At 68.0% G+C, this 52833-nt stretch carries 59 protein-coding genes and 1 pseudogene (1 of these 60 only partly in view); 24 read left to right on the top strand and 36 right to left on the bottom strand.

All coding sequences use genetic code 11. The features are described 5' to 3' along the window. The 4 genes from zwf to MAA8898_RS19520 form a co-directional block, all read left to right on the top strand. A protein-coding gene (gene zwf / locus MAA8898_RS19535) for a glucose-6-phosphate dehydrogenase (RefSeq protein WP_094022712.1) crosses the window boundary here: on the top strand, nucleotides 1–551 show its 3' end. The gene continues 904 nt to the left of window position 1, outside the view; only the last 551 of its 1455 coding nucleotides appear in the window; its start codon lies beyond the left edge, outside the window; it ends in the stop codon at nucleotides 549–551. Further along, nucleotides 548–1225: a 6-phosphogluconolactonase gene (gene pgl, locus MAA8898_RS19530; protein WP_245853492.1), complete on the top strand. Its 678-nt coding sequence runs from the start codon at nucleotides 548–550 to the stop codon at nucleotides 1223–1225. Before zwf ends, pgl begins: the two co-directional genes overlap by 4 nt. Before the next feature lie 81 nt (nucleotides 1226–1306). Next, a complete protein-coding gene (gene pgi / locus MAA8898_RS19525) occupies nucleotides 1307–2890 on the top strand; it encodes a glucose-6-phosphate isomerase (RefSeq protein WP_094022711.1) in 1584 nt (527 codons plus the stop codon). A gap of 90 nt (nucleotides 2891–2980) precedes the next feature. Beyond that, nucleotides 2981–3535 (top strand): PRC-barrel domain-containing protein, encoded by a 555-nt coding sequence (locus tag MAA8898_RS19520; RefSeq protein WP_094022710.1) that lies wholly within the window; start codon nucleotides 2981–2983, stop codon nucleotides 3533–3535. Nucleotides 3536–3585: 50 nt separating this feature from the next. Here the strand turns inward: MAA8898_RS19520 and MAA8898_RS19515 are convergent, their stop codons facing one another. After that, nucleotides 3586–4008: a cupin domain-containing protein gene (locus tag MAA8898_RS19515; protein ID WP_094022709.1), complete on the bottom strand. Its 423-nt coding sequence runs from the start codon at nucleotides 4006–4008 to the stop codon at nucleotides 3586–3588. A gap of 85 nt (nucleotides 4009–4093) precedes the next feature. On the opposite strand from MAA8898_RS19515, the gene MAA8898_RS19510 reads away from it, so the two are divergent. The 4 genes from MAA8898_RS19510 to MAA8898_RS19495 all read left to right on the top strand — a co-directional run bounded on the left by MAA8898_RS19510 (nucleotide 4094) and on the right by MAA8898_RS19495 (nucleotide 7948). Further along, a complete protein-coding gene (locus tag MAA8898_RS19510) occupies nucleotides 4094–4717 on the top strand; it encodes a holin-associated N-acetylmuramidase (protein WP_245853490.1) in 624 nt (207 codons plus the stop codon). Further along, nucleotides 4708–5271, top strand: a complete 564-nt coding sequence (locus MAA8898_RS19505) for a holin family protein (RefSeq protein WP_176445238.1) — start codon at nucleotides 4708–4710, stop codon at nucleotides 5269–5271. Before MAA8898_RS19510 ends, MAA8898_RS19505 begins: the two co-directional genes overlap by 10 nt. A gap of 215 nt (nucleotides 5272–5486) precedes the next feature. Then, nucleotides 5487–7454 (top strand): heme lyase CcmF/NrfE family subunit, encoded by a 1968-nt coding sequence (locus MAA8898_RS19500; protein WP_094022708.1) that lies wholly within the window; start codon nucleotides 5487–5489, stop codon nucleotides 7452–7454. A gap of 5 nt (nucleotides 7455–7459) precedes the next feature. After that, nucleotides 7460–7948 (top strand): cytochrome c-type biogenesis protein, encoded by a 489-nt coding sequence (locus MAA8898_RS19495; protein WP_217900520.1) that lies wholly within the window; start codon nucleotides 7460–7462, stop codon nucleotides 7946–7948. Nucleotides 7949–7997: 49 nt separating this feature from the next. Here MAA8898_RS19495 and MAA8898_RS19490 read toward each other — a convergent pair whose 3' ends face one another. Continuing rightward, complete coding sequence (locus tag MAA8898_RS19490) at nucleotides 7998–8375, bottom strand: VOC family protein (RefSeq protein ID WP_094022706.1); 378 nt, start codon at nucleotides 8373–8375, stop codon at nucleotides 7998–8000. 148 nt (nucleotides 8376–8523) lie between these two features. On the opposite strand from MAA8898_RS19490, the gene MAA8898_RS19485 reads away from it, so the two are divergent. Further along, nucleotides 8524–9300: an enoyl-CoA hydratase-related protein gene (locus tag MAA8898_RS19485; RefSeq protein ID WP_094022705.1), complete on the top strand. Its 777-nt coding sequence runs from the start codon at nucleotides 8524–8526 to the stop codon at nucleotides 9298–9300. A gap of 85 nt (nucleotides 9301–9385) precedes the next feature. Here the strand turns inward: MAA8898_RS19485 and gltA are convergent, their stop codons facing one another. Further along, complete coding sequence (gltA, locus tag MAA8898_RS19480; RefSeq protein WP_094022704.1) at nucleotides 9386–10681, bottom strand: citrate synthase; 1296 nt, start codon at nucleotides 10679–10681, stop codon at nucleotides 9386–9388. 82 nt (nucleotides 10682–10763) lie between these two features. Then, nucleotides 10764–12179 carry a glutamate--tRNA ligase gene (gltX, locus tag MAA8898_RS19475; protein ID WP_094022703.1) on the bottom strand — a complete coding sequence of 472 codons (1416 nt, stop codon included), beginning with the start codon at nucleotides 12177–12179 and terminating at the stop codon, nucleotides 10764–10766. Nucleotides 12180–12255: 76 nt separating this feature from the next. On the opposite strand from gltX, the gene MAA8898_RS19470 reads away from it, so the two are divergent. Continuing rightward, nucleotides 12256–14340 carry a ComEC/Rec2 family competence protein gene (locus tag MAA8898_RS19470; protein ID WP_094022702.1) on the top strand — a complete coding sequence of 695 codons (2085 nt, stop codon included), beginning with the start codon at nucleotides 12256–12258 and terminating at the stop codon, nucleotides 14338–14340. 7 nt (nucleotides 14341–14347) lie between these two features. Here the strand turns inward: MAA8898_RS19470 and lexA are convergent, their stop codons facing one another. The 7 genes from lexA to MAA8898_RS19435 form a co-directional block, all read right to left on the bottom strand. Next, nucleotides 14348–15043 carry a transcriptional repressor LexA gene (gene lexA, locus MAA8898_RS19465; RefSeq protein WP_094022701.1) on the bottom strand — a complete coding sequence of 232 codons (696 nt, stop codon included), beginning with the start codon at nucleotides 15041–15043 and terminating at the stop codon, nucleotides 14348–14350. Nucleotides 15044–15165: 122 nt separating this feature from the next. Further along, on the bottom strand, nucleotides 15166–16332 hold the full coding sequence (locus tag MAA8898_RS19460) for a molybdopterin molybdotransferase MoeA (RefSeq protein ID WP_094022700.1): 1167 nt from the start codon (nucleotides 16330–16332) through the stop codon (nucleotides 15166–15168). Next, a complete protein-coding gene (moaC, locus tag MAA8898_RS19455; protein WP_094022699.1) occupies nucleotides 16329–16805 on the bottom strand; it encodes a cyclic pyranopterin monophosphate synthase MoaC in 477 nt (158 codons plus the stop codon). The genes MAA8898_RS19460 and moaC overlap by 4 nt, the downstream gene beginning before the upstream one ends. Then, nucleotides 16802–17605, bottom strand: coding sequence for an indole-3-glycerol phosphate synthase TrpC (gene trpC, locus MAA8898_RS19450; RefSeq protein ID WP_094022698.1), 804 nt, complete (start codon nucleotides 17603–17605; stop codon nucleotides 16802–16804). The genes moaC and trpC overlap by 4 nt, the downstream gene beginning before the upstream one ends. Continuing rightward, entirely contained in the window at nucleotides 17602–18270 is a 669-nt protein-coding gene (locus MAA8898_RS19445) for a uracil-DNA glycosylase (protein WP_094022787.1), read from the bottom strand. The genes trpC and MAA8898_RS19445 overlap by 4 nt, the downstream gene beginning before the upstream one ends. 78 nt (nucleotides 18271–18348) lie before the next feature. Beyond that, nucleotides 18349–19368, bottom strand: a complete 1020-nt coding sequence (gene trpD, locus MAA8898_RS19440; protein WP_094022697.1) for an anthranilate phosphoribosyltransferase — start codon at nucleotides 19366–19368, stop codon at nucleotides 18349–18351. Then, entirely contained in the window at nucleotides 19365–19946 is a 582-nt protein-coding gene (locus MAA8898_RS19435; RefSeq protein WP_094022696.1) for an anthranilate synthase component II, read from the bottom strand. The genes trpD and MAA8898_RS19435 overlap by 4 nt, the downstream gene beginning before the upstream one ends. Before the next feature lie 163 nt (nucleotides 19947–20109). On the opposite strand from MAA8898_RS19435, the gene MAA8898_RS19430 reads away from it, so the two are divergent. Further along, nucleotides 20110–21783, top strand: coding sequence for a polysaccharide deacteylase family 2 protein (locus tag MAA8898_RS19430; RefSeq protein WP_094022695.1), 1674 nt, complete (start codon nucleotides 20110–20112; stop codon nucleotides 21781–21783). A 43-nt stretch (nucleotides 21784–21826) separates the two neighbouring features. On the opposite strand, the gene MAA8898_RS19425 is transcribed toward MAA8898_RS19430, so the two are convergent. From MAA8898_RS19425 to MAA8898_RS19410, 6 genes are all read right to left on the bottom strand, one after another. Next, entirely contained in the window at nucleotides 21827–22477 is a 651-nt protein-coding gene (locus MAA8898_RS19425) for a DUF1638 domain-containing protein (protein ID WP_094022694.1), read from the bottom strand. Then, nucleotides 22458–22631, bottom strand: a complete 174-nt coding sequence (locus MAA8898_RS26385) for a hypothetical protein (RefSeq protein ID WP_176445237.1) — start codon at nucleotides 22629–22631, stop codon at nucleotides 22458–22460. The genes MAA8898_RS19425 and MAA8898_RS26385 overlap by 20 nt, the downstream gene beginning before the upstream one ends. Nucleotides 22632–22725: 94 nt before the next feature. After that, a complete protein-coding gene (locus MAA8898_RS19420; RefSeq protein WP_094022693.1) occupies nucleotides 22726–23040 on the bottom strand; it encodes a YbjQ family protein in 315 nt (104 codons plus the stop codon). Between the two features lie 62 nt (nucleotides 23041–23102). Next, a complete protein-coding gene (locus MAA8898_RS26380) occupies nucleotides 23103–23255 on the bottom strand; it encodes a hypothetical protein (RefSeq protein ID WP_176445236.1) in 153 nt (50 codons plus the stop codon). A gap of 231 nt (nucleotides 23256–23486) precedes the next feature. Next, a complete protein-coding gene (locus MAA8898_RS19415) occupies nucleotides 23487–24776 on the bottom strand; it encodes a P-loop NTPase family protein (protein ID WP_141194896.1) in 1290 nt (429 codons plus the stop codon). A gap of 313 nt (nucleotides 24777–25089) precedes the next feature. Beyond that, nucleotides 25090–25794, bottom strand: coding sequence for a cobalamin B12-binding domain-containing protein (locus MAA8898_RS19410; protein ID WP_094022691.1), 705 nt, complete (start codon nucleotides 25792–25794; stop codon nucleotides 25090–25092). Between the two features lie 173 nt (nucleotides 25795–25967). Here MAA8898_RS19410 and MAA8898_RS19405 point away from each other — a divergent pair, with 173 nt between their 5' ends. Further along, on the top strand, nucleotides 25968–27050 hold the full coding sequence (locus MAA8898_RS19405; RefSeq protein ID WP_094022690.1) for a PA0069 family radical SAM protein: 1083 nt from the start codon (nucleotides 25968–25970) through the stop codon (nucleotides 27048–27050). A gap of 70 nt (nucleotides 27051–27120) precedes the next feature. Here the strand turns inward: MAA8898_RS19405 and MAA8898_RS19400 are convergent, their stop codons facing one another. The 5 genes from MAA8898_RS19400 to MAA8898_RS19380 form a co-directional block, all read right to left on the bottom strand. Continuing rightward, nucleotides 27121–27351, bottom strand: coding sequence for an N-(5'-phosphoribosyl)anthranilate isomerase (locus tag MAA8898_RS19400; protein WP_094022689.1), 231 nt, complete (start codon nucleotides 27349–27351; stop codon nucleotides 27121–27123). Nucleotides 27352–27447: 96 nt separating this feature from the next. Continuing rightward, the gene (bmt, locus tag MAA8898_RS19395; RefSeq protein WP_094022688.1) at nucleotides 27448–28473 is read right to left on the bottom strand and encodes a betaine--homocysteine S-methyltransferase; all 1026 of its coding nucleotides are present in this window, start codon (nucleotides 28471–28473) and stop codon (nucleotides 27448–27450) included. 139 nt (nucleotides 28474–28612) lie between these two features. Continuing rightward, complete coding sequence (locus tag MAA8898_RS19390) at nucleotides 28613–29170, bottom strand: YdcF family protein (RefSeq protein ID WP_094022687.1); 558 nt, start codon at nucleotides 29168–29170, stop codon at nucleotides 28613–28615. A gap of 80 nt (nucleotides 29171–29250) precedes the next feature. Beyond that, the gene (gene guaA / locus MAA8898_RS19385) at nucleotides 29251–30819 is read right to left on the bottom strand and encodes a glutamine-hydrolyzing GMP synthase (RefSeq protein WP_094022686.1); all 1569 of its coding nucleotides are present in this window, start codon (nucleotides 30817–30819) and stop codon (nucleotides 29251–29253) included. Nucleotides 30820–30868: 49 nt separating this feature from the next. Then, nucleotides 30869–32044 carry an alpha/beta hydrolase gene (locus MAA8898_RS19380; RefSeq protein ID WP_094022685.1) on the bottom strand — a complete coding sequence of 392 codons (1176 nt, stop codon included), beginning with the start codon at nucleotides 32042–32044 and terminating at the stop codon, nucleotides 30869–30871. A 159-nt stretch (nucleotides 32045–32203) separates the two neighbouring features. Here MAA8898_RS19380 and MAA8898_RS26375 point away from each other — a divergent pair, with 159 nt between their 5' ends. The 3 genes from MAA8898_RS26375 (at nucleotide 32204) to MAA8898_RS19370 (ending at nucleotide 33120) form a co-directional block, all read left to right on the top strand. Then, nucleotides 32204–32380: a hypothetical protein gene (locus MAA8898_RS26375; protein WP_176445235.1), complete on the top strand. Its 177-nt coding sequence runs from the start codon at nucleotides 32204–32206 to the stop codon at nucleotides 32378–32380. A gap of 99 nt (nucleotides 32381–32479) precedes the next feature. Further along, entirely contained in the window at nucleotides 32480–32821 is a 342-nt protein-coding gene (locus MAA8898_RS19375; RefSeq protein ID WP_094022684.1) for a Lin0512 family protein, read from the top strand. Beyond that, nucleotides 32818–33120: a Lin0512 family protein gene (locus tag MAA8898_RS19370; protein WP_094022683.1), complete on the top strand. Its 303-nt coding sequence runs from the start codon at nucleotides 32818–32820 to the stop codon at nucleotides 33118–33120. The genes MAA8898_RS19375 and MAA8898_RS19370 overlap by 4 nt, the downstream gene beginning before the upstream one ends. 116 nt (nucleotides 33121–33236) lie before the next feature. On the opposite strand, the gene MAA8898_RS19365 is transcribed toward MAA8898_RS19370, so the two are convergent. Then, on the bottom strand, nucleotides 33237–33929 hold the full coding sequence (locus MAA8898_RS19365; protein WP_245853488.1) for a DUF2270 domain-containing protein: 693 nt from the start codon (nucleotides 33927–33929) through the stop codon (nucleotides 33237–33239). Between the two features lie 222 nt (nucleotides 33930–34151). Between MAA8898_RS19365 and MAA8898_RS19360 the strand changes: the two genes are divergently transcribed. After that, nucleotides 34152–35696, top strand: coding sequence for a trimethylamine methyltransferase family protein (locus MAA8898_RS19360; protein WP_094022682.1), 1545 nt, complete (start codon nucleotides 34152–34154; stop codon nucleotides 35694–35696). A 24-nt stretch (nucleotides 35697–35720) separates the two neighbouring features. Here MAA8898_RS19360 and MAA8898_RS19355 read toward each other — a convergent pair whose 3' ends face one another. Continuing rightward, entirely contained in the window at nucleotides 35721–36008 is a 288-nt protein-coding gene (locus MAA8898_RS19355) for a DUF6477 family protein (protein ID WP_094022681.1), read from the bottom strand. A gap of 231 nt (nucleotides 36009–36239) precedes the next feature. Here MAA8898_RS19355 and MAA8898_RS19350 point away from each other — a divergent pair, with 231 nt between their 5' ends. Both MAA8898_RS19350 and lipA read left to right on the top strand, forming a co-directional pair. Beyond that, complete coding sequence (locus tag MAA8898_RS19350) at nucleotides 36240–37355, top strand: DUF6456 domain-containing protein (RefSeq protein ID WP_094022680.1); 1116 nt, start codon at nucleotides 36240–36242, stop codon at nucleotides 37353–37355. Nucleotides 37356–37582: 227 nt separating this feature from the next. After that, entirely contained in the window at nucleotides 37583–38533 is a 951-nt protein-coding gene (gene lipA / locus MAA8898_RS19345) for a lipoyl synthase (RefSeq protein ID WP_094022679.1), read from the top strand. Nucleotides 38534–38540: 7 nt separating this feature from the next. Here lipA and MAA8898_RS19340 read toward each other — a convergent pair whose 3' ends face one another. From MAA8898_RS19340 to MAA8898_RS19330, 3 genes are all read right to left on the bottom strand, one after another. Beyond that, complete coding sequence (locus MAA8898_RS19340) at nucleotides 38541–38966, bottom strand: DUF1428 domain-containing protein (protein ID WP_094022678.1); 426 nt, start codon at nucleotides 38964–38966, stop codon at nucleotides 38541–38543. Between the two features lie 67 nt (nucleotides 38967–39033). After that, nucleotides 39034–39912: a cytochrome c gene (locus MAA8898_RS19335; RefSeq protein ID WP_094022677.1), complete on the bottom strand. Its 879-nt coding sequence runs from the start codon at nucleotides 39910–39912 to the stop codon at nucleotides 39034–39036. A 6-nt stretch (nucleotides 39913–39918) separates the two neighbouring features. After that, nucleotides 39919–40371: a c-type cytochrome gene (locus MAA8898_RS19330; RefSeq protein WP_094022676.1), complete on the bottom strand. Its 453-nt coding sequence runs from the start codon at nucleotides 40369–40371 to the stop codon at nucleotides 39919–39921. Between the two features lie 205 nt (nucleotides 40372–40576). Here MAA8898_RS19330 and MAA8898_RS19325 point away from each other — a divergent pair, with 205 nt between their 5' ends. Further along, the gene (locus MAA8898_RS19325) at nucleotides 40577–41539 is read left to right on the top strand and encodes a tetratricopeptide repeat protein (protein WP_094022675.1); all 963 of its coding nucleotides are present in this window, start codon (nucleotides 40577–40579) and stop codon (nucleotides 41537–41539) included. Between the two features lie 3 nt (nucleotides 41540–41542). Here the strand turns inward: MAA8898_RS19325 and hpt are convergent, their stop codons facing one another. Next, the gene (gene hpt / locus MAA8898_RS19320; RefSeq protein WP_094022674.1) at nucleotides 41543–42082 is read right to left on the bottom strand and encodes a hypoxanthine phosphoribosyltransferase; all 540 of its coding nucleotides are present in this window, start codon (nucleotides 42080–42082) and stop codon (nucleotides 41543–41545) included. Between the two features lie 70 nt (nucleotides 42083–42152). On the opposite strand from hpt, the gene MAA8898_RS19315 reads away from it, so the two are divergent. From MAA8898_RS19315 to MAA8898_RS19300, 4 genes are all read left to right on the top strand, one after another. Beyond that, nucleotides 42153–42596 carry a type II toxin-antitoxin system RatA family toxin gene (locus MAA8898_RS19315; protein WP_094022673.1) on the top strand — a complete coding sequence of 148 codons (444 nt, stop codon included), beginning with the start codon at nucleotides 42153–42155 and terminating at the stop codon, nucleotides 42594–42596. Between the two features lie 193 nt (nucleotides 42597–42789). Beyond that, nucleotides 42790–43254: a 50S ribosomal protein L13 gene (gene rplM / locus MAA8898_RS19310; RefSeq protein ID WP_094022672.1), complete on the top strand. Its 465-nt coding sequence runs from the start codon at nucleotides 42790–42792 to the stop codon at nucleotides 43252–43254. After that, nucleotides 43254–43742: a 30S ribosomal protein S9 gene (gene rpsI, locus MAA8898_RS19305; RefSeq protein ID WP_094022671.1), complete on the top strand. Its 489-nt coding sequence runs from the start codon at nucleotides 43254–43256 to the stop codon at nucleotides 43740–43742. The genes rplM and rpsI overlap by 1 nt, the downstream gene beginning before the upstream one ends. 159 nt (nucleotides 43743–43901) lie before the next feature. Continuing rightward, a complete protein-coding gene (locus tag MAA8898_RS19300; RefSeq protein WP_094022670.1) occupies nucleotides 43902–44942 on the top strand; it encodes a glycosyltransferase family 2 protein in 1041 nt (346 codons plus the stop codon). Here MAA8898_RS19300 and MAA8898_RS19295 read toward each other — a convergent pair. Next, complete coding sequence (locus tag MAA8898_RS19295; protein WP_094022669.1) at nucleotides 44929–45735, bottom strand: sulfotransferase family 2 domain-containing protein; 807 nt, start codon at nucleotides 45733–45735, stop codon at nucleotides 44929–44931. The two genes, MAA8898_RS19300 and MAA8898_RS19295, sit on opposite strands and share 14 nt — an antisense overlap. A 282-nt stretch (nucleotides 45736–46017) precedes the next feature. Here MAA8898_RS19295 and MAA8898_RS19290 point away from each other — a divergent pair, with 282 nt between their 5' ends. Then, nucleotides 46018–47055 carry a glycosyltransferase family 2 protein gene (locus tag MAA8898_RS19290; RefSeq protein WP_176445234.1) on the top strand — a complete coding sequence of 346 codons (1038 nt, stop codon included), beginning with the start codon at nucleotides 46018–46020 and terminating at the stop codon, nucleotides 47053–47055. Here MAA8898_RS19290 and MAA8898_RS19285 read toward each other — a convergent pair. The 7 genes and pseudogenes from MAA8898_RS19285 to MAA8898_RS26370 all read right to left on the bottom strand — a co-directional run. Next, on the bottom strand, nucleotides 47042–47899 hold the full coding sequence (locus MAA8898_RS19285) for a hypothetical protein (RefSeq protein ID WP_094022667.1): 858 nt from the start codon (nucleotides 47897–47899) through the stop codon (nucleotides 47042–47044). The genes MAA8898_RS19290 and MAA8898_RS19285 overlap by 14 nt on opposite strands. Nucleotides 47900–47998: 99 nt before the next feature. Then, nucleotides 47999–48619: a TetR/AcrR family transcriptional regulator gene (locus MAA8898_RS19280; protein ID WP_094022666.1), complete on the bottom strand. Its 621-nt coding sequence runs from the start codon at nucleotides 48617–48619 to the stop codon at nucleotides 47999–48001. A gap of 14 nt (nucleotides 48620–48633) precedes the next feature. After that, complete coding sequence (gene ppk2, locus MAA8898_RS19275) at nucleotides 48634–49500, bottom strand: polyphosphate kinase 2 (protein WP_094022665.1); 867 nt, start codon at nucleotides 49498–49500, stop codon at nucleotides 48634–48636. A gap of 74 nt (nucleotides 49501–49574) precedes the next feature. Beyond that, nucleotides 49575–50540 (bottom strand): alpha/beta fold hydrolase, encoded by a 966-nt coding sequence (locus tag MAA8898_RS19270; RefSeq protein ID WP_094022664.1) that lies wholly within the window; start codon nucleotides 50538–50540, stop codon nucleotides 49575–49577. Nucleotides 50541–50559: 19 nt separating this feature from the next. Next, complete coding sequence (locus MAA8898_RS19265) at nucleotides 50560–51495, bottom strand: homoserine O-succinyltransferase (protein WP_094022663.1); 936 nt, start codon at nucleotides 51493–51495, stop codon at nucleotides 50560–50562. A gap of 60 nt (nucleotides 51496–51555) precedes the next feature. Next, complete coding sequence (locus tag MAA8898_RS19260) at nucleotides 51556–52413, bottom strand: ATPase (protein ID WP_094022662.1); 858 nt, start codon at nucleotides 52411–52413, stop codon at nucleotides 51556–51558. A 206-nt stretch (nucleotides 52414–52619) separates the two neighbouring features. Then, a pseudogene (locus MAA8898_RS26370) lies at nucleotides 52620–52833 on the bottom strand (hypothetical protein); the annotation flags it as partial.

Here is a 52833-nt window from a genome sequence, read left to right as displayed (position 1 = left end):
GGTCGACCACCGAGAGCTTTATCGCGCTGAAGTGCCATATCTCGAACTGGCGCTGGGCCGGGACGCCGTTCTACCTGCGCACCGGCAAGAAGCTGAAGACGCGCGCCTCGGAAATCGCGGTGGTGTTCAAGGACGCGCCGCATTCGATCTTTGGCGCCGACGCGGGGCGGCACCGCAACGTGCTGTCGATCCGGTTGCAGCCGAACGAGGGCATGACGCTGGACGTGACCATCAAGGAGCCGGGGCCGGGCGGCATGCGGCTGGTCGACGTGCCGCTGGACATGAGCTTTGCCGAGGCGCTGGGGCCGGAAGCCGAGGAGGTGCCCGACGCCTACGAGCGGCTGATCATGGACGTGATCCGGGGCAACCAGACATTGTTCATGCGCGGCGACGAGGTCGAGGCGGCCTGGGCCTGGACCGATCCGATCATCGCCGGCTGGCAGAGCCGGGGCGAGGTGCCCAAGCCCTACGAGCCGCGGTCCGTCGGGCCGGAAGAGGCGCAGATCCTGATGCACAAGGACGGGCGCCGCTGGCGGGAGCTGAAATCGTGACCTACGAACTGATCGAGTACCAGGACCGCGAGATGCTGGCCATCGACCTGGCCAACCAGTTGGCCGGCGAGCTGCGCAGCGCGCTGGCGCAGCGCGAGCGGGTGGCCTTTGCGGTGCCGGGCGGGACCTCTCCGGGGCCGGTGTTCGACGATCTCTGCGCGGTCGACCTGGACTGGGCGCGGGTGGACGTGCTGCTGACTGACGAACGCTGGGTGCCGGCGGATCACCCGCGGTCGAACACCGCGCTGTTGCGCCGGCGGCTGCTGGTCGAACGGGCGGCGGCGGCGGGCTACCTGCCGCTCTATGCCGATGTGCCGGACCCGGACGATGCCATGGCGGCGCTGGCCAAGCCGATCGAGGCGGAACTGCCGCTGGCGGTGGCGCTGATGGGGATGGGGGCGGACCTGCACACCGCGTCGCTGTTTCCCGGCGCCGACCGGCTGGAAGAGGCACTGTCGCGCGATGCGCCGGTGCTGCTGCCGATGCGCGCGCCGGGCGCGCCCGAGCCGCGCATCACGCTGTCCGCGCGGGTGCTGGATGACGCCATGTCCAAGCACGTGCTGATCTTTGGCGCGGAAAAGCGCAAGGCGTTGGAGGCCGCGCGCGGGCTGCCGGCCTCGGAGGCGCCGATCAACGCGGTGCTGTCGGACGCGCGGGTGCATTGGGCGCTGTAGCGCCCGCCCCCTCATGCGCCCCGTGGGGGGCGGATCACGCTATAAAAAAATGCCATCCGTGGATGGCGAAGGAGACGCAGGATGTTCGATGATCTGAAGGCATTGGCGGCGGGCATGGGCGACCGCCGGATCGAGTCGCTGTTCGACCACGCCGGGCGGGCGGAAGCGTTCAGCCTGGAGGCCGAGGGGCTGCTGTTCGACTACTCCAAGACGCAGATCGACGCGCAGGTGCTGGCCGCCCTTCTGGCGCTGGCCGAGCGGCGGCAGGTGGCGGCGCGGCGCGACGCGATGTTCGGCGGCGCAAAGATCAACGAGACTGAGGGCCGCGCGGTGCTGCACACCGCCCTGCGCAATCTTGACGGGTCGGAGGTGCGGGTGGATGGCGTGGACGTCATGCCGCCGGTGCTGGAAACGCTGGGCCGGATGGAGGCGCTGGCGCGCGAGATCCGCGCCTCGGGCGTTCGGGATGTGGTCAACATCGGCATCGGCGGGTCCGACCTGGGGCCGGTGATGGCGGTGCTGGCGCTGGCGCCCTACCACGACGGGCCGGCGACGCATTTCGTGTCCAACGTGGACGGCGCGGACATCGCCGACACTCTGGCGCGGTGCAACCCGGAGACGACGCTGTTCATCGTCGCCTCCAAGACCTTTACCACCATCGAGACGATGACCAACGCGCAGACCGCCAAGACCTGGCTGGCGGACAAGGGCGTGTCGGACGACGGCAAGTTCATTGCACTGTCGTCCAACGTCGCGAAGGCCGGCGCCTTTGGCATCCCGGCGGACCGGGTGTTCGGCTTTGAGGACTGGGTCGGCGGGCGCTATTCGGTCTGGGGGCCGATCGGCCTGTCGGTGATGCTGGCGGTGGGGCCGGAGCAGTTCCGCGCCTTCCTGACCGGCGCGATGAAGATGGACCGGCATTTCCAGGCCGCGCCCTTTGCGCAGAACCTGCCGGTGCTGCTGGCGCTGGTGGGGATCTGGCACAACCAGGTGCTGGGTCATGCCTCGCGCGCGGTGCTGCCCTATGACAACCGGCTGATGCGGCTGCCCGCCTACCTGCAACAGCTGGAGATGGAATCGAACGGCAAGGGCGTCAGCATGGACGGCGCGGACCTGCCCTATCATTCCGGCCCGGTGGTCTGGGGTGAGCCGGGCACCAACGGCCAGCACGCGTTCTACCAGCTGATCCACCAGGGCACGCGGGTGATCCCGGCCGAGTTCCTGGTCGCCGCCAAGGGCCACGAGCCCGAGTTGCAGCACCATCACGCGCTGCTGGTGGCCAACTGCCTGGCGCAGTCCGAGGCGCTGATGCGCGGCCGGTCGCTGGACGAGGCGCGCGGCAAGGTGGCGGGCCAGTTCGAGGGCGCCGAGCTGGAGCGGCAGGCGCGGCACCGGGTGTTCCCGGGCAACCGGCCGTCCACCACGCTGATCTACCCGATGCTCGACCCCGAGACGCTGGGCAAGATCGTGGCGCTGTACGAGCACCGGGTGTTTGTCGAGGGGGTGATCCTGGGAATCAACTCGTTCGACCAGTGGGGCGTGGAGCTGGGCAAGGAACTGGCCACCGCGCTGGGGCCGATGGTGACGGGCGCGCAGCCGGTGACCGGCAAGGACGGGTCGACCGCGCAGCTGCTCAAGTATGTGCATACGCACGGACGCGGCTGAAGTTCCCGGAAACGCGAAAAATAAAGGCTGGAACGGAGGGGCGGACAGAGAGGTTGTCAGGGCAGAAGAAACGGAAAAAAGGAGACCGTTATGAAACGCCTGACAATGACCGTTGCTGCCGCTGCCCTCGTTCCCGCCGTGGCCTTTGCCGAAAGCCATGCCGCCGATCCGGCGATGGAACCGAAGCCCATGGAACAGGCCCAGCCGGCCGATACCGTGGTGCCGATGGACGCCAACCCGGTCGGCAGCGAGATGGCCAAGACCGACGTGGAGGGGGCGGATCCCACCGCGGATGTCCTGTTCCACGGTCCGGTGAAGCTGTCCGCCATCGCCGGCTCGCCGATCTACACCATTTCGGCCGAGACCGGCGCGGATTGGGACCTGACGGTGGACTACACCAAGGTGGCCGACAACTGGGAGCGCATCGGCTCGGTCGAGGACGTGGTCCTGTCGGCTGACGGCCGGATCGAAGGGGTGCTGGCCGAGGTCGGCGGCTTCCTCGGCATCGGCGACAAGCTGGTCCTGCTGCCGGTCGAGGACATGAAGACCGTGCTGGTGGACGAAGCGAGCTATTCGGTGGTGACGCGCTACACCTCGGAGCAGCTGACCGGCATGGACGCCTACGAAGACACCGCAGCCTACTAACCGGTTTGACTGACGACGACGCGCCCGGGGGGAGACCCCCGGGCGTTTTGCTATGTCGGGATGTCGAAGCCGGGCGCGGCCAGTTCGAAGCCGTCAAAGCGGAACCCCGGCGAGACGGTGCAGCCCACCAGAGTCCAGTCGCCCAGGGATTGCGCGGCCTGCCAGTGGCCCGGTTCCACGATGCCCTGCGGACGCTGCCCGGCAGCGAGGTCCGGCCCGAGGATGATGTCGTCGCGTGGGCCAGTGTCCGTGGCCGCGCGCATCAGGCGCAGGGGCGCGCCGGCGTAGAAATGCCAGATCTCGCCCGCGTCGACGCGGTGCCAATGGCTGCGCTCGCCTGCCTTCAGCAGGAAATAGATGCAGGTGCCGGGCGGCCGGTCGCCCTCGGCCGGGGCGGCCCAGGTCTGGCGGTAATGCCCGCCCTCGGGATGCGGGGAAAGGTCCAGCAGGGCGATGATCTCATCGGCGGTCATGCAACGTACGCTCCCCTGAGGTTTGGTTAACGGCTGCGGCGCAGGCTCTGTCGCATCGTCACACCACCAAGCAGGAGGGCCCGCGATGTCGACACTCACAAGCCGTGTCCGGCAGATGGCCGAAGAAATCGTTGCCCGCGAGGGCGGTTATGTCAACGACCCCGACGATCCCGGCGGGGCGACGAACCACGGCGTCACCATCCACACCATGCGGCGGCTGGGGCTGGACCTGACCGGCGACGGCAAGGTCGACGCCGAGGACGTGCGCCGGATCACCCGCGAACAGGCGGTGACCATCTTCCTGACGCACTACTTTCTCAAGCCGCGCATCGCCGAGCTGCCCGAACCGCTGCACGCCACGGTCTTTGACATGTACGTCAACGCCGGCGGCAACGCGGTGAAGATCCTGCAACGGCTGCTGAACGACATGGGCGAACGGGTCTCGGTCGACGGGGCGATCGGGCCGCAGACCATCGGCGCCGCGGCGCGCGCCTATTCCAAGGCCCCCGGTCACATGGTCGACGCCTACGGCATCGCCCGGCGCAACTACTATTTCCGCATCGCCGACAACCGCCCGGCCTCGCGCAAATACGCACGCACCCGGGCGGGCGGCAAGGGCGGCTGGATCAAGCGGGCCGAGGAATTCATCGCGCCCCGGTATCACCTGTCGGAGGCCGAGTTCCAGGCGCGGGTGTCCTCATGGGGCTGATCGGTCAGATCCTCGGCGCGCTGTTCGGCTCGGGCCGCAACGTGGTGGCCGAGACGGCGGAGGTGTTCCGCGTCAACGCCGAGGCGCAGGCGCAGCGCGGCTTTGACGCGCAGTCCGACGCGCTGGCGCAGATGGCGGGCGAGTTCAAGATCGTCCGGCGCGGCTGGTTCGACCGGCTGATGGACGCGCTGAACCGCGTGCCGCGCCCGGCGATGGCGCTGGGCACGCTGGGGCTGTTCGTGGCGGCGATGGTGGACCCGATCTGGTTTGCCGCGCGCATGGCGGGCATCGCGCTGGTGCCGGAACCGCTGTGGTGGCTGCTGGCGGCGATCGTCAGCTTCTACTTCGGCGCGCGCCACCAGGCCAAGGGGCAGGATTTCCAGCGCGAACTGGCGACGACGCTGGCGGCGGTGCCGCAGGTGGTGCAGACCGTGCGCGACGTCGAGTCGCTGCGGGGCCTGCCGGAAGACGCGCCCGAGCCGGTCGAGACGCGCGACTATGACGCGCCCGCGGACAACCCGGCGCTGGCCGACTGGCGCCGCCGCGCGTCCTGAAGACCGGGCCCCCTGGGCCCGGGCCCGGGCCGTGTAGTGCAAGAGAGAGGAAGCCCGGCGCGCGCCCGTGGCTTCTTTTCTGCAAAAATACCCCTGCAACGCCGGGGCGCGGCGCCACGCACGAACAAGGGCGCGGCCCCCCTTGCGACATTGTGATCTGACGCGCCGACCGATTTCGATTGGCCCGCTATTTCGCCGGCCCTATAGTTCGCGTCATGATCACAGAACTCGGACATTTCGCCCTCATCCTGGCCTTCCTGGTCTCCCTGGTGCAGATGGTCGTGCCGATGATCGGCGCGCAGCGGCGCTGGCCGGGGTGGATGGCCGTGGCCGAACCCGCCGCGACGGCGCAATTCATCCTGGTCGCGGCGAGCTTTGCCGCCCTGACCCATGCCTTTGTCGTGTCGGACTTTTCCCTGCGGCTGGTCTACGAGAACAGCCATTCGGACAAGCCGATGCTCTACAAGATCTCGGGCGTCTGGGGCAACCACGAGGGCTCGATGCTGCTCTGGGTGCTGATCCTGGCGCTGTTCGGCGCCTGCGCGGCCTGGTTCGGGGCCAACCTGCCGCCGACGCTGCGGGCGCGGGTGCTGGCGGTGCAGTCGTCGATCTCGGCGGCGTTCTACGCCTTCATCCTGTTCACCTCGAACCCCTTCGACCGGCTGGGCATGGCGCCGATCAACGGCACCGACCTCAACCCGCTGTTGCAGGACCCGGGCCTGGCCTTCCATCCGCCGTTCCTCTACCTCGGCTATGTCGGGCTTTCGATCTGTTTCAGCTTTGCCGTTGCGGCGCTGATCGAGGGGCGTGTGGACGCGGCCTGGGGCCGCTGGGTGCGGCCCTGGACGCTGGCGGCCTGGATCTTTCTGACCGTCGGCATCGCGCTGGGATCGTGGTGGGCCTACTACGAACTCGGCTGGGGCGGTTTCTGGTTCTGGGACCCGGTGGAAAACGCGTCGTTCATGCCCTGGCTGTTTGCCGCGGCCCTGCTGCATTCCGCCATCGTGGTGGAAAAGCGCGAGTCGCTGAAAAGCTGGACCATCCTGCTGGCGATCCTCGCCTTCGGCTTTTCGCTGATCGGCACCTTCATCGTGCGCTCGGGGCTGCTGACCTCGGTGCATGCCTTTGCCAACGACCCGGTGCGCGGCCAGTTCATCCTGTATATCCTGGTGTTCTTCACCGGCGGGGCGCTGACGCTGTTCGCGGCGCGGGCGCATGCGATGGAGGCCAAGGGCGTGTTCAGCGTGGTCAGCCGCGAAAGCGCGCTGGTGGTCAACAACATCCTGCTGGCGGTCTCCAGCTTTGTCGTCTTTGTCGGCACCATGTGGCCGTTTGTGGCCGAGATGCTGTTCGACCGCAAACTGTCGGTCGGCGCGCCCTTCTTCAACATGGCCTTCACGCCCTTCATGGTGGTGCTGGGGCTGATCCTGCCGGTCGGCGCGATGATCAGCTGGAAGCGCGGCAAGCTGGACAAGGTGCTGCGCGCGCTGGCGCCGGCCTTTGTCCTGGCCGTGGCGCTGATGGGGTTGGTCTGGGCGATGCAGTCCGGCCGCAGCCTGATGGGGCCGATCGGCGTCTTTCTGGGCACCTGGCTGGTGGCCGGGTCGGTGACCGACCTGATCGGCCGCACCGGGCAGTCGCGCGACCTGAGCCGCCTGCTGCGCCTGCCGCGCGCCGACTGGGGCAAGAGCGTGGCGCACAGCGGGCTGGGCATCACCATGCTGGGCATCGCCGCGATGCTGGCCTGGCAACAGGAGGACATCCGCGTCGCCAAGGTGGGTGAGCCGTTCACCGTGGGCGCCTACGAACTGGTGCTGACCGACGTCAAGCGGGTGCAGGGGCCGAACTATACCTCGACCATGGGCGAGATCGCCGTGTCCAAGGGCGGGCAGGAGGTGGCCGTGCTGTACCCGGAAAAGCGGATGTATCCGGTGGCGGGCATGCCCACCACCGAGGCGGCGATCGACTATCGGGTGATGCGCGACGTCTACGTCGTGATCGGCGATCCGCAGGGCGAAGGCGGCTGGGTGGTCCGCACCTACATCAAGCCGCTGGCCAACTGGATCTGGGCCGGCTGCATCATCATGGCGCTGGGCGGTTGTCTGAGCCTGTCGGACCGCCGTTACCGCATCGCCGCGGGCGCGCGCAAGGCCGCGCCCGTGCAGGGGGTGCCGGCGGAATGAGCAGGATGGCGACGGCGCGGTGGGGTGGAACCCCACCCTACATCCTGGGGCTGGTGCTGGCGCTGCTGGCCAGCGTGGCGCTGGCGGTGCAGCCGGACGAGGTGCTGGACGATCCGGCGCTGGAGGCGCGGGCGCGCGACATCTCGGCCGGGCTGCGCTGCCTGGTCTGCCAGAACGAGAGCATCGACGAGAGCAACGCCTCATTGGCGCGCGACCTGCGCCTCTTGGTGCGCGAGCGGCTGGTGGCGGGTGACACCGACGAGGAGGCCGTTGCCTTCATCGTCGCCCGCTACGGCGAGTTCGTGCTGCTGAAGCCGACCACCGGCGGCTGGAACTGGCTGCTCTGGGCCACCGGGCCGGGGCTGTTCGTGATCGCGCTGGGGCTGGGGATCGTCTACGTGCGGCGGCGGTCGACGGCCTCCTCGGCCTCGGACACGGCGCTCAGCGCGGACGAGAAGAAGCGCCTGGAAGAACTGATGAAGGGCGAGGGCTGAGACCCCAAGGCGGCGGTCGCGATGCGTGGCCGCGCCGCACGCCGCCCGGTCAAGCCGGGGCGTCCATTTGCCGTGCGACGAACCATTGCGTGCCGCAGGGCGCGCGAAAGCCGCCGCGGCGGTCGCCATCGCCCTTGTCTGTCATCGGCTGCATCTCTTCCGCGCCCAGCGACAAGGCCCGGGCAAAGGCGGTGTCCGGGTCCGGCAGGTAGAGGTGCAGCATGGCAGGCCCGCCGCCCGGCGCCCCGCCGATCATCAGCACCGTGTCGCCGATCCGGCATTCGGCGTGCATGATCCTGTCGCCGTCGTGGAACACGCGCAGGCGCTCTGCGTCGAACACCGCTTCGCAGAACCGCAGCACCGCGTCCGGGTCTTCGACGACCAGGTAGGGGGCGAGATCGGTGTAACCGTCGGGTTTGTAGGCCATGGTCCGAGCGTGACAGAGCCGGCAGGCCCGGGTCAAGCGCCGCGCGCCCTGGAGGTCGCCGGGGCGGGGGCGCCCGTGACGCGGCGTTTGCCTTTGCCTTTCCGGCGCGCTCTGTGTTTGATGCGCGCCAAGAACAAGGGAGCCCCAGATGCAGTACGAGATGATCACCTACCAGCTGGCCGACCGGGTCGCCACGGTCACGCTGAACCGGCCCGACGTGATGAACGCGCTCAACACCCAGATGCGCGCCGAGATCACCCACGCGGTGACACGCGGCGGCACCGAGGCGCGGGTGGTGGTGCTGACCGGGGCGGGGCGGGCGTTCTGCTCGGGTCAGGACCTGGGCGACCGCGCCAATGCCGCCAACCTGGACCTGGAGCGCACGCTGCGCGACGAATACGTGCCGATGCTGCGGGCGATCTTTGACTGCCCGGTGCCGACGATCAGCGCGGTGAACGGCGCCGCGGCGGGGGCGGGGGCCAACCTGGCGCTGGCCGCCGACGTGGTGATCGCCACCGAGTCGGCCTTTTTCCTTCAGGCCTTTGCCCGGATCGGGCTGATCCCGGACGCCGGCGGCACCTGGTTCCTGCCGCGCCAGATGGGCCTGGCCAAGGCGATGGGGGCGGCGCTGTTCGCGGAAAAGATCACCGCCCGGCAGGCGGACGACTGGGGCATGATCTGGGAGGCGGTGCCGGACGACGGCTTTGCCGCGCATGTGCAGGCCCGCGCCGCCCACCTGGCCAAGGGGCCGACGGCGGCCTATGCCCGCGTCAAGCAGGCCCTGCGCGGGTCGTTCGACAACGACCTGGAACAGCAGCTGGCGGTCGAGTCGCGGTTGCAGGGCGAATGCGGCAAGACGCGCGATTTCAAGGAGGGCGTCGTGGCCTTCATGGAAAAGCGCCCGGCGGTCTACGAGGGGCGCTGAAGCCCCTGCGCGGACAGAGGGCGAGTCCCGAAGACAAAAGGCCCGGCGTTGTGCCGGGCCTTTGCTGTTGTGCGGGGGAGCCGGTTCAGCGGCTTTCGATGTCGACGTAGTCGCGCATGGTCTCGCCCTGATACAGCTGGCGCGGGCGGCCGATCTTCATCTGCGGGTCGGCCAGCTGTTCCTTCCACTGCGACACCCAGCCGACGGTGCGCGACAGCGCGAAGATCGGCGTGAACATCGAGGTCGGGAAGCCCATCGCCTCGAGGATGATGCCGGAGTAGAAGTCGACGTTGGGGAACAGCTTTTTCTCGGCGAAATAGGGATCCTCGAGCGCCTGGCGTTCCAGTTCCTTGGCGGTGGCAAGGATCGGGTTGTTTTCGATCCCCATCAGTTCCAGCACCTCGTCGGCGGACTGCTTCATCACCTTGGCGCGCGGGTCGAAGTTCTTGTAGACGCGGTGGCCGAAGCCCATCAGGCGGAACGGGTCGTTCTTGTCCTTGGCGCGGGCGATGTATTCGGGGATGCGGTCGGGGGTGCCGATCTCCTTGAGCATCTCGAGGCAGGCCTGGTTGGCGCCGCCGTGCGCGGGACCCCAGAGGCAGGCGATGCCGGCGGCGATGCAGGCAAAGGGGTTGGCGCCCGAGGAGGAGGCCAGCCGCACCGTCGAGGTCGAGGCGTTCTGTTCGTGGTCGGCGTGCAGGGTAAAAATCCGGTCCATCGCGCGGCTCAGGATCGGGTCGACGACATATTCCTCGGCCGGGACGGCAAAGCACATGTGCAGGAAATTCGCCGCGTAATCGAGATCGTTGCGCGGGTACACGAAGGGCTGGCCGATCGAATACTTGTAGGCCCAGGCGGCGATGGTCGGCACCTTGGCGATCAGCCGGTGCGACGCGATCTCGCGCTGGCGTTCGTCGTTGATGTCGGTGCTGTCGTGGTAGAAGGCCGCCATCGCGCCGACCACGCCGACCATGGTGGCCATGGGATGCGCGTCGCGGCGGAAGCCGCGGAAGAAATACTGCATCTGTTCGTGCAGCATGGTGTGGCGGGGGATGGTGTTTTCGAAGTGCTCCAGGTCCTTGGCCTTGGGCAGGTAGCCATAGAGCAGCAGGAAGCAGACCTCGAGGTAGTGCGACTTGGCGGCCAGCTGGTCGATCGGATAGCCGCGGTGCAACAGCACGCCTTCTTCGCCGTCGATGAAGGTGATGGTCGAGTCGCAGGCCGCGGTCGAGGTAAAGCCCGGGTCGTAGGTGAAGACGCCGGCCTGGCCGTAAAGCTTGCGGATGTCGATCACGTCCGGACCCACGGTCGGCGAGTGGATCGGCAGTTCGTAGCTCTTGCCGTCGATTGTCAGCGTCGCGGTCTTGCTGGTCTCAGCCATGCTTGTCGTCCCTCTGGTGTCGTGGGGCGGGGCCGGTTCGCGGCCCTGCCGATTGAAGTCACATGGCCGAGGCGGGGCTGGATCAGCCCCCGTTTGCGGCCGCGGCCCGGGTCAGCCGCGCAAGGCTTTGCTCGCGGCCCAGGACCAGCATCATGTCAAAGACCGACGGCGTGACCATGCGTCCGGCCAGCGCCGCCCGCAGCGGACCCGCGAGCTTGCCGAACTTGGTGCCCTGATCTTCGGCGAAGCGGTTGAGCACCGCCTCCAGATTTTCCCGTTCCCAGCTAGCATCTTGCAGGTGCGGCGTCAACGCAGCCAGTATACCACGGGATACCGTATCCAGCTGCGCGGCCGCCTTTCCGTCCGGTTCCGGGGGCGATTCCGCAAGAATAAAGTGTGCCTTTTCAGCCAGTTCCGGAAACGTCTTGGCCCGCTCCTTGAGGCAATACATCGCACGTGCCATGCCGTCCTGCTGCGCCTCTGTCAGATCCGGCGCGCCGGTTGCGGCCAGGTAGTCCCGGAATTCTTGCAGCAGTGCAGCATCGTCCGCAACGGCGATGTGCTGGCCGCAGAGGTTTTCCAGTTTCTTCAGGTCAAAGCGGGCCGGGGACTTGCCGATTCCGTCGAGGTCGAACCACTCTTGTGCCTGCGCATCGGTAAAGAATTCATCATCGCCATGGCTCCAGCCGAGCCGGGCGAGGTAGTTGCGCATGCCGGCGGCGGGGTAGCCCATCTTCTGGTATTCGTCGGCCCCCAGCGCACCGTGCCTTTTCGACAGCTTCTTGCCATCCGGGCCGTGGATCAGCGGGATATGCGCGTAGACCGGCAGCGGCCAGCCCATCGCGGTGTAGATGCCCATCTGGCGGGCGGCGTTGTTGAGGTGGTCGTCGCCGCGGATCACGTGGGTGACGCCCATGTCGAAATCGTCGACCACCACGGCCAGCATGTAGACCGGCGTGCCGTCGGAGCGCAGCAGCACCATGTCGTCGAGCTGGTCGTTGCGGATCACCACGCGGCCCTGCACGCGGTCCTCGATCACCGTCTCGCCGTCCTGCGGCGTCCTGAGCCGGATCACGAAAGGCGCGTCGGGGTGGGTCGCCGGGTCGGCGTCGCGCCAGGGGCTCTGGTAGAGGGTCGAGCGGCCCTCGGCGCGGGCGGCCTCGCGCGCGGCCTCGATCTCGTCCTGGGTGGCGAAACACTTGTAGGCCTTGCCGCTGGCGAGCAATTCATGCGCCACCTCGGCGTGGCGCGGGGCGCGGTCGAACTGCGAGATCACCTCGCCGTCGTGGTCCAGCCCCAGCCAGTCGAGCCCGCGCAGGATCGCCTGCGTCGCCTCGGGGGTGGAGCGGGCGCGGTCGGTGTCCTCGATCCGCAACAGGAACCTGCCGCCCCGGCCGCGGGCATAGAGCCAGTTGAACAGCGCGGTGCGCGCGCCGCCGATGTGCAGGTATCCGGTGGGCGAGGGGGCAAAGCGGGTAACGACCTGGGTCTCGGACATCGTGGTTAACCTTTTCCTAACGGCGCGGGGCCTAAGCTTGGCCGTTCCTTAACCAGCCACCCAACGGGGGGCAAGCATGGGCCTGGTATTCTCGTGGCTGGCGGCGGGCCTGCTGGGCCAGCGCGGGCACCTGTTTCCCTGGACGCCGGTCTTTCTGGCGGTCGGGATCGGTGCCTATTTTGCCCTGCGGGTCGAACCGCCGGTGGCGTTGCTGTGGGCCTGCGGGTCCATCGGCATTCTGGCGGTGCTGCAACAACGTGCGGGGCCGGTGTTCGGCCCGGTGCTGGCGGGCTGCGCGCTGGTCTTTCTGGGCTTTGCGCTGGCCGGGCTGCGGGCGCACACGGTGGCCGGGCCGGTGCTGGATTTCCGCTATTACGGCCCGGTCGAGGGGCGGGTGGTCGATATCGACCGTTCGGCCTCGGACGCGCTGCGGCTGACGCTGGACCGCGTGGTGCTGGAGCGGATGGACCCGGACGACACGCCGCGCCGCGTGCGCGTGTCGCTGCATGGCACGCAGGGGTATCTGGAGCCACGTCCGGGGCAGGTGGTGATCCTGACCGGCCACCTGTCGGCCCCCGGCGGCGCGGTGGAGCCGGGCGGGTTCGATTTCCGCCGCCACGCCTGGTTCCTGGGGCTGGGCGCCGTGGGCTACACCCGCACGCCGGTGCTGTTGCTGGAGGACCCGCAAGAGGGGCTGGCGGTGGCGCGGATGCGGCTGTGGCTGTCGGCGCGGGTGCAGGCGGCGCTGCCCGGTGAGCGCGGCGCCTTTGCCGCCGCCGTGATGACCGGCGACCGGTCCGGCATGGGGCAGGAGACCTTGCAGGACCTGCGCGACAGCAACCTGGCGCATCTGCTGGCCATTTCCGGGCTGCACATGGGGCTGCTGGCGGGCTTTGTCTTTGCCGCGCTGCGGCTGGGGCTGCTGCTTCATCCGCACCCGCGCCACCACTGGCCGGTCAAGAAACTGGCCGCCGGGGGCGCGCTGCTGGCGGCGGCGGGCTATCTGGCGCTGTCGGGCGGCAACGTGGCGACCGAGCGCGCCTTTATCATGGTCGCCGTGGCGCTGTGTGCGCTGATGCTGGACCGCCGCGCGCTGTCGCTGCGCAGCGTGGCGATGGCGGCGCTGATCGTGCTGCTGATGCAGCCCGAGGCGCTGCTGGGGCCGGGGTTCCAGATGTCCTTTGCCGCCACCACGGCGCTGGTGGCGGTGTTCGAGGCGGTGAGCCTGTGGCAGCGTGAACACCGCCTGCCGCGCTGGCTGGCGCCGGTGCTGTCGGTGGCGCTGTCATCCTTCGTGGCGGGGGTGGCGACGGCGCCGGTGGGCATGGCGCATTTCAACCAGGTGTCGCACTACGGGCTGCTGGCCAACCTCGTCGCGGTGCCGGTGATGGGGCTGGTGGTGGTGCCGATGGCGGTGCTGGCGGCGCTGCTGATGCCCTTCGGGCTGGACTGGATCGCGTTGTGGCTGATGGCGCCGGGGCTGGGCTGGATCCTGGGCGTGGCGGGGGCGGTGGCGGGCTGGGACGGATCGGTGGGGCACGTTGTGGCGCCGGGGCCCTGGGTGCTGCCGCTGATCGCGCTTGGCGGGCTGGTGCTGTGCCTGTGGCGCGGGCGCGGGCGGGTGGCGGGGCTGGTGCCGCTGGCGCTGGCTGTTGCGCTGTGGTCGGGGACTGAGCGGCCGCCGGTGCTGATCGCCGACACCGGGACGCTGGTGGGGGTGATGACCCCCGAGGGGCGCGGGCTGTCGCGCGACCGGGGGTCGGGCTTTGTCGCCGAGGTCTGGCTGGAGAACGACGGCGCGGGCCGGGATCAGGCGGCGGCGGCGGGGCTCTGGCCCGGATCGGTGGCGGACCGGCTGGCGCGGGTGACGCTGGGCGGGCTGGAGATCCTGCACGTGCAGGGCAAGGTGGCGGCGCGGGGCTTGGCGCGCTGCGCACCGGGGCAGGTGGTGGTGTCGAGCGTCGACCTGGCCCTGCCCGGCGGCTGCGAGGTCTTTGACCCCGCGCGCCTGCGCGACAGCGGGTCCGTCGCGCTGTGGCCCGGTGAAGGATCGCTGCGCATCGTCACCAATCGCGACGTGGCGGGATGGCGGCTCTGGCACGGCGCCGCACCGGGGGTGGTGCGGCTGGCGTTCTGGGATCAGTTAGGTGCGGATCAGTAGGTGCGGATCAGTAGGTGCGGATCAGCCCGACCAGCCGGCCCTGTACGGTGACCGCGCCCTGCGGCAGCACGCGCGATTCGTAGGCCGGGTTCGCCGCCTCCAGCACGATCATCTCGCCCTTGCGGCGGAACCGCTTGAGCGTGGCCTCGTAGCCTTCGATCTGCGCCACGACGATGTCGCCGTCCTGCGCGTGCGAGGTTTCGCGGATCACCACCACGTCGCCGTCGTTGATCCCGGCGTCGATCATCGAGTCGCCCTTGACCTCGAGCGCGTAGTGCCGCCCCTGGCCGCGCAGCATCTGGCCGGGCACCGCGACGCCCGGCGGCATGTCGTTGATCGCCTCGATCGGCTGGCCGGCGGCGATGCGGCCCATCAGCGGCAGTTCGGTCAGGTTGGCCGGGCCGAGGTCGAAGGCATCGGACGGGCGGCCGGCGGGGCGGTCGCCCTCGATCACCCGTGGCGTGAAGCCGGTGGCGGGGCCGCCGAGGCTTTCGGGCAGCTTGACGATCTCGATGGCGCGGGCGCGATGGGCGAGGCGGCGGATGAAGCCGCGCTCTTCCAGCGCGGTGATCAGGCGATGGATGCCGGACTTGGACCGAAGGTCGAGCGCGTCTTTCATTTCGTCGAAACTCGGCGGCACGCCGTCGCGGGACATGCGCTTGTTGATGAAGTTCAGAAGGTCGAGTTGTTTCTTGGTCAGCATGCCGCCGCTCCGTTGCCTGTTAACTTTTGTTCTACGGGCGTTCACGGTTTGTGTCAACGGGCCTGTCGGTAAATCAGGCGCGAGAGGCGCGTGGGGGACACGGCCCCGGGGGCGCTGCCCCCTTACAGCGGCAGGTAGTCGACCTGCTCGCCGATGGCGCGGGCGGGATCGTCCACCGGGCGGACCAGCAGGGCGTTGGCCGCGCCCAGCACGCTGAGCAGGCTGGAGTCCTGCCGGTCGAGCGCGGCGATGCCGTCATCTGTCAGCTGCGCGCGCATGTAGTGTTCACGCTTGCCGTTTGGCTCCAGCGGCGCGGTCAGCGTGGCGCGGCGGCGCGGGGCGGGCGCGGCGCCGAGGCCCAGCATGGCGCGGATCACCGGCGCCACGAAGACGTGGCCGCAGACCATGGCCGAGACCGGGTTGCCCGGCAGGCCGATCATCATGGCGTCGCGCAGGCGGCCGGACATCAGCGGCTTGCCCGGGCGCATGGCGACCTTGTGAAAGGCGCGCTCCATGCCCAGCTCGGCCGCGACGCGGGCCACCAGGTCATGGTCTCCGACCGATGCGCCGCCGATGGTGATCACCAGGTCCGCATCCTCGACCAGGTCGAAGGCGTGGGTCAGCGAGGCGGCGGTGTCGCGGGCGATGGGCAGGATGCGCGGTGCGGCCCCGATGTCGCGCAGGAGCGCGTGCAGGCCGAAGGTGTTCGAGGCGATGATCTGGTCGGGGCCGGGGGTGTCGCCGGGCATCACCAGCTCGTCCCCGGTGGAGATCAGGGCGACGCGCGGTTTGCGGGTGACGGGCACCTCGGCGATGTTCATCGCCGCCAGCAGGGCCACGTCGCGGGAGGACAGCAGGCGCGGGGCGGCGACGGTGTCGCCGATGCGGAAGTCGGTGCCGGCGGGGCGGATGTAGGGGTTGTCGTCCAGCGTGTCGCGCAGGGTGATCGTGTCGCCCTCGCGCATCGTGTCCTCCTGGATGACGATGCGGGTGGCGCCCTGCGGCACCGGCGCGCCGGTGAAGATGCGCACCGCCTGGCCGGGGCCGACCGGACCGTCAAAGCGGCTGCCGGCGGCGCTTTCGCCGATCACGGTGAAGCGCGCGCCCGGCGTGGCCTGAGGCACCGCGTAGCCGTCCATGGCCGATGCCGGGAAGGGCGGCTGGTCACGCCGCGCGGTGACGGGACGGGCCAGAACGCGGCCGGCGGCGGCGCTGAGCGGCACGGTCTCGGCCTCGAGCGGGCGGGCGAGGGCGAACAGCTGGTCGAGGGCCTGCGCGACGGTGATCATTTCGCCTCGTACCGTCCCGATTTGCCGCCGTCCTTGAGCAGGACGCGGATGCCGCCGATGGTCATGCCCTTGTCCACCGCCTTGACCATGTCGTAGACCGTCAGAGCGGCGGTCGAGACGGCGGTCAGCGCCTCCATCTCGACCCCGGTCTGGCCGGAGGTCTTGACCGTGGCGGTGATCCTGAGGCCGGGCAGATCCGGGTCGGGCGCCAGGTCCACCGTGACCTTGGTCACGGGCAGCGGGTGGCAGAGCGGGATCAGTTCGGGGGTCTTTTTCGCCCCCATGATTCCGGCGAGGCGCGCGACGCCGATCACGTCGCCCTTTTTCGCGCGGCCCTCGGTGATCAGGACAAAGGTTTCGGACGCCATGGTGACGAAACCTTCGGCGGTGGCGATGCGGTCGGTCACCGGCTTGTCCGAGACATCGACCATGTGCGCGTTGCCGGCGGCGTCGAAATGGGTCAGTCCAGTCATGCGGGCACCGGGTTTTTCAGCAGGGCCTGGGTGGCGGCGGTCACGTCGGCCTGGCGCATCAGGCTTTCGCCGATCAGGAAGGCGCGGGCGCCGTGGGCCGCCATGTCGGCCAGGTCGGCGGGGGTGTTGAGGCCGGATTCGGAGATCAGGAAGCGGCCTGCGGGGATGCGTTTCGAGAGCTGGCGGGTGCAGTCGAGCGTGGTCTCGAAGGTCTTGAGGTTGCGGTTGTTGACGCCGATCAGCGGGCTGTTCAGCGCCAGCGCGCGGTCAAGCTCGGGCGCGTCGTGCACCTCGACCAGCGCGTCCATGCCCCAGTGGGTGGCGCAATCCTCGAGTTCCGCCGCCTGCGCGTCCGAGACGGAGGCCATGATGATCAGGATGCAGTCGGCCCCCAGCGCGCGCGCCTCGGCGACCTGGTAGGGGTCGTACATGAAATCCTTGCGCAGGCAGGGCAAGTCGCAGGCATTGCGGGCCTGTTGCAGGAAGGGTTTCGCGCCCTGGAAGGAGGGCGTGTCGGTCAGCACAGACAGGCATGTGGCGCCGCCGGCCTCGTAGGCGCGGGCCAGCGTGGCGGGGTCGAAATCGGCCCTGATCAGGCCCTTGGAGGGCGAGGCCTTCTTGATCTCGGCGATGAGGCCGTAGCCGGAGGCGGCGGCCTGCGTCAGGGCGCGGGCAAAGGGGCGCACGGGGGCGGCCGCGCGGGCGGCCTCTTCGACCTGCGCCAGGGGGCGGGTCGCCTTGTCGGCGGCGACCTCCTCCAGCTTGTAGGCCTTGATCTTGTCGAGGATGGTCAGGGTCATGGGGCGGCTCCCTCGGGCGTCGTCCAGTTGATCGGCGTCTGGCCCTTGTCCTTAAGCCAGTCGTTGACGCGGGAAAAGGGCCGCGATCCGAAAAAGCCGCGCCGGGCCGAGAGCGGCGAGGGATGCGCGCTGTTCAGGATCAGGTGGCCGGGGCCGCTGATGTGCGGCGCAAAGCCCTGCGCATGGTTGCCCCAGAGGACAAAGGCGCGCGGGCGGTCCGAGAGCGCGGCAAGCACCTGTTCGGTCAGGCGCGACCAGCCGAGGTTCGCATGGACCCCGGCGCGGCCGGCCTCGACCGTCAGCGCGGTGTTCAGCAGCAGCACGCCCTGGGTGGCCCAGAAGCGCAGGTCGCCGTCGGGGGGGCGGGCGCCGAGGTCGTCCTGCATCTCCTTGAAGATATTGGTCAGCGAGCGCGGCAGCGGGCGGACCTGGGGGGCGACCGAGAAGGCGAAGCCGTGCGCGTGGCCGGGGGTCGGGTAGGGGTCCTGGCCAAGGATGACGACGCGGGTGGCCTCGGGCGGGCAGGCGTCGAGCGCGGCAAAGACATGGGGGGCGGGTGGCAGGACCTGGGCGGTGCTGGTGGCGAGCGCGGCCGCGATCCGCGGCAGGTCCTGCGCGAAGAAGGGGAGATGCGCCCAGGAGCGGGGCGGGACGAGGGCCGTCATGCGGGCAAATTCCACACACGGAATTTGCAAATTCCATGTGTGGAATTTGCCCGCCAGGCTGCGCCGGTTCGCATCGGCTCAGGCGGCCTGCGTGGCCCGGGCGAGCGCCTGCACCTTGCCCAGGGCCGCGCCGCTGTCGATGCTGTCGCGCGCCAAGCCGACGCCCTCGCGCAGGTCGGCCGCCTTGCCGGCGATGGTCAGCGCGGCGGCGGCGTTCAGCAGCACCGCGTCGCGGTAGGCCGAGGGCGCGCCGTCGAGCAGGGCGCGGAAGGCGCGGCCGTTGTCCTCGGGGGTGCCGCCGACGATCGCCTCGAAGGGGTGGACCGGCAGGCCGGCGTCCTCGGGGTGCAGTTCGGCCTCGCGGATCTGGCCGTCCTCTTCCAGCGCGGCGATCCAGCTGACGCCGGTGATGGTCAGCTCGTCCGTGCCGTCCGAGCCGTGCACCAGCCAGGCGCGTTCGCTGCCCAGCTGTGCCAGCGTTTCGGCCATCGGGCGGATCAGCGCGCGGGTGAAGGCGCCGGTCAGCTGACGCTTGACCCCCGCCGGGTTGGTCAGCGGGCCGAGGATGTTGAAGATCGTCCGCGTGCCGAGTTCGGCCCGGACCGGGCCGACATGGGCCATGGCCGGGTGATGCATGGGCGCCATCATGAAGCAGATGCCGACCGATTCCAGTGCTTTTTCAACGGCTTTCGCGCCGATCATCACGTTGATGCCGAGCTGGCCCAGGGCATCCGCCGCGCCGGATTTCGACGACAGGTTGCGGTTGCCGTGCTTGGCCACCGGCACGCCGGACCCGGCCACGACAAAGGCGGTGGCGGTCGAGATGTTCAGCGTGCCCTTGCCGTCGCCCCCCGTTCCGACGATGTCCATGGCGCCGGCGGGGGCCGCGACCTTGTGGCATTTGGCGCGCATCACGGCGGCGGCGGCGGCGTATTCGTCCACCGTCTCGCCCCGCGTGCGCAGGGCCATCAGCAGGCCGCCGATCTGGGCCGGCGTCGCCTCGCCGGCGAAGAGGATGCCAAAGGCGTCCTCGGCCTCGGCCCGGGACAGCGGGCGGTCGGCGGCGGCGCCGATCAGTGGGCGCAGGTCGTCGCTCATGCCGGCACCTTCAGCACGTCGAGGAAGTTGCGCAGCATGTCGTGGCCATGTTCCGAGGCGATGGATTCGGGGTGGAACTGCACGCCGTGAATGGGCAGGTCGCGGTGCATCAGGCCCATGATGGTGCCGTCCTCCAGCGTCGCCGTCACCTTGAGGCAGTCGGGCAGGTCCGAGCGGCGGACCACGAGGCTGTGATAGCGGGTCGCCTTGATCGGCGAGGGCAGGCCCTTGAAGACGCTTTCGCCCTGGTGGTGCATTTGCCCCATCTTGCCGTGCACGATCTCGTCATGCCGCACCACGGTGCCGCCAAAGGCCTGGCCGATGGTCTGGTGGCCGAGGCAGACGCCCAGCAGCGGGGTCTTCGTCTCGGCGGCGGCGGCGGTCAGGGCAAGGCAGATGCCGGCCTGGTCCGGGTCGCAGGGGCCGGGGGACAGCACGATCCCCGCGGGGTTCAGCGCCATGGCCTGCTGCACGTCCAGCGCGTCGTTGCGCCAGACCTGCACCTCGGCCCCCAGTTCGCCCAGGTAGTGCACGAGGTTGTAGGTGAAACTGTCGTAGTTGTCGATCAGCAGCAGCATGGCACGTCAATTCCGGCGCAGGGTTAACGGGGGCTGGCGGGCAGGGCCAACGTCGCGGTATACATGCGCAGGCAGGCCGGGTGGCGTCAACCCCGGCACGGCCGTGGAAACACGGGGGCACAGGCGCCGGGACAGGCGCGAGAAACAGGTCGGAGTGAGCAGCATGGCACGGGGATTTCTGTCGGGCGTGATCTGGGGCGTGGTGTTTTCGGGCGCCGGGGTGGCGGCGCTGTCGCTCTCGGCGCCGTTGCCAGACCGGGTGGCGCCGTTGTCCGATCCGGTGGGACAGGTGGACAGCGCGCCGCTGGCCGATGCGCCCGAGACCGCGGAACCGGAGACCGCGGAGCCGGAGGTCCCGGAACCGGACACTCCTGAACCGGAGGCCCCGGAACCGGAGGCCACGGCCGCCCCGGCCCCGCAGGATGCGACCGCACCGCTGGTCGCGCGCGCGCCCGCGCCCGACACGGTGCCCGAGCCGGCCCCCGACCTGTCGCAGCCCGGCCGCAGGCCGGAGCCGGAGACCGGCGTGGACCGGCCCGCCGCGCCCGCGGGCAGCCTGGCCGCGCCCAGTGACCCTGTGGTGAGCGGCGCCGACACCGTGCCGCCGGCCCCGCCGGTGGTGGGCGCCGCCCCCGATGCGCCGGAAGGCGCCGCACCGGCCCTAGCGGGCGCGCCGGTCCGCGTCACCGGCGAAGCGCCGCTGCAACCGCCGCTGCCGTCGCCCGCGCCCGGCGCGCCCCGGCCCGAGGCGCGGCCGGTCATCGTCACCGGACCGGCCCAGCCGCCCGAGCCCGTGGTGCCTGCCGCCGACAGCGCGCTGGCGCCCGAAGCCGCCCCTGAACCGGCCCCCGAACCCGCCCCGGTGCCCGAGGTGGCGGACGCCCCCGCCGTGGCCGACGCGACCCTGGAGGCCGCAGGTCCGGAACCGGAGGCAGACCCCCCCGCTGCCGCGCCGGAGGCGGACACGCCGCCCGTGGCCGCCCTGCCGCAGGTCGATCCGCCCGAGACCGCCGATGTCGTGGCGCCCAGCCGCCCCGCCGTGGGCACGCCCGCGCGGTCGCTGGTGACGCGCCCGGCGACCGCCCCGGCCGAGGCCGACCCGCTGCCCGGGGACGACAGCCCGCTGCCCGCCGCGCTGGCCGCGCTGCCGCCGGACAGCCCGCTGGTCCGCTTTGCCGCCGATGTCGAGGTGCCGGCCGACGTGCCGCGCATGGCGATCGTGCTGATCGACGAAGGCACCGGGCCGCTGGGCCCCGAGGGGCTGGAATCCTTCCCCTTCCCGGTCAGCTTTGCGATCCCGCCCAGCCATCCGAAGGCCGCCGAGGCCGCCGCAGGCTATCGCAGGCTGGGCTTCGAGGTGCTGGCGCTGGCCGCGCTGCCCGAGGGGGCGACCGCCGGCGATGTCGAGGTGACGCTGGCCGGGGTGGTGGGCGCGGTGCCCGAGGCGGTGGCGGTGCTGGAGGACCCGGCGGGCGGGTTGCAGGAAAACCGCGAGGTGTCCGACCAGGTGGCGACCTATCTCGGGGCCTCGGGGCATGGTCTTGTCATGCAGCCCAAGGGGCTGAACACGGCGCAGAAGCTGGCGCTGAAGGACGGCGTTCCGGCGGTCACGCTGTTCCGCGATTTCGACGGCGAGGGGCAGGACACGGGCGCCATCCGCCGCACGCTGGACCAGGCGTCGTTTCGCGCCCGGCAGGAGGGCGGCGTGGTGATGCTGGGCCGTCTGCGGGCCGACACGATCTCGGCGCTGGTGCTGTGGGGTTTGCAGGACCGCAGCGGGACCATCACGCTGGTCCCGGTGTCGACCGTGCTGTCGGAGACTTTGGCGGCGCGCTAGGGGCTGCCGGACCGGGCCGTCTGGCGGAAAATCCGGCCGGCAGTCAGGCCCAGCGTTCCAGCGCTGTTGCAAGGTCGCCGTAGCCGGTAAAGCGCCGTTCGAACACCAGGCCCATGCGTTCGGCGCAGGCCTCGGCCCGGGCGGTCAGGTCGGCATCCTCGGTCTGCGCCAGGTAGACCAACTTTTCATAGTGGCCGAAGTACATGTCGCGCAGCTGCGGGTGGCGGTCCAGTCCGAGCGGCCGCCAGACGAAGGCATCGAACTGCCGGCACAGGAAGTCGGTCAGGTAGAAGGCGGTGATCTCGTCGCGCGCCTCGAACTGCGCCAGCCCGTCGAAGAAGGCGTAGCAGTGCGGGCCGGCCACCATCTCGACCCCCATCTCGGCGCAGGCGGCCTGCAACAGCCCGCCGGTGCCGCAATCGGCGTAGACGATGCAGATGCGGCCATAGTCGGCTCGGTGCTTGTCCACCGCCTCGCGCACGGCGCCGGTGATCTTTTCGGGATGGTTGTGCAGGATCGCCGGCAGGCAGGCGAGGTCCATGTGATCCCAGCCATTCAACCGGATCAGCGCCAGGATCTCGCGCGCCAGCGCGCCGCAGGCCAGCAACAGCACGCGGCCATCCCCGGAGGGGGCAAGCCCCTGTTCGGTCAGGCGGGTGTCCGTGAGGCTGGGGTCAGGTGCGGCTGTCGTCATGCGGCACATGCGCCATGGCCCAGCGGGCGAGCAACGCAAGCGCGAGGAGGATGGGCAGCACAGTCAGGATTCCGAAGGAGGACATGGCCCAGACCGTCAGCGCGGCGGCCAGAACAACGGAACAGACCAGCAAGGCAAAGATGGTCACCGGCATGCGTTTCTCCTTCCTCCCTCATAGTATGGGTCAAAGGTTGAAAAAGAAAAAGCCGAATCCGATGGCGGACCCGCAAAACGCGATCAATTGCCAATCACTTCAGCTTGACCGCGGTGCCGTAGGTGACGATTTCCGAGGCGCCCTTGGCGATCGCCGAGGTCTGGAGACGCATGCAGACAACGGCGTCGGCGCCGAGGCGCTCTGCTTCGGCGGTCATGCGGTCCAGCGCCTGTTCGCGCGCGCCCGCCATGAGCGAAGAATAGCCGGTCAGCTCGCCGCCCACGAGTTGCTTGAGCGCGGCGACGATGTCGGTGCCCAGGTGCTTGGCCCGCACGGTGGCGCCGCGCACCAGGCCCAGGGAGGTGGCGATCTCGCGCCCGGCGACGGTTTCGGTGGTGACGATCAGCATCAGTGGTCCATCCGGTCGTAGTGGTCTTCCTCGGCATTGCCGACGCGTTCGGCGATGACCCGTTAGACGATAAAGCCCACCAGCGCGGCGGGCAGAAGGGCGAGCCAGGCAAAGGGCACCTGGATCGCGGCAAGGATCAGGATCGACAGCCAGGTGGTGGCCGCGACGGCGGCGACCACGCAGACGATCGTCAGGACGAGGGTATCGAGCTTCATGGCGGTCTCCCTGACTGAAGGTTGGGGGTTGGGGGGCGCGGTTCAAGGGCGGCGGGGCCGCGGCCATCGAGATTCGTTATCTTGGGTGTTCTTGGAAAGCGGCATTGAGTTGGGACGAGGGGATCGCGGGTGCGTTTTCGGCCCTTAGCAGACGTCCAAAGGAAGTGCTCCGAACGTCTGAAGGCAGCCGAAAAATAGCCTTCAGTCAGCTGGCAAAACGAGGTTCATCAATTACACCATTCCTGACTTTCCTGTATGAATCTGATCAATCTTCTGTGACGATCGAAGGTAAAACATGAAGTAGGGGTTGGTAACCTCGAGCTTGTCGTCGTCCCATTCAAGGACGGGAGCGTCCTTTCTGATATCTTTTGCGATACCATCCATTTGCTTGAGGGCGAGCTGGACGCTGGAACCCACAGGGGAGTCTCCAGTGCAGACTTGTTTTATCCTATCCATGATTTCATCGTAATCAAAGCTCAGCCTTGGCGGATTTTCGATGAGGGCGAGAAGAATTGCGCGGTATACGTCGCCCGTCGAGCCATCTTTTAGCTTGAACTCTTTCCGCTGCGTTCCGCGCTCTTTGGCTCCTGTGTGAAGTTTTTCAACCGTCCTCGAATAATCAGTTTGAAGTGTAGTTCGCTCTAAGGCAGCACGATAGTCCGCGTCAGAAACTTCAGTTCTCTTCTCCAAGGCTTGCTTATTTCTGATGCCCTTTTCAAGACACAAACTCAAGCACAGAGACTGCATTAGCTGTGGTGAACCAAGCGATTCGGTCGCAAGCCTCTTCATTACTGCAGGTGCTATATCAACGCCGAGAGCCGAAAAGCCGTTCTTGGCAATAATTTCCAACTCCTGAACGGTCCAATAGTCAAACAATATCGATATTATGCGGCCCGTCAATTCATCATTCGCACGAACCATATCATCTGATTTGTGAGGCACCGAAGCAATGCAAACGCGAACGCCGCGTTCAGCAATCGCCTTGATGGACTTGGCAATGTCGATCTGCGCCTCTTCGGCAATATAGTGAAAGTCATCTAAGAAAACGACAAAATCGCTTCCGCTGAGCTCTTTCACTACAGCCTCAAAAAACTCAATGCCGTATTTCTCTGATGTCGCTGTTGTGATCTCAATGCCGCCGTTTATTTCTCCTTCAGCCTTTCCTTTGGCAAAAATGACTCCCGCTTCGGCAGTTGTCTTGCCTGCTGCACCTGCTTTTAGCACCCTCTCTTTGATCTTTTCGATTTCTTCCGGACCACCGATCCATCGCATAACTGATTGCCACAGGTCGTTTGAGGAGCGGAGCGAGTGGCCCGTAACGGGGATTATCCGTTCTGCTGTTAGGAGAGTGTCGACCAAGGCTGTCTTACCTGTCTTGGAGGGGCCGGATATGGAGATCACCATTTTCGGCATGTCGAGGGCAGCAGCGAGCTTTTCCTCGTTCTTTTCTTCGGCTCTCGTCACGTAAGTATGAGTAGGCGTTCCGTTTGGGACAAAAACATCGAAAACAAAATCAGCCATCTGTCGCCTTCCAAAGTGAAATGTGAAGAACTGAGCGCCGTCGCTGGGCGGTAGGACTTCGATGTCATCGATTAAGTCAGAAGATGCCCGATGCAACAAGAGGCATCACGGTGTTAGGCTCTTGGCTGTGTCTAGAAGTAATTGCGCATCGCGCTCACGTATCTTCGCAGCTGAAATTCTGCGCGGTGCCGCCATTCGTGCCTGGCGCAGCGAACGACCGCTCCCCGCCCACACCACCCCACACCATTACCTCCCCCTCAAACGAAAAAGCCCCGCCGGTGAGGGCGGGGCAGGTCAGACAGTGGGGCGTGGTTCAGCCCGCCGCCATCTGGTTGTGCTTGCGGGCGATGAACTTCTTGGCGGTCTCGACCGCCACCGCCGCGTCGCGGCAGTAGGCGTCGGCGCCGATCGCCTTGCCGAATTCCTCGTTCAGCGGCGCGCCGCCGACCAGGACGATGTAATCGTCGCGGATGCCCATTTCCTTCATCGTGTCGATCACCACCTTCATGTACGGCATGGTGGTGGTCAGCAGCGCCGACATGCCGAGGATGTCCGCCTCTTCGGCCTTGAGCGCGTCGATGTACTTGTCGACCGGGTTGTTGATGCCCAGGTCGACGATCTCGAAACCCGCGCCCTCCATCATCATGCCGACGAGGTTCTTGCCGATGTCGTGGATGTCGCCCTTGACGGTGCCGATCACCATCTTGCCCATGCGCGGCGCGCCGGTCTGCACCAGCAGCGGCTTGAGGATGGCCATGCCGCCCTTCATCGCGTTGGCGGCCAGCAGCACCTCGGGGACGAACAGGATGCCGTCGCGGAAGTCGTTGCCGACGATGGTCATGCCGCCGACCAGCGCCTTGGTCAGTACGTCGTAGGGGGTCCAGCCGCGTTCGAGCAGGATGTTCACGCCTTCCTCGATCTCTTCCTTGAGACCGTCGTAGAGGTCGTCGAACATCTGCTGGACGAGTTCGTCGTCGTCGAGTTCGGACAGGATGATGTCTGCGTCTTCGTCGGACATGGCGCGTTTCCTTGACACTGGTTCGGCGGGGCACGCCGAAGTTGGGGGGACTATTCGTTCTTTTTGGTCGGGTTCAATTGGCAAATTGCGACATGGGGCGCTGCGGGACCGACCTTGCGTCTTCCATTGTGCGTAATCTTGCAAATGTTCTTGTTTGGTTCTAACGTGCGGGCATGTCTCCCGCCCGCCCCGTCGATCCCGCCCTGGCCCGTGGCCGCGCCGCGCTCAGCCGCGACAGCGGGCGCTACGAACGTCTTCAGCGGGTGGATGAAAGCGACGGCTGGGACATCCCCGAGGAGGCCGGCGTGATCCGCACCGAGGTCACGGAGGAGGTGCCGCGTTCGGTCATCAATTACGTGCGTTCGCCCGACCTGCCGTTCGACCGGACGCTGAACCCCTATCGCGGCTGCGAACACGGCTGCATCTACTGCTTTGCCCGCCCGACGCATGCCTGGCTGGGCCTGTCGCCGGGGCTGGATTTCGAGACGCGGCTGGTGGCGCGGCCCGCCGCGCCACAGGTGCTGGCACGTGAGCTGCGGGTGAAGGGCTACAGTGTCGCGCCGCTGGCCATCGGCACCAACACCGACCCTTACCAGCCGGTCGAGCGGGACCGCGACATCATGCGCGCCTGCCTGGAGGTGCTGCGCGAGTTTCGCCACCCGGTCGCCGTGGTGACCAAGGGCGCGCTGATCGAGCGTGACATCGACATCCTGTCCGACATGGCGGCGCAGGGGCTGGTGCGGGTGGGCATTTCGGTCACCACGCTGGACGAGAAGCTGTCGCGCCGGATGGAGCCGCGCGCGCCGGGGCCCAAGCGCCGGCTGGCGACGATCCGGCGGTTGAGGGAGGCAGGGGTTCCCGTGCGTGTCATGGCCTCGCCCATGATCCCGACACTGACCGATCCCGAGCTGGAGTCGATCCTGACAGCCGGGGCCGAGGCGGGGGCGACTTCGGCCAGCTGGATCATGCTGCGCCTGCCGCTGGAGGTGGCGCCGCTGTTCCAGGACTGGCTGGCGACGCATTACCCCGACCGGGCCAGGCGCATCCTCGGCCACCTGCGCGACATGCACGGCGGCGAGGTCTATTCGGCGACCTGGTTCCGGAGGATGCGCGGGGAAGGTCCCTATGCCGACCTGGTCGGAGCGCGGTTCCGGCGTGCCGCCGCCGCGCTGGGACTGGACCGGGACCAGCCGCCGCTGCGCTGCGACCTGTTCCGGGTGCCGCCGCGGGTGGGGGACCAGCTCGCGTTGTTTTAGGCGGACAAATTCCGTATGCGGAATTTGCAAATTCCACACATGGAATTTGCTCGCCCGGGTCAGAGGTCGTTCATCGCAGGATGCGCACCGGCTCGGTGTTGCAGAAGATGACGATCTGTCCGCCGTTCTCGACCGCGCGGTAGCCGCGGCGCTGCAGCTCGGCCAGGAAACGGTCACGCCCGACGATGCGTTCGACATCGCGGACCTTGCGCCGGATGACGCCGCCCTCGGCCACGGCGCGGGCGGAAAAGATCCGGCGAAGCCAGTCATCGGGACGAATCCGGGGCGGAAGGGGCTGCATGTCATCAGGCTAGCCACTCTTGGTTAACAGCGTCTTGCGGGTGCCAGGGACGGGTGGCGCGGCGTGACCCGGGCTGTGCCGGGACGTTGGCGGGCCTCAGCCCTCGGAGCCGCGGCGTCGGCGTCCCCGGCGTTCGCGGCCGGCGCCGTCGTCGTCGCCGGTGCCGTCGCTGCTGGAGGAAAACCCGCCCAGTGCGGCGGCGATCTCTTCGAGCGTCGGGCGCGGGCCGGGCTCATGCGATTCCAGCGCGGCGCGCATGGCGCGCAGGTGGTCGGGCATGGTGCCGCAGCAGCCGCCGATGATCCGCGCGCCGGCGTTGTGCGCCATCACCGCGTATTCCGCCATCAGCTGCGGCGTGCCGTCATAGTGGATGTGACCGTCGTGGTATTTCGGGATGCCGGCGTTGCCCTTGGCGATGATCGGCCGCTCGCTGCCCTGGGCGGCAAAGCCCAGCACGGTGCGCAAGAGGTCCGACGCGCCGACGCCGCAGTTGGCGCCGAAGGCGATCGGCGGGTTGGGCAGCTCCTCGACCATCTTGACCATGTCGGCGGAGGTCACGCCCATCATGGTGCGCCCGGCGGTGTCAAAGCTCATGGTGCCGCACCAGGGCGCGTTGATGTTGCCGAAGGCCTCGGCGGCGGCGCGGTACTCCTCGGGAGACGAGATCGTCTCGACCCAGAGCACATCGGCGCCGCCGTCCATCAGGCCCTTGGCGGTTTCCTCGAACATCTCGACGGCGCGTTCATGGCTCAGCGTCCCGGCCGCGCCCATGATCTCGCCCGTCGGGCCGACCGAACCGGCGACGATCACCTCGCGCCCGGAGGCATCGGCGATCTCGCGCCCCAGTTCGGCGGCGAGCTTGGACAGCTCGTAGGCGCGGTGTGCGGCATCGTGCAGCTTGAGCCGCGAGGCATTGGCGCCAAAGGAGTTGGTCAGGAACAGGTCCGATCCGGCTTCGACCGCGCCGCGGTAAAGGGTGCGGATCTTGTCCGGCTCGGTTTCGTTCCAGAATTCGGGTGCATCGCCCGACATCAGGCCCATGTTGAACAGGTTGGTGCCCGTGGCCCCGTCCGCCAGCAGCCAGTCGCGCTGAGCCAGGGCCCGGGAAAGTGCGTCGCTCATCTAATTGCCTTTCCGGAACTGTTGGCGCCCGGTCTTTCACATCTGCCGACTACAGGCAAATTCATAATAATAATGATTAACATGAGGCGGGTTGGCCGGCGATCCGGCCTGGATCGGCGGCATCCGGGGCGTGCCGGGGTCAGATGAGCAGCGCCTGCGGCAATCGCTGTTCCAGGCCCAGGGTTTCGGCGGTCAGCCACAGCCCGGCCCGCAGGATGTTGACACCCCAGGCCGCCGTTTCGCGCAGCGGCACGAGGGGCCGCAGGTAGATCGGACGCCATGGCGCGGAGCTGGCGCAGACCTCGGCGGGCAGGCCGGCCCAGGCGAAGGACGCGCGGGCGCGCCAGCCATGGAAGGCCTCGGTGACGATCAGCAGGCGCGCGCCGGGCGGCAGGTCCGGGCGGGAAAACAGCGCGTTCTGCAGGGTCGAGAGCGAGCGGCTTTCGAGGCTGAGCCGGTCGTCCGGCACGCCTTCGTCCCGGGCCAGCCGGGCCAGAAGGGCTGCATTGGCGCTGCGGCCGTCCGGTCCGCCGCCGGTCAGGTGCAGGTGGGCGACCTTGCCTTCGTGGTAGAGGCGGGTCGCGGCGTGGATGCGTCCGGTGCGCTCACGCTGCGTCCGCCGGTCCGCTTCGCTGCCGCCGCCCAGCACCACGGCGATGTCGTATTGTGCATCGACGGATGCGCAGGGCGGGGTCATCAGGGTGGACCCGAGCGTCAGGGCGGCGCAGAACGCCGCGTAGAGGGCAGCCGCCCGGAAAGCCCAGCGCCGCGCCCGGCCTATTCCCACTCGATGGTGCCCGGAGGCTTGGACGTCACGTCATAGGTGACGCGGTTGATGCCCTTGACCTCGTTGATGATCCTTGTGGCGGTTTCGCCCAGGAAGTCATGGCTGAAGGGGTAGTAGTCCGCCGTCATGCCATCGACCGAGGTCACCGCGCGCAGGGCGCAGGCATAGTCGTAGGTCCGCCCGTCGCCCATCACGCCGACCGTGCGCACCGGCAGGATCGCCACGAAGGCCTGCCAGATCTCGTCATAAAGCCCGTGCTTGCGGATCTGGTCGATGTAGACGGCATCGGCCTTGCGCAGGATTTCCAGCTTTTCGCGGCTGATCTCGCCCGGGCAGCGGATGGCGAGGCCGGGGCCGGGAAAGGGGTGGCGGCCGATGAAGCTGGCCGGCAGGCCCAGCTCGTGGCCCAGCGCGCGGACCTCGTCCTTGAAGAGTTCGCGCAGCGGTTCGACCAGCTTCAGGCCCATCTTTTCCGGCAGGCCGCCGACGTTGTGGTGGCTCTTGATGGTGACGCTGGGGCCGCCGCTGAACGACACGCTCTCGATCACGTCCGGGTACAGCGTGCCCTGGGCGAGGAACTCGGCCCCTTCGATCTCGTTGGCGTATTTCTGGAACACGTCGATGAACAGCCGACCGATGGTCTTGCGCTTGACCTCGGGGTCGCTGATGCCCTCCAGCTCGCCCAGGAACAGCTCGGACTCGTCGGCGTGGATCAGCGGGATGTTGTAGTGGTCGCGGAACATGCTGACCACTTCCTCGGCCTCGTGCAGGCGCAAGAGGCCGTGATCGACAAAGACGCAGGTCAGCTGGTCGCCGATCGCCTCGTGGATCAGCACGGCGGCGACGGAGCTGTCGACCCCGCCCGACAGGCCGCAGATCACCCGCTTGTCGCCGACCTGCTCGCGGATCTTGCGGATCGCCTCCTCGCGGTAGGCGCCCATGGTCCAGTCGCCCTTGAAGCCGGCCTCGCGCACGAAGTTCTCGTACAGCGTGGCGCCGTTGGGGGTGTGGTGGACCTCGGGGTGGAACTGCACGGCGTAGAAGCGGCGGGACAGGTCCGCGGTGATGGCAAAGGGCGCGCCCGGCGAGGTGCCGTAGACCTCGAAGCCCGGCGCGATCTCGGAGACGTGGTCGCCGTGGCTCATCCAGACCTGTTCGCGGCCCGATCCGTCGAGGAACCAGCCGTTCAGCAGGTTCGGGCGCTTGCCCATGGGCGAGACATAGGCGCGGCCGAATTCGGACGTGCCCTCGCCGGCCACGACGCGGCCGCCGAGGTCCTGCATCATGACCTGCTGGCCATAGCAGATGCCCAGGATCGGCACGCCGAGCGCGTAGACCGATTTCGGCGGGCGCGGGCTGCCGGCGCGGGTCACCGAATCGGGGCCGCCGGAGAAGATCACCGCCATCGGAGCGAACTCCTCAAGAAAGGCGTCGGTGACCTTCTGGTAGGGGTGGATTTCGCAATAGACGTTCAGCTCGCGCAGGCGGCGCGCGATCAGCTGCGTCACCTGGCTGCCGAAGTCGATGATGAGGAGGCGGTCGTGCTGGGTCTCTGTCATGCCTTCCTCTAGGCAGGACTCGCGAAAATGGCAATCGGGCGCGTGCGTGTCAGCCGCTCAGAAAGGCCTCTGCGCGGCGCAGCGCCTCTTCCCAGGCCGGGTCCTGCGGCAACAGCATGTGGCTGCGGGAGTTCAGGCGGACGAACTGCGCGTCTTCGAGGTGCGCCGCCAGCTTCTGGCCCTGGCTGACCGGGTGGATCGCGTCGCCCTCGGCGTGCAGGATCAGCGCGGGCACCGTCACGCGGGCGAGGTCGGCGGTCACGTCGAAACGGTCGATCAGGCGGCGCAGGGTGACGGCGGTTTCGGGGCTGGCGGACATCAGCTGGACCCGTACCAGCTCGGCCCGCTGCGCCCGCGTGGCATCCGGCGCAAAGAGCGCCGCAAAGGCCGACATGAAGGGGCTGTCGGCCTTGCCCCAGCCGGCGCGGACCATCGCCAGCATCGTGTCCTCGTCCAGGATGCCGGGATCGGCGGGGCGGTGGACGCGGCCCTGCACGTAGCCGCCGAGGATCACCATGCGGCGCAACCGGTCCGGCCAGCGCGCGGCGAAGCGGACCGCCACCGGCCCGGCCTGCGAGGCGGCGAAGACGTCGAAACGGTCCAGCCCGGCGGCATCGGCGACGGCGGCCATGTCGTCGGCAAAGGCGTCGATCCCGGTCAGCGGCGCGTCGCGCGCCGAGAGGCCGGTGCCGCGCAGGTCGTAGCGGACCAGCCGGTGCCGCGTGGCCAGGCGGTCGATCAGGGGGCCCCAGAGGGCGCCGCCGGTGTCCAGCTCCAGATGCGACAGCCAGTGCCCGATCCGCATCAGCGGCGGACCCGCGCCCTGCGCGGTCCAGGCGATGGCGCTGCCGTCGGCGGAGAGGGCGTAGGACACCCTTGGCCCCGCGACGGGTGCCGGGGCGGGACGGTCGGGCTGCGCCCCGGTGACCTCTGCGACAAAGGCAAAGCCGCGCTTGGGGACGGTGCGCAGCAGGCTCTGCGCCTTGCCTGAATCGCCGATCGCGCTGCGGGCCGCGCTGATGCGCGCGCTGATGGTGGCGTCGGAGACGGCCAGCCCGTTCCAGACCACCCTGACCAGGTCTTCCTTGCTGACCACGCGGCCGTCGCTTTGCGCCATGAACGCGATCAGGTCAAAGACCTGGGGTTCGACATGCACCTCGGTGCCGCCGCGCGTCAGCCGGCGACGGTCGAGATCCAGGGCGATGTCGCTGAAGGTGAGGATCATGCCGACAGTGTCACCCCGGGCGCTGCGAAAGGGAACGGTTTTTCCCGGGAGCGGGCGAAACAGAAGGGTTTCACAAGACAATCAGAAGGCGGTCTTCAAGCGCCACGGCGGTATTGGTGGTGAACTGGGTCCATCGACACAATCACCGGAGTGAGGACCATGACCCAGCAGACCGACACCATCCGCACCCGCGCCGACGGGTCCATCGACACCGCCTATTACATGCAGCGCGGCCGCCGCCTGCGGTCCGAGGCGGCCCATGCGCTGATCCGCCCCGACGCCGACACGCCGCGCCAGCGCCGCGGGCTGGGACGGCTGTTCGGGCGTACCCTCTGACGTGCCGGCCGGCGTCAGACGGCCCCGCGTGCCGAAAATGGCCTTGCCATTCTGCGGCGCGCGGGGTCCCCTTGCCGGGTGATCGACAGGGGGGGCGGAATGCAGGTACTGACGGAATTCGGACTGGGGACGTCGCTGCGGCGGGGCGACTACACCGAGGCAGCGGCGCGGGCCCTGCGGGACGCGCTGTGGAAATGCTCGATCAACGCGGCCGAGTGGCTGGGGCGCGAGAAATCCGACATGCGCCTGGTGGTGCAGGTGGCGGTGCAACAGCCCGACAAGGTGGACAAGGCCAGGCTGGCCGAGGTCTTTCCCTATGGCGAGGCGGATATTACGGTCGGCTTCGGCGGGCTGGACGTGCCGCGCCCCGAGGGGGAGGGCAACCCCACCGTCATGGCGCATGTCGCCATCACCGTGCGTTTTGCGGAGGCTGCGGCATGAGGCGGCGGCTGATCGTGCAGATGGGCATGGGGGTGGGCGACACGGCCGGGCAGGCGGCGGAGCGGGCGCTGGCGGATGCGCAGGCGCGCGCGCGCCTGCATGTGGACGTGGAGTGCCAGGTGGTGGTCACGCTGGGCGTGCCGGTGCCGTCGGAACTGGATGCGAGCGGGCTGAACCGGGCCTTCGGGGCCGGGGACATGGACCTGCGCGTGGTGCCGGGCGGCATGGCGGTGGCCCTGCCGGGGGGCGCATCGCTGGTCGTGGCAAGCGCGGCGATCGAGGTCTTTCCGCTCGGCTGAGCTGGGTCAAGGCCCTTCGAAGGGCCTTGAATGCCTTTGCAAAGGCATTCAAGCGTTTTGGAAAAACGCTTCAAGCGGCTTCGAAGCCGCTTGGCCGCCCGGGGCGACGATGCGCCTCAGCCCATCGCGCTGCCCCGGCTGCCGCGCTGCTTGGCCCGGCGATAGTCGCTGGCCCAGCTCCAGACCGCGATGCCGAAGAACCCCAGCAGGTACAGCCCGATGAAGGCGACCGTCACGCCGCCCGGCAGCGGCCCGATGGCCGAGCGTTCCCAGATCTGCGCGACGCTGGTCAGGGCGGTCGGGTGCACCGCGATCTTGCCGAAGAAGGCGGTCGTCTGGATGGTCAGGATCCACAGGTAGTTGCGCCGGATCCGCCGTCCCATCGCCATGACAAAGCCGATGTGGTAGTTCGGCGCGAGGTAGTCCTGCGCCAGGACATCCTGCCAGTTGTCTTCGAGGTGCAGGTCGCCCTCGGTCAGCATGGGGGCGTAGAAATGCCGCTCCATGTAGCGGCAGCGCGCCCGCCAGACGTTGAAATAGCGGTAGCGGCGCGCCTCCAGCACCAGGAACAGCAGGATCAGCACCCCGACCAGCACCAGCGGCAGCGGCGAGGCGCCGGGTGAGGCGAAGGCGATCGACAGCGCGATCCCCAGCGTGACCACCGCCCAGTTCGTCGTCGTGTCCAGCCGGGTGCGCCAGATCGTGCTGCGGTAGACCTCGCCGCGCCACAGGTGGGCGATGGCGCCGATCTCGGCCTGCGTGAAATCGCGGCGCTTGGGCTCTCCGGGCGCTTCGATTTCCTGCCGCACGTGCTGTCCTCCTGCCGTCGCCTGCGGGGCATGATGGCCGAGCGCGGCGCTTGCGTAAACCCGCTGTGCCGGGGAATGCGCAGCGGCGCGATCCGCGCGGATGTCGCTTTTCCCCCCCACCTGCCGGAAAAGACCGATGTCGGCCCGGCGGAGCGGAGTAGAACGGAGACTGATCCGGCGGGCCGAGGGTGGCGCCGCCAACGGATATCAAGGGCGAACGACATGGCAGAAGCAGAAGCGCGCAGACGCGCCCGCGGGGGCGGCGGTGCCGCGCGCCGGGCAGAGCGGACCTCCGTCCAGGTGGAGTCCGCGAAATACATCGAGCGCAACATCCCCAACTTCGAGATCCTCAACGAGGAGGCGCTCGAGATGATCGAGGACCGCGCCGAGCAGGTCCTTGAGGAAATCGGCGTCAACTTTGCCAACAACCCGGACGCCCTGGCGCTGTGGACGGCGGCCGGCGCGACGGTCACCGGCGAGCGCGTGCGGATCCCGCGCGGCCTGGCGCGGGAGTTGATCAAGACCGCGCCTTCGACCTTTACCCAGCACGCGCGCAACCCCGCCCGCAACGTCGAGATCGGCGGCCGCAACCTGGTGCTGGCGCCGGTCTACGGCCCGCCCTTCGTGCGCGACGGCGACAGCGGCCGCCGCTATGCCACGATCGAGGATTTCCGCAAGTTCGTGAAGCTGGGCCAGATGTCCAGGTGGCTGCACCACTCGGGCGGTACGGTCTGCGAACCGACCGACGTGCCGGTGAACAAGCGTCACCTCGACATGCTGCTGGCGCACATGACGCTGTCGGACAAGCCCTTCATGGGGTCTGTGACCGAACCCAGCCGGGCGCAGGACAGCGTGGAGATGTGCGAAGTGCTGTTCGGCAAGGAGTTCGTCCAGCAGAACACGGTGATGACTTCGCTGATCAATATCAACTCGCCGATGACCTTCGACGACGTGATGATGGGCGCGCTCGAAGTCTATGCGCGCAACAACCAGGCCTGCATCGTCTCGCCGTTCATCGTCGGTGGCGCGATGGCGCCGGTCTCGGTCGCGGGGACGCTGGTGCAGGTGCTGGCCGAGGTGCTGGCGGGCGTGGCCTATGCGCAGCTGGTGCGCAAGGGCGCGCCGGTCATCGCCGGGGCCTTTGTGACCTCGATCGACATGAACTCGGGTGCGCCCACATTCGGCACCCCGGAGGCGTCGCAGATCACCTATGGCGCGGGCCAGCTGGTGCGGCGGCTCGGGCTGCCCTACCGCTCGGCCGGGTCGTTCTGCGGGTCCAAGCTGCCGGACGCGCAGGCCGCCTACGAGACGGCGAATTCGCTGAACATGGGCCTTCTGTCGGGCGTGAACTTCATGCTGCACGCCTGCGGCTGGCTGGAGGGCGGGCTGGTCTCGTCGTTCGAGAAGTTCGTGATGGACGCCGACCAGCTGGGCGCGCTGCACAAGATGGCGCGGGGCGTCCAGGTCGACGACGACACGCTGGCCATGGACGCGATCCGCGAGGTGGGGCCGGGCGGCCACTACCTGGGCTGCGCGCACACGCAGGCCAACTTCAAGTCCGCCTTCTGGCGCTCCGAGCTGTTCGACTACAAGCCCTACGAGCAGTGGTCCGAGGAAGGCGCGCGCGACACCGTCACGCTGGCCAGTGCCCGGGTCAAGCACCTGCTGGACACCTACCAGCAGCCGGCCATGGATCCGGGCGTCCACGAGGCGTTGCACGCCTATGTCGCGCAGAAGAAAGCCTCGATGCCCGACGCCTTTGCCTGACCTCTGACCCCGTGCGGGGCGGCCTCAGCCGGCCGCCTCGCGCAGCAGACGGGCCTCGCCCATCATGGCAGTCAGCACCTCGACGTGGCGGCTTACCGAGTAGGCGGCATCTTCGGCGCGGCGCTTGTCGTCCAGGTCCACCTCGATCTCCATCAGCTGGATCAGCGCCGATCCCGGGCGCGGCAGGCCGCCGTAGCCCAGCAGCCGGTGCAGGTGCGGGTTGCGGCGGTAGTCCTGCGCGCCGATCCGTGCGGCCCGGATCAGCAGGCGCGGGCGGCGCAGATCGTTCAGCAAACCAAGAATGTCTTTCATCGTCCTGTCCCTCGCGGTTTTGCGAATATGACCTGACTATGCACACGTTCGCCGGGTGTTGCGTTATGCCCGTTCGCGCCGTTCGGCGGGTTTAGCGCTGGTTTAACTTTCTAATTAATAGTCGATTTTGCACTGTTTTGTTAACGTATCAGTAACGAGCACACGCGTAGGTTGCGAACATGGACACTGGGGATAGATCTGTGGAAAGAAGCCCTCAATCGGAAGTTGTGCATGCCTGACCTGCGTGCGGACACCCTGGCAGATGATCTGCCGAAGTGGGTGCCGGACTCGGCACGGTACTACCTTGCGCATACCGAACAGGGACAGTCGATCAGGGAACTGGCGCGGCAAGCTGGGTGCCACGCCTCGACCGTACTGCGCCAGGTGCGCAGGATCGAGACCCGCAGGGACGACCCCCTTGTCGATGCGGCTTTGTGCAACCTGGGGGCTGCCGGGGCGGAGGTTCCGCCGCTGGATACCAGAAAGGACAAGGAACCGATGAACGCTGCCATGACTCCAACTCCGCCGGATGAGCAGACGCTTGTCCGCGAGGCGCGCCGCGTCTTGCGGCGCCTGTGCGAAAGCGGCGCGGTGCTGGCTGTCGCCGCCGAGATGGACAAGGCCGTCGTTGTCCGGGACACCGGCGACGGCGGCAGCGCCCGCACCGCCGTGGTCGATGTCTCCGTGGCACAGGCGATGGCGCTGAAGGACTGGATCGCCTGCGATGCACCGGCGCGGATCTCGCGCTATCGCATCACCTCGGCGGGCCGGTCGGCGCTGAACCGCATGGTCGCGGAGCAGGAAAACCGCGTGCGCGGCTTTGCCGAGGCGCAGGCCGGGTTCGACACCGGCCGCGCGGCCGAGGCGGCCCTGGACGAGGTCGACCGCGATCCGCGCGCCCGCAAGGGGCGCTACATGCTGGCCGAAAGCCCGCTGACCGCGCTGTCGCGGCGGCGCGAAAAGGACGGCGAGCCCTTCCTGTCCGAAGAGCTGGTGGCCGCCGGCGAGCGGCTGCGCGAGGATTTCGAGCTGGCGCAGATGGGGCCGCGCACGACGCAGAACTGGGACCAGTTCCTGACCGCCGGTGTCTCCACTGCCGCGGCGGGCGGGGCGGGCGGCGGCGCGGCCGAGGCGCAGACCCGCCTGCAGTCCGCGCTGCGCGACCTGGGCCCGGGCCTGGGCGATGTGGCGCTGCGCTGCTGCTGCTACCTCGAAGGGCTGGAGACCACCGAAAAGCGGCTGGGCTGGTCGGCGCGGTCGGGCAAGATCGTGCTGCGCATCGCGCTCCAGCGCCTGCGCCGCCACTACGAGGAGCGCGCCCAGGCGGGCGGCGACCTGATCCGCTGAGCGGCGCAGCCCTGAGCTGAGCGCAAACCGACCGGGCGCAAGATGCATGACCCCGGAGCGACGACAGGTCGCTCCGGGGTTTAACGTTTTGATACACATGGGAAAGGTGCAGAGGGGACTCGTTACGCTTGGGGATCTGCCGCGTTGTGCGCGGCACGGGACACTGGAAACACCCCCCGCATTCCGGTAATAGAGGGCAACCGCCTGCGGTATGAGGGGAAAATTCCGTGCGTGATCTCAAATTGCCCGCCGGGCGCCACCCGGAAAAGGCCCATCGCCCCGACAACGTCCAGCCGAAAAAGCCGGACTGGATCCGGGTCAAGGCGCCGGGCGGCGAAGGCTATGCCGAAACCCGCCGGATCATGCGCGAGCACAAGCTGGTCACCGTCTGCGAAGAGGCGGGGTGCCCCAACGCCAGCGAATGCTGGAACCAGGGCCACGCGACCATGATGATCATGGGCGAGATCTGCACCCGCGGCTGCACCTTCTGCAACGTCGCCACCGGACGGCCCGACGCACTGGACGTGTTCGAGCCGGGGCGGGTGGCCGATGCGGTGCAGAAACTGGGGCTGAACCACGTGGTCATCACCAGCGTCGACCGCGATGACCTGGACGACGGCGGGGCCGAGCATTTTGCCCAGACGATTCGCGCCGTGCGGCACCGCGCGCCCGCCACCACGATCGAGATCCTGACGCCGGATTTCCTGAAATGCGGCCCCGAGGCGCTGGAAACCGTCGTCGCGGCCAAGCCGGACGTGTTCAACCACAACCTGGAAACCGTGCCCGGCCTCTACCCCGAGGTGCGGCCCGGCGCGCGCTATTTCCATTCGCTGCGGCTGTTGCAGCGGGTCAAGGAACTGGACCCGTCGATCTTTACCAAGTCGGGTATCATGGTGGGCCTGGGCGAGGACGCGCAGGGGGTGCGGCAGGTCATGGACGACATGCGCGCCGCCGATGTCGATTTCCTGACCGTGGGCCAGTACCTGCAACCGACACCCAAGCATCACGGGGTGGCCCGATTCGTCACGCCCGAAGAATTCGCCGCCTACGAGAAAGCGGCCTATGGCAAGGGCTTCCTGATGGTGTCGGCGACGCCGCTGACGCGGTCGTCCTACCACGCGGGGGACGATTTTGCCCGCCTGCGCGCGGCGCGCGAGGCGAAACTGGCGCGCGGCTGAGGTCGATCTAGGCCAGGTCCAGTGCGATCGAGAATGCCCCGGCGATCAGCCGGGTGCCGTCGAAAACCGGATCTTCCGTCAAGGTGGCCGCGATTCGCGGGTCATGGGCCACGGCGGCCATGGCGCGGTCGCGCACGGCGCGGTTCGGCCATTCGATCAGCGATACGACGACCGTCTCGTCCTCCGTGGCGCCTGCCTGCCGGCGCAGGTCGGGCAAGCTGCCCAGGGCATAGCCCTCCATTGCGGCGGAGGCATGGTAGTCCGCGTCTTCGCCCGCTGCGCGTTCGTGCCAGAAATCGACGACCCGCAGCGCGCCGTGTTCGCGGTATATCGCGCCGATGCGGCGCGAGAAGGCGACGTAGTCTGCCTTGTTCCGCGACGGCACGGGCACAATGGTGATGTCGGCGAAAGCGATGTCCGGGTCCCCGATCATTGTCTCGCGGCCGCAGCGGGCAAGGCGTTTCGGGAGAAAGCCATGCCCGCTGCGTGGTTCCGTCCGGTCAGTTGCCCAGTGCGGGCAGCGCCTTGACGTAGGCCGCCACGGCCCTGCGGTCTTCGGCCGGCAGCTGCGAGAAGTTCTCGACCACCTCGGCCATGTGTCCGCCCACCGCGTCGAAGCTGGGGGTGAACCCGGTTTCGAGGTAGTAGGCCACGTCATCCGCCGACCAGTCGAACTTGTCCGGGGTCAGGCGCGGGATCGTGCCCTTTCCGGACGGGTTGGGCGCGCCGCCCATCCAGCGCGACTTGTCCAGCGCACCGACCGGGTTGCGCGGGGTGTGGCACTCGGCGCAATGCGCCAGCGCCTCGACGAGGTAACGGCCGCGCTCCAGATCAGGCGGGACGTCCATCACGTAGGCGTCTGACATGAACAGGAACTTCCATCCCCCCACCGACCGGCGGATGTTGAACGGAAAGCCCACGTCATGCGGTTTGCTGGCGACATCGCTGGGCGGCAGGGTCTGGATGTAGGCCCAGAGATCGACGACGTCCTGGTCCTTCATCTTGGTATAGGCGGTGTAGGGGAAGGCCGGGTAATAATGCTGGCCCTCGGGCGACACGCCGCGCGTCACCGCGTTGGCGAAATCATCGAACGTCCACCCGCCGATCCCCGCCGGAGAGGGCGAAATGTTGGGCGCGTAGAAGGTGCCAAAGTCAGAAACGAACTCCATGCCGCCGGTCAGCACCAGCTTGTTCTCGTCCCCCTTGGTGTGGTGGCACGAGGCGCAGCCTGCGGCGGTGAACACGGCCTGGCCGCGCGTGGTGTCGGCGGTCAGCCCGGCAAACCGGGCGGGATCGACGCGATCGGGGGCCGTGACCCAGAGGCCGATCCCGGCGGCGACAATCGCCGCCAGGACCACCAGCTTCAGAAAGAAGCGCATGCCGTGTTACTCGGGCGCGCGGTAGGTGTCGTGGCAGGCCTTGCAGGCCCCGCCGATGGCGCCCAGGTTCGGGCCCAGCGCGTCCTTGCCGGTGCCGGCGACCTCGGCCATCTTGACGGCCGCTTCGCCCAGCGCGGCCCACTTGGCCATCACGTCGTCGGTCTTTTCCCAGATCACCGGCAGCGCGCGGCTGCCGTCGATGGACATCTGGTCGGACCCGGCCGGCCACAGGTTTGACTGGTCCAGCTTGGTGACATGCACGATCGAATCGGCGGCGGCCTGTGCGGCGGCGGCGTCATAGTCGACAGTGCCACGGGCCATGCCGCCCAGCACGCCGAGGTTCAGGGCGAGGATGTTGAACTGACCTTTCCGCGCCTTCACGGCGCCGGAAACGTCCTGGGCGAGGGCGGGGGTAGCAAGAACAGCGATGGCTGCGAGGGCGGCAAAGGCAGTTTTCATGGGTATCTCCCTGTGATGAATGGTCCCACCATAGTATTTCAGCGCCTTGTGACAATTACATTCTTGCTTTTGCGGACGGCTTTGGAGTCACATTATGTGTGCATTCCTGCATGGTCTGGCCAGCCGGTCGATTGACACCCGTGTGGCCTGGCCCTGATCGCGCGCGGTTGCGGATTTGAATGACGCGAGAATAGGGGATACCGCCATGAAACCCAGCCTTTCGACGCTGTGCGCCGCCCTGGTCACCGCCTTCTGGCCGCTGGGTCTGGGCGCGCAAGGCACGCTGGACGCGCCCGTTTCCCCCGCCCTGGCGGAGGCACGGCAGGCCTGGCTGGACGGCCGTTACGACGGCATCTGGGCGGTCGTGCGCGCCGAGGCCGAGGCCGGCAGCCCTGTGGCGCAGAACATGCTGGGCGTGGGGCTGACGGAACAGGATGGCGGGCAGGGCATCGCCTATGACCCGGCCGCCGGGCTGATGTGGTATCAGCGCGCCGCCGACCAGGGCTTCGCCCGTGCGGTGTTCAACATGGCGCTGTTCTGGCAGAACGATCACGCCGGTCATGGTCTCGACTACGCCAGGGCCCGCGCGTTGGCCGAACAGGCGGTGGCGATGGGCTACCCGGAGGCCTGGAACATCCTCGGCGACCTGCACCACCACGGCCGCGGCGTGCCCGAGGACAAGGCCGAAGCGCTGGCCATGTACCGCAAGGGCGCGGATGCCGGCACCTTCAACGGGCTGCGCGAGGTCGGCTATGCCTATTACCACGGCCATGGCGTGACGCCGGACGTGGACCTGGCGCGGCTTTACCTGGAACGCGCGGTCGCGGCGGGAGACCGCAAGTCGATCCCCGACCTGGCCTGGCTCTACGAGGGCAACGACGGCGTCGCACAGGACCTGCTGAAGTCCTGGCTGCTGTACCGCCTGGGGGTCGAACGGGGCGTGGCCCGCGCGGCCTACGAACTGGGGCTTTTCGTGGCCTGGGAGGACTACGCCGGCGTCTGGCACGACAAGGTGCAGGGCTACGGCTATTGCCTGCTGGCGATCGACTGGGGCCACAGCCTGGCCGAGGGCGACATCGCGGCGGAATGCGAGGACCTGTCCGAAGGGCTGGACCCGGCGCAGCGCGCCGCCGCCCGCGCCTTTGCCGAGGCGCAGAAGGGGCGCTGAGCTTCAGTCGGTAAAGCGCACCTTGCCGATGTAGGGCAGGTTGCGGTTGCGCTGGGCAAAGTCGATGCCGTAGCCGACCACGAATTCGTCCGGGATCTCGAAACCGGTCCAGTCCGCCTTGATCCCCACCTCGCGGCGCGACGGCTTGTCCAGCAGGGCGATGACCTTCAGCTTGCGCGGGTTGCGGGCCTTCAGCAGGTGGACCACGTGGCGCATGGTGAACCCGGTGTCGATGATGTCCTCGACCACCAGCACGTCGCGCCCCTCGATGCCGGAACGCAGGTCCTTGAGGATGCGCACCTCGCGGCTCGATTCCATGCCGTCGCCGTAGGAGGAGGCCTCGAGGAAATCCACCTCGACCGGCAGTTCCAGCTCGCGTACCAGGTCGGCGATAAAGACGAAACTGCCGCGCAACAGGCCCACCACGACCAGCTTGTCGGTGCCGGCAAACTCCTGCCCGATCTCGCGCGCCAGCGATTCGATTCGTGCGGCGATGGCCTTGGCCGAGATCATCTCGTCTACGACATATGGACGCTCTGTCATGGCTTTCCCTTGAATTCCCCGGCCGAGCATACGAAATCCCGGCCCATTGTCAGTCCCGAACAGCAGCGACATGCCGACCCACCAAGAAACCCGAGTCCTGCCCTACAGCGCCCAGCAGATGTATGATCTGGTGGCCGATGTCGCGTCCTATCCGCAGTTCCTGCCCTGGACCGCCGCCGCGCGCATCCGGTCGCGCCATGACCGCGGCGACCACGAGGTGATGCTTGCGGACCTGGTGATCTCGTTCAAGGTCTTCCGCGAGAAGTTCGGCAGCCGCGTGACGCTCTGGCCCGAGGCCCGGCGGATCGAGACCGAGTACCTGGACGGGCCGTTCAGCCACATGCAATCGAGGTGGGAGTTCCGCGATGTCGCGGGAGGGGTCGAGGTGGCCTTTTTCGTCGACTTCGAGTTCCGCAACCGCATCCTGCAGGGCGCGGCGGGGATGTTCTTTTACGACGCCATGCAGCGCATCGTGCGCGCCTTTGAACGGCGCGCCGCGCAGCTTTACGGCTGAGCGGGCAGGGCGGCCGCGATCCAGTGCCGCGTTTTTGGGGTATCCTGATACCGTCATTTTAAGTCACTGAAATCGTTACGTGAATATTTGCATGTCGCGCTTGACCTGTCCGAACTGCCCTGTATAACCGCCCAATCGAATTCAGGGCCGGGGCGATGTTCCCGGCCTTCTCAATCGAACGGACAAGAGCCTGATGAAAACCTTTTCTGCGACTCCGGCAGACATCGACAAGAAATGGATCGTGATCGACGCCGAGGGCGTCGTTCTCGGCCGTCTCGCCTCGATCGTCGCCATGCGGCTGCGCGGCAAGCACAAGCCCTCCTTCACCCCCCACATGGACATGGGTGACAACGTCATCATCGTGAACGCCGACAAGATCCAGCTGACCGGCAAGAAGCGCGAAGAGCACTTCTACTGGCACTCGGGCCACCCCGGCGGGATCAAGTCGCGCACCAAGGCGCAGATCCTCGAGGGTGACTACCCCGAGCGCGTGGTGTTCCAGGCCGTCAAGCGCATGCTGCCCGGCAACCGCCTGGCGCGCCAGATGCTGACCAACCTGCGCATCTACGCGGGTGCCGCGCATCCGCACGAGGCCCAGAACCCCGAGGTTCTGGACGTCAAATCCATGAATTCCAAGAACACCCGGGTGGCGAAATAATGGCTGAGCAGATCAACACTCTGGAAGCTCTGGGCGCCGCTGCCGGCTTGGAAGCCGCCGTCGTCGTTGAGGAAGAGCCGCGCGAGCCGGTCCGTGACGAACTGGGCCGCTCCTATGCCACCGGCAAGCGGAAGGACGCGGTCGCCCGCGTCTGGATCAAGCCGGGTTCGGGCAAGGTCGTGGTCAACGGCAAGGACATGAGCAAGTACTTTGCCCGTCCGGTGCTGCAGCTGATCCTGCGCCAGCCCTTCCAGGTGGCCGGCGTCGAGGGTGAGTTCGACGTCATGGCGACCGTCAAGGGCGGCGGCCTGACCGGCCAGGCCGGCGCGGTCAAGCACGGCATCTCGAAGGCGCTGCAGCTTTACGATCCGTCGCTGCGCTCGCCGTTGAAGGCGGCCGGGTTCCTGACCCGCGACAGCCGCGTGGTGGAACGCAAGAAGTTCGGCAAGCGCAAGGCGCGCCGGAGCTTCCAGTTCTCCAAGCGCTGACCGTTTCACGGTTTTCGAATTGCAGGGGCCCTTCGGGGCCCCTTCTGTTTTGGCGGGCGCCCCTGTGCGGGGCGCCGGTGGGGGCGCTGCCCCCACGCTTGCCTGCGGCAAGCCCCCCGGGATATTTGGGGCCAGAAGAAACCATCGGGGCGGGAACGGGTGGAGTCGGTCGGGATCGAAGACGCGGGGCGGCTGGCACGGGTGGTGTCGGGTTTGGTCGATCCGGCGCGGCTGACGCTGTTTTCCACCATGAAGAACGAGATGGGGTTCCTGCCGGCCTGGCTGGCGCATCACCGCGACATCGGCTTTGAACAGTTCCTGATCTGGGACGATGCCAGCGACGACGGGTCATTCGACTACCTCTGCGCGCAGCCGGACGTGGTGGTGATGCGCTCGGACCTGGGGTTCGGGGCGCGGCTGCACTACCGCGATCCGGCGGGCGCGGTGCGCGAGGAGCGCGTTGGGACCTACTTCAAGATCGCCCTGCCGCACCTGTTCCTTGACGGCGTCTTTGTCGGCTATGTCGACGCCGACGAGTTCCTGATCCTGCCGCCGGGCGTGGCCTCGATGGCCGAGGTGGTGGCGCGGCTGGCGGCGGAGGGCGCGCCCTCGGCGGTGGCCTCGGTGGTGGAGTTCTTTCCGGCCTCGGCGGAGGAGTTGGCGGGGGAGTTGCCGCAGAGCTTCGCGGGGCTGCTGGCGGCCTATCCGTATTTCCAGGCCGAGCGGCTGGTCGAGGTTTTGCCCGGTCAATCACGTCCCAGGCTGCACGGCCTGTCAAAGACCGCGCTTCTCTACCAGCGATACGATGTCCGTCCGCCCCTTGTGCGCCGTGGGTGGCACCGCCTGTGGTTGCCCGCCTCGGTGCGCCGGGCGCAGGAGGCGCAGACATCGCCGCGCCACAAGACCCCGCTGCTGCGGCGCGATGCCCAAAGCTGGCAAGTGGGCAGCCACAACGGCAATCTGCCGCCGTCCGGGACGGTTCTGCTGACGGTGGCGCATTTCGTTTTCACGGCGCAGTTCGCCGACAAGATCGCCCGCGCGATCCGGCAGGGCAGCCACGCCCATGGTGGGCGCAAGTACCACGGCTATGCGCAGCTGCTGCGGGCCATGCAGGGGCGGCCGGAGGGCTTTCTCGACGCGGACAGCCGGCGCTACACCGGGCCGCAGCAGCTGGTGGACCTGGGGCTCATGCGCTGGTGAGCACGCGGTCGAAGGTATAGCCGAAGGTCGAAATCTCGCGTTCGTAGAGGCGGCCGACCGTATCGCGCAGTTCTGGCGTGTAGAAACGGAACGGGTCCGCCTTGGCGCCGGTCTTGGGCCGATGACTGCCCTTGGCCCGGGGCAGCCAGCCGTCGAAGGGGATGCCGAGCCTTGCGCAGGTGTCGGTCAGTCCCGGCACCAGGGTTTCGAAGCGGATGACGTGATCGGCCACGATCTGGTTGTCGATGGTGTAGAGCGGCCAATTGTCGTGGTAGCGCGGGCGCACGATGTCGCCCATCGGATCACCGCGCTCGATCGCGCGGACGAACTCGGCAAAGCTGAGCGGGGTGGAGAGGTTCTTTGTCCGCCAGAAGTAGTCGGAGACCGTCTTGGTCCAGGGATTGCGCACGACGCAGAACTTGGCGAAACTGGCCCATTCCTCGGGCAGGGCGGAAGCAAGGGTTTTGGCGTAGGCGTGCTGGGGCTGGGGTTCGTTCCAGGCGGTGCGATAGCGTTCGAGCACGAGCTTCTTGGTCACGTGATCCTTCAGCTTGCGGCCGCGCAGGCCGCGTAGCGCCAGGCTGTTGCGCAGACGCGGGACATCGCGCAGCTGCGCCGCAGCGTCCCGGTGCGTTCGTTTGGTGAGCCGGATGCCCTCGGCCTGGGTTTCGGACAGTCCGGAGAGTTGCAGGTCGTCCGGCCCGAGGTCCCGCGCCAGTGAGACGGCGATCGAACTGCCGGCGGTCTTGCGGCAATGCAGGAAAATGTAGCGGTACTTGTAACTGATGATCATTTTGATCCTGACTTTTTCGGTGTGACATGGGGCAACCCGCTGAGACGCAGGATGCACGGTTGCGGTGCTAGGCGGCGGAAAACACATATGAAATGCGGCATGTGTTCCCGGCTGACCGGGGGGCTGCGCCTTCTGGGCGGGTCCACCCGCGCCCAGGCACGATTCGCGGAACCGGTTGCCTTTCGTTTGGCCTGCCTTGACCCGTCTTTGCCTGCGCGGGGTTGCCTGCTCCGCGCCCGGCAGAGTAGCGTGACGCCGGTCACAAGCAGGGGGCGGGCAGCGTTGAAAACGGTCGGGATCGAGGAGGCCGGACAACTGGCACGGGTGGTGTCGGGCGCGGTCGATCCGGCGCGGCTGACGCTGTTTTCCACCATGAAGAACGAGATGGGGTTCCTGCCGGCCTGGCTGGCGCATCACCGCGACATCGGCTTTGAACAGTTCCTGATCTGGGACGATGCCAGCGACGACGGGTCGTTCGACTACCTCTGCGCGCAGCCGGACGTGGTGGTGATGCGGTCGGACCTGGGGTATGGCGCGCGGCTGCACTACCGCGATCCGGAGGGCGTGGTGCGCGAGGAGCGCGTTGGGACCTACTTCAAGATCGCCCTGCCGCACCTGTTCCTTGACGGCGCTTATGTCGGCTATGTCGACGCCGACGAGTTCCTGATCCTGCCGCCGGGCGTGACCTCGATGGCCGAGGTGGTGGCGCGGCTGGCGGCGGAGGGCGCGCCCTCGGCGGTGGCCTCGGTGGTGGAGTTCTTTCCGGCTTCGGCGGAGGGGTTGGCGGGGGCGTTGCCGCAGAGCTTCGAGGGGCTGCTGGCGGCCTATCCGTATTTCCAGGCCGAGCGGCTGGTCGAATTGCGGCCGGGGGCCCAGCCGGACCTGATGGGAAAGTCCAAGACAGCACGCCTTTTCAAGATGTTCGGGGTTGATCCTAAAGTGGAACGCAAGGGGTGGCACCGGGTCTGGATGCCGTCGGCCGCCAAAAAGGCGCAGCAGTTCCAGAAGTCGCCGCGCCACAAGGTGCCGCTGGTGCGGCGCGATGCGCAGAGCCGGCTGACCGGGTCGCACTATGGCAACCTGCCACCGTCATCGGAGGTCCTGCTGACGGTGGCGCATTTTGTCTTTACCGCGCAGTTCGCCGACAAGATCGCCCGCGCCACGGCCTGGGGGGCGCATGCCAACGCGGCCGCGAAATACCGCTACTACGCGGAACTGCTGGAGCGGATGCGCGGGGTGCCGGACGGGTTTCTGGACGACAAGTCAGAGCGTTACGAGGGGCCGGCGCAGTTGCTGGCCTGCGGGCTCATGCGGTGGTGAGCACGTGGCGGGCCGAGGGCCAGACCTCGGCCACCTGAGGCAGTCGGCGGGCGACGGCCTGGTAGACCGGGGCGTAGTGCCGGGCAATCTCGGCCTCGAGGTCCTCGGACACGCCGCTGCCCTTGGCCCGCGCGTTGACCGCTCGCATGCCGGCCTGCGGATCGACCGGGACGTCGGCAAAGCGTGACAGTTCGGCGATGCCGTGGGCGGTGAACAGGGTCTCGAAGGTGGTAACGAAACGGTCCTGCGGGGCAAAGACCGCCTCGAGCGCGTCGAGCGTGGTGTCGTAGCGGGTGCGCGCCTCGGCCTCGGGGCCGGCATAGAAGGCGGCGAGCGGGGTGTCGTTGTCCGTGCTGGGCGGCAGGCGGCCCTTGTCCATTTCCATGCGCATGTGAGAGCGGATGCGGTCAACGGGATCACGCATGGAAAACAGCACCTTGACGGTCATTCCTCGTGTTGAAAGGCGGTCGCGCAGGTCGGCCAGCCGTGCCGCGGGAAGGGCCGCGTAAGAGGGCGAGATGTCGCCGGTGCGGGTGATCCCGGGGCGGTCCAGCAACCCGGCGAAATAGTCGAAATAGGCGTCACCGTCCTGTTGCAGGCGCCAGCGCAGGTGGGCGGCGGGTTCGGGGGCGCCCAGCGCCACCTTGGTGCGGGCGCGCAGTTTCGCCAGCAGCGAGGGTTCCGGCGCGCGGTAGCGGGCAAAGACGCCGCCCAAGTGGTGCTCCCAGGCCTGGTATTCGCCGAGGCGGCCGAAGTCTGACCCGGTTTGGCGCGCGAGGTAGGACTGGATCCAGGTTGAGCCGCATTTCTGGCCGCCGAGGCCCAGGAAGAAGGTCTTGGTCATGGGATCCCCCGCCGCGTGCCGGGGGCGCTGCCCCGGTCGATTCCTGCGCATCGACTCCCCCAGGATATTGCTGGACCAAAGATGGCCATGGGTCGCGTCCTATTTGTCCATCGGCAGCAGGCCGAGCCCGCGCAGGTAGACGCCGATGCCGGTTTCCAGCAGGTCCTCGGGCGGGAAGGGCGACTGGGTGCCGGGCGAGTTGCGGGCGAACAGCTCGACCACGCCGTGGGAGAGCGCCCAGATGTGGGCCGAAAACATCGCCGGCGGCGGGCGTTTTTCCGGCGGGATGTGCTGTGACAGCTGCTCGGCGGCGCGTTCCAGCACGCCGCGCGCGCGGGCCGAGACGGCCGCGAGGTCGGGCGAGTGGTTGACCGAGATGCCGGATTCGAACATCGCGATGTAGTGGCCGGGGTACTTGCGGGCAAAGGCGAGATAGGCGCGGCCCGTCGCCTCGAAGGCGGCCAGCGCCGAGGGCTGGCCCTTTTCATAGGCGTAGTCCATCACGTCGGCGAAGATCTCGTAGCCCTGGCGGGCGGCCTCGGCGATCAGGTCCTCGCGGCCCGAGAAGTGGCGGTAGACGGCGGCCGGGGTGACGCCGGCCTGCTTGGCCGCCTCCGATAGGGTAAAGCCGGTGGGGCCCTTTTCCTCGATCAAGAGGAGCGCGGCGTCGACCAGTGCCTGGCGCAGGTTGCCGTGGTGATATCCGCGTTTCTTGATCATGGGGTGCGGGGGCTTCAGGCCGCCCAGATCTCGGGGCCGCCGGTGATGCGGGTGTCCTCGTCGCCCAGCGCCTTGGGATCCTTGCGGGCGTAGTCGAGGCGGTGCAGCACGTGGCGGATGGCGGCGAGGCGGGCGCGCTTCTTGTCGTCCGAGCGGATCACCGTCCAGGGCGCTTCGGGCGTGTGGCTGCGGCGCAGGGTCTCCTGGATGGCGTCCGAGTAGGCCTCCCATTTCGCCAGCCCCTCGACGTCGATGCGGCTGAGTTTCCACTGTTTCAGCGGGTCGCTTTCGCGTTGCAGGAAGCGGCGCAGTTGTTCGGCGCGGCCGACGTTGAGCCAGATCTTGAACAGGTGGATGCCCTCTTCGACCAGCATCTTTTCAAAGTCGGGCACCTGGGCAAAGAAATGTTCGCGCTGCGCGTCGTCGCAGAAGCCGAACACGTGCTCGACCACGCCGCGATTGTACCAGGAGCGGTCAAAGAACACGATTTCCCCGGCGGCGGGCAGGTGCTGGATGTAGCGCTGAAAATACCACTGCGTCGCCTCGGTGTCCGAAGGTTTGGACAGCGCCACCACGCGCGCGCCGCGCGGGTTCAGGTTCATGCGAAAGCGTTCGATCGTGCCGCCCTTGCCGGCGGCGTCGCGCCCCTCGAACACCAGGGCGATGCGCGCGCCGCTGTCCCTGGCCCAGGCCTGCATCTTGACCAGTTCGATTTGCAGGTCGTCCATCTGCCGGTCGTAGTCTTTCGACTTCATCTGCTCCTTGTAGGGATAGGAGCGGTCGAGGATGTCGTCCTTGTCACCCTCGTCGATGGCCTCGCGCACCGATTTTGGCGCGTCTTTTTCATGGAACCGGGAGATCGCGCCGTCAAAGGGGAGCATGGGGGCCTCGTCAGATGGTCTGGCGCACTATGCGGATTCCGCGCGGCAGTGCAAACCCCCGCGCGGCGGGGCGCCTAGCGCAGGCCCGCCCGTTGCGCCGCGCGGCGGATCGCCTCCAGCACCGCGCCGGGGCGGGCGTGCTGCGGCATGTGGCCGACGCCTTCCAGCCGCGTGACATGCGCGTTGGGCAGCAGTTTTGCCGCGGCAACAGTGTGGATCTCGTAGCCCACGGTGGTGTCGGCGCTGCCGTGCACCAGCTCCACCGGGATGGTCAGCGTGGGATAGCGTTTCGACATCTCGACCAGCGCCGGGCGCAGGGCGGCGACCTGGCGGCCGTTGGCACGGATCGTGTCGCGGCGCAGGCTGAGGCCGGGACCGATGTGATCGAGGTAGCCCTCGGGCACGGACTGCGGGGCAAAGATGCCGGAGACGGCCTCGCGCACCCGCGCCTCGTCGTAGAAGGCGGAGACGAACTGCGGCACGATGGCCCCGCCCAGCGCGCTGCCCAGCACCTGGTACTGCGCGTCCAGCGAGCCGGGCCAGGGCATGATCGCCCCGCCCAAGCTGACCACCGCCGCGGCGTTCTGGTCCAGCCCCCAGGCCATGGCGACCGAGCCGCCGTAGGAATGGCCCACCACGACGGGCCGGGTCACGCCCAGCTGCGCCGCCGCCCTGGCCAGGATTGCCGCCTGGTCCTGTGGCGTCTCGGCCCGCGTGTTGAAGGCCCCGGCAAAGCGCGCGTCGCGCGTGGTGTAGCCCAAGCCCGGCCGGTCAAAGGCGGTCACCCGGTAGTCGCGCGCCAAGAGGTCTACGAGTTGAAAGGTGAAGTCGCGCAGGTTGCCGCTGGCGCCGTGCAGCAGAACCACGTCCGGGCCGCGCCCCTTCTGCACGTAATGCACGCGCAGCCCGTCGACCTCGACAAAACGGCCCACCGGCGGCCAGCGCGCCTCGGCGTCGCTTTCGGTGCGGTCGGCGCGGATCTGCGTCACCGCGCAGCCGCCGAGGATCGCCAGCGCGATGAGGGCGCCCAGTAGTCGCACGTATCTCTCCCGGTCTTGGTCAGGCCCGCACGGGGGCCGTTCCGATCAAGGATAGGTCGAAAGCGGTCGTCTGGTAGATCTCGTTGATCCAGTTGCCGTAGAGCAGGTGCGCGTGGCTGCGCCAGCGGTTCTGCGGCGGCAGGGCCGGGTTGTCATTCGGGTAGTAGTTGGCGGGCACGTTGATCGGCTTGCCGGAGGCGACGTCGCGGTCATACTCTTCCTTGAGGGTGCCGCTGTCGTATTCGAAGTGGTTGAAGATATAGAGCGCCCGGTGACAGGGGTCCTCGATCAGGCAGGGGCCGGTCTCGGGCGAGTCGATCAGAATCGGCAGGCCGGCCTTGTCCACGTCCTCGCGGCGGATCTCGGTCCAGCGCGACACCGGGATCACCATGTCGTCGGAAAACCCGCGCAAATAGGGCGAGGCGGGGGCCAGGTTGTGGTGCCGCACGGCGCCAAAGGCCTTGGCCTCCAGCATGTGCTTGGGCACGCCGTGGAAATGGTAGATCATCGCCATCCCGCCCCAGCACACGCCAAAGGTGGAATGCACGTGGCTCTGGGTCCAGTCGAAGACCTGGGTCAGCTCGTCCCAATAGGTGACCTCCTCGTAGGGCAGGTGCTCGATCGGGGCGCCGGTGATGATCAGCCCGTCGAACTTTTCGCCCGTGTCGGCCACCTCGGCGAAGGGGCGATAGAAATTCTCCATGTGCTCGGCGGCGGTGTTCTTGGTCTGGTGCTCGGACATCCGGATCAGGCTGAACTCGATCTGCAAGGGCGTCGCGCCGATCAGCCGGGCAAACTGGTTCTCGGTCTGGATCTTCTTCGGCATCAGGTTCAGCAGGCCGATCCGCAGCGGGCGGATATCCTGCCGCGCCGCCGCGTCCTCGGACATGACCATGACGCCCTCGCCGGTGAGTACGTCGAAGGCGGGCAGGTCGGCAGGCAGTTTGATCGGCATGGGTCGGTCCTTTTACGAGGCGGCGTCCAGATAGGCGCGGGGCGGGCAGGCGGCAAGAGGTCAGTCCGGCAGCGCCGCGGCGATCAGGTCGGTGAAATCCGCCTCGGATCGGACGCGGGCCATATCGCCCGCCTCGACAGTCACGCCCCAGTTGCGCGCCATCGCCTGATACAGCGGTTGGCGATGCGCCAGCGCCTGCGCATAGGTCCAGCGGATAAAGGCGTCCGGGTCCACCCGGTTCTCGGCCACGTCCTTTTCGGACAGGTAGCGCGCCCAGGCATCGGCGAGGAAATCGGCGCGGTAGGCCATCGGCTTGGGCGCCTTGTCGAACCGGCGGATCAGCTCCTCGGTGTGTTCCTCGCTGCCGCGGATCCAGACCATCAGCGCCTGCTGGCTGAGCTCGGTCAGGATCTCGTCCTGAGGGTTCTCCGGGTCGACCCATTCGCAGATGCTGCCGCCGGTGTCGCAGACGAAATGCGGGTAGCCGTAGAGGTCCTGCGCCCGGCTGATGAAATAGCCGGTGTCCAGCAGCGCCTGCCGTTCGGCCCGTTCGAACTGGCCCTGCCGGCGGCGGTATTCCTGCATCGGCAGGCCGCCCTTGTCCGGGTTGCCGGGCTTGCCCAGGTAGGTGGAGACCGGCGTCAGGTTGTGGAACGACAGGTTGGAGCCGATGTAGATCGAATCCGACAGCAGCAGGTCGCGCAGAAAGGGCACCTGCATGGCGTGGCGCTTGGCGTTGTCGGCGATGTATTCGCCCATGTAGCGGGTGCCGATGCGGTAATCGATCGAGTAGTGGAACCAGTCGCCGCAGTCGCGCAGCAGGTTCGAGACATGGGTCTTGCCCAGGCCCGACATGGCGTAGAGCACCACTCGTTTCGACGGCGCGTCGCGCCAGGCGGAGGCAGTGGGGTATAGCATCGCGGGCCCGGTCCTGATTGCGGTTGCGCGATCAAGTACGCGGCTCGCGCGCCGCCGTCAAACCCCGCGCCTGTGCTTCTTCTTGGTGAAAATACCTCCGGGGGAGTCCCGGACCTGGTCCGGGACGGGGGCAGCTGTTAGTATTCACATAGTCTGTCCTACGGTTTCAGAGGGTTTGATACCGGACTACCCTCGCAGTGCCCGGACTATCTCGGACCGGATTTCGCCGCGAGGGTGTCGCGGTGCTTCTGCCACCAGGCGTGGATTGCACTCTTGCGCACGCGGCGTTCCGACGGGAATGCCTTGGCCACTTCGCCTTCGAGCTGGGGGAAGGTCAAGGCGTCGATACGGGCGAGGATGAAGGCGCGAAGCTCCGCGTCGGCGTCGATCCGGGCGGGAAGGCCGGGGCGGTGCGCGCGG

Source organism: Antarctobacter aquimaris (assembly GCF_900184945.1).
GTDB classification, from domain to species: domain Bacteria; phylum Pseudomonadota; class Alphaproteobacteria; order Rhodobacterales; family Rhodobacteraceae; genus Maliponia; species Maliponia aquimaris.
The sequence above is the reverse complement of the archived record's forward strand: the minus strand, read 5'-3'. Positions and strand labels throughout refer to the sequence as shown.

What these genes read in the sequence shown, in the direction of transcription:
- gltA (WP_094022704.1), bottom strand. Translation starts at nt 10,681, where the DNA reads ATGGCTGAGACCAGCAAGACCGCGACGCTGACAATCGACGGCAAGAGC.
- MAA8898_RS19415 (WP_141194896.1), bottom strand. Translation starts at nt 24,776, where the DNA reads ATGGCTGATTTTGTTTTCGATGTTTTTGTCCCAAACGGAACGCCTACT.
- MAA8898_RS19495 (WP_217900520.1), top strand. Translation starts at nt 7,460, where the DNA reads ATGGCGACGGCGCGGTGGGGTGGAACCCCACCCTACATCCTGGGGCTG.
- MAA8898_RS19380 (WP_094022685.1), bottom strand. Translation starts at nt 32,044, where the DNA reads ATGATCCTCACCTTCAGCGACATCGCCCTGGATCTCGACCGTCGCCGG.
- MAA8898_RS26385 (WP_176445237.1), bottom strand. Translation starts at nt 22,631, where the DNA reads ATGCCGGTGACCATCTTTGCCTTGCTGGTCTGTTCCGTTGTTCTGGCC.
- MAA8898_RS19350 (WP_094022680.1), top strand. Translation starts at nt 36,240, where the DNA reads ATGCCTGACCTGCGTGCGGACACCCTGGCAGATGATCTGCCGAAGTGG.
- gltX (WP_094022703.1), bottom strand. Translation starts at nt 12,179, where the DNA reads ATGTCCGAGACCCAGGTCGTTACCCGCTTTGCCCCCTCGCCCACCGGA.
- MAA8898_RS19330 (WP_094022676.1), bottom strand. Translation starts at nt 40,371, where the DNA reads ATGAAAACTGCCTTTGCCGCCCTCGCAGCCATCGCTGTTCTTGCTACC.
- MAA8898_RS19390 (WP_094022687.1), bottom strand. Translation starts at nt 29,170, where the DNA reads ATGACCCCGCCCTGCGCATCCGTCGATGCACAATACGACATCGCCGTG.
- lexA (WP_094022701.1), bottom strand. Translation starts at nt 15,043, where the DNA reads ATGCTGACCAAGAAACAACTCGACCTTCTGAACTTCATCAACAAGCGC.
- bmt (WP_094022688.1), bottom strand. Translation starts at nt 28,473, where the DNA reads ATGAGCGACGCACTTTCCCGGGCCCTGGCTCAGCGCGACTGGCTGCTG.
- pgi (WP_094022711.1), top strand. Translation starts at nt 1,307, where the DNA reads ATGTTCGATGATCTGAAGGCATTGGCGGCGGGCATGGGCGACCGCCGG.
- trpD (WP_094022697.1), bottom strand. Translation starts at nt 19,368, where the DNA reads ATGAGCGACGACCTGCGCCCACTGATCGGCGCCGCCGCCGACCGCCCG.
- MAA8898_RS19325 (WP_094022675.1), top strand. Translation starts at nt 40,577, where the DNA reads ATGAAACCCAGCCTTTCGACGCTGTGCGCCGCCCTGGTCACCGCCTTC.
- MAA8898_RS19510 (WP_245853490.1), top strand. Translation starts at nt 4,094, where the DNA reads ATGTCGACACTCACAAGCCGTGTCCGGCAGATGGCCGAAGAAATCGTT.
- moaC (WP_094022699.1), bottom strand. Translation starts at nt 16,805, where the DNA reads ATGACTGGACTGACCCATTTCGACGCCGCCGGCAACGCGCACATGGTC.
- MAA8898_RS19295 (WP_094022669.1), bottom strand. Translation starts at nt 45,735, where the DNA reads ATGATCATCAGTTACAAGTACCGCTACATTTTCCTGCATTGCCGCAAG.
- MAA8898_RS19515 (WP_094022709.1), bottom strand. Translation starts at nt 4,008, where the DNA reads ATGACCGCCGATGAGATCATCGCCCTGCTGGACCTTTCCCCGCATCCC.
- MAA8898_RS19505 (WP_176445238.1), top strand. Translation starts at nt 4,708, where the DNA reads ATGGGGCTGATCGGTCAGATCCTCGGCGCGCTGTTCGGCTCGGGCCGC.
- MAA8898_RS19335 (WP_094022677.1), bottom strand. Translation starts at nt 39,912, where the DNA reads ATGCGCTTCTTTCTGAAGCTGGTGGTCCTGGCGGCGATTGTCGCCGCC.
- MAA8898_RS19425 (WP_094022694.1), bottom strand. Translation starts at nt 22,477, where the DNA reads ATGACGACAGCCGCACCTGACCCCAGCCTCACGGACACCCGCCTGACC.
- MAA8898_RS19315 (WP_094022673.1), top strand. Translation starts at nt 42,153, where the DNA reads ATGCCGACCCACCAAGAAACCCGAGTCCTGCCCTACAGCGCCCAGCAG.
- MAA8898_RS19340 (WP_094022678.1), bottom strand. Translation starts at nt 38,966, where the DNA reads ATGATCGGGGACCCGGACATCGCTTTCGCCGACATCACCATTGTGCCC.
- guaA (WP_094022686.1), bottom strand. Translation starts at nt 30,819, where the DNA reads ATGACAGAGACCCAGCACGACCGCCTCCTCATCATCGACTTCGGCAGC.
- MAA8898_RS19485 (WP_094022705.1), top strand. Translation starts at nt 8,524, where the DNA reads ATGCAGTACGAGATGATCACCTACCAGCTGGCCGACCGGGTCGCCACG.
- MAA8898_RS19420 (WP_094022693.1), bottom strand. Translation starts at nt 23,040, where the DNA reads ATGCTGATCGTCACCACCGAAACCGTCGCCGGGCGCGAGATCGCCACC.
- MAA8898_RS19280 (WP_094022666.1), bottom strand. Translation starts at nt 48,619, where the DNA reads ATGATCAAGAAACGCGGATATCACCACGGCAACCTGCGCCAGGCACTG.
- MAA8898_RS26375 (WP_176445235.1), top strand. Translation starts at nt 32,204, where the DNA reads ATGACCCAGCAGACCGACACCATCCGCACCCGCGCCGACGGGTCCATC.
- MAA8898_RS19400 (WP_094022689.1), bottom strand. Translation starts at nt 27,351, where the DNA reads ATGCAGCCCCTTCCGCCCCGGATTCGTCCCGATGACTGGCTTCGCCGG.
- MAA8898_RS19370 (WP_094022683.1), top strand. Translation starts at nt 32,818, where the DNA reads ATGAGGCGGCGGCTGATCGTGCAGATGGGCATGGGGGTGGGCGACACG.
- MAA8898_RS19460 (WP_094022700.1), bottom strand. Translation starts at nt 16,332, where the DNA reads ATGATCACCGTCGCGCAGGCCCTCGACCAGCTGTTCGCCCTCGCCCGC.
- MAA8898_RS19265 (WP_094022663.1), bottom strand. Translation starts at nt 51,495, where the DNA reads ATGCCGATCAAACTGCCTGCCGACCTGCCCGCCTTCGACGTACTCACC.
- MAA8898_RS19490 (WP_094022706.1), bottom strand. Translation starts at nt 8,375, where the DNA reads ATGGCCTACAAACCCGACGGTTACACCGATCTCGCCCCCTACCTGGTC.
- MAA8898_RS19260 (WP_094022662.1), bottom strand. Translation starts at nt 52,413, where the DNA reads ATGCTATACCCCACTGCCTCCGCCTGGCGCGACGCGCCGTCGAAACGA.
- ppk2 (WP_094022665.1), bottom strand. Translation starts at nt 49,500, where the DNA reads ATGCTCCCCTTTGACGGCGCGATCTCCCGGTTCCATGAAAAAGACGCG.
- MAA8898_RS19410 (WP_094022691.1), bottom strand. Translation starts at nt 25,794, where the DNA reads ATGTCCGACGAAGACGCAGACATCATCCTGTCCGAACTCGACGACGAC.
- MAA8898_RS19285 (WP_094022667.1), bottom strand. Translation starts at nt 47,899, where the DNA reads ATGACCAAGACCTTCTTCCTGGGCCTCGGCGGCCAGAAATGCGGCTCA.
- MAA8898_RS26380 (WP_176445236.1), bottom strand. Translation starts at nt 23,255, where the DNA reads ATGAAGCTCGATACCCTCGTCCTGACGATCGTCTGCGTGGTCGCCGCC.
- MAA8898_RS19520 (WP_094022710.1), top strand. Translation starts at nt 2,981, where the DNA reads ATGAAACGCCTGACAATGACCGTTGCTGCCGCTGCCCTCGTTCCCGCC.
- MAA8898_RS19405 (WP_094022690.1), top strand. Translation starts at nt 25,968, where the DNA reads ATGTCTCCCGCCCGCCCCGTCGATCCCGCCCTGGCCCGTGGCCGCGCC.
- MAA8898_RS19435 (WP_094022696.1), bottom strand. Translation starts at nt 19,946, where the DNA reads ATGCTGCTGCTGATCGACAACTACGACAGTTTCACCTACAACCTCGTG.
- rpsI (WP_094022671.1), top strand. Translation starts at nt 43,254, where the DNA reads ATGGCTGAGCAGATCAACACTCTGGAAGCTCTGGGCGCCGCTGCCGGC.
- hpt (WP_094022674.1), bottom strand. Translation starts at nt 42,082, where the DNA reads ATGACAGAGCGTCCATATGTCGTAGACGAGATGATCTCGGCCAAGGCC.
- MAA8898_RS19430 (WP_094022695.1), top strand. Translation starts at nt 20,110, where the DNA reads ATGGCACGGGGATTTCTGTCGGGCGTGATCTGGGGCGTGGTGTTTTCG.
- trpC (WP_094022698.1), bottom strand. Translation starts at nt 17,605, where the DNA reads ATGACCCTGACCATCCTCGACAAGATCAAGGCCTACAAGCTGGAGGAG.
- MAA8898_RS19500 (WP_094022708.1), top strand. Translation starts at nt 5,487, where the DNA reads ATGATCACAGAACTCGGACATTTCGCCCTCATCCTGGCCTTCCTGGTC.
- MAA8898_RS19360 (WP_094022682.1), top strand. Translation starts at nt 34,152, where the DNA reads ATGGCAGAAGCAGAAGCGCGCAGACGCGCCCGCGGGGGCGGCGGTGCC.
- rplM (WP_094022672.1), top strand. Translation starts at nt 42,790, where the DNA reads ATGAAAACCTTTTCTGCGACTCCGGCAGACATCGACAAGAAATGGATC.
- MAA8898_RS19355 (WP_094022681.1), bottom strand. Translation starts at nt 36,008, where the DNA reads ATGAAAGACATTCTTGGTTTGCTGAACGATCTGCGCCGCCCGCGCCTG.
- MAA8898_RS19445 (WP_094022787.1), bottom strand. Translation starts at nt 18,270, where the DNA reads ATGACGGCCCTCGTCCCGCCCCGCTCCTGGGCGCATCTCCCCTTCTTC.
- MAA8898_RS19375 (WP_094022684.1), top strand. Translation starts at nt 32,480, where the DNA reads ATGCAGGTACTGACGGAATTCGGACTGGGGACGTCGCTGCGGCGGGGC.
- MAA8898_RS19470 (WP_094022702.1), top strand. Translation starts at nt 12,256, where the DNA reads ATGGGCCTGGTATTCTCGTGGCTGGCGGCGGGCCTGCTGGGCCAGCGC.